54 protein-coding genes, 1 tRNA gene and 1 pseudogene are annotated in these 55,216 nt (G+C 60.4%); 27 read left to right on the forward strand and 29 right to left on the reverse strand.

The window, feature by feature from the left end:
• From FHT75_RS33890 to FHT75_RS33910, 5 genes and pseudogenes are all read right to left on the reverse strand, one after another.
• Positions 1-104 (reverse strand): annotated as a pseudogene (locus FHT75_RS33890) (electron transfer flavoprotein subunit beta/FixA family protein); the annotation flags it as partial.
• Between the two features lie 186 nt (positions 105-290).
• Positions 291-1,076, reverse strand: coding sequence for a rhomboid family intramembrane serine protease (locus tag FHT75_RS33895; RefSeq protein ID WP_063476299.1), 786 nt, complete (start codon positions 1,074-1,076; stop codon positions 291-293).
• A 28-nt stretch (positions 1,077-1,104) separates the two neighbouring features.
• The gene (locus FHT75_RS33900) at positions 1,105-1,683 is read right to left on the reverse strand and encodes a cob(I)yrinic acid a,c-diamide adenosyltransferase (RefSeq protein WP_028757254.1); all 579 of its coding nucleotides are present in this window, start codon (positions 1,681-1,683) and stop codon (positions 1,105-1,107) included.
• A 20-nt stretch (positions 1,684-1,703) separates the two neighbouring features.
• A complete protein-coding gene (locus FHT75_RS33905; RefSeq protein WP_028757255.1) occupies positions 1,704-1,907 on the reverse strand; it encodes a twin transmembrane helix small protein in 204 nt (67 codons plus the stop codon).
• 18 nt (positions 1,908-1,925) lie between these two features.
• The gene (locus FHT75_RS33910; RefSeq protein WP_097545254.1) at positions 1,926-2,759 is read right to left on the reverse strand and encodes an SDR family oxidoreductase; all 834 of its coding nucleotides are present in this window, start codon (positions 2,757-2,759) and stop codon (positions 1,926-1,928) included.
• Positions 2,760-2,835: 76 nt separating this feature from the next.
• Between FHT75_RS33910 and FHT75_RS33915 the strand changes: the two genes are divergently transcribed.
• Positions 2,836-3,759, forward strand: coding sequence for a YihY/virulence factor BrkB family protein (locus FHT75_RS33915; RefSeq protein WP_028757257.1), 924 nt, complete (start codon positions 2,836-2,838; stop codon positions 3,757-3,759).
• Here FHT75_RS33915 and gluQRS read toward each other — a convergent pair.
• Positions 3,724-4,605, reverse strand: coding sequence for a tRNA glutamyl-Q(34) synthetase GluQRS (gene gluQRS, locus FHT75_RS33920; protein ID WP_028757258.1), 882 nt, complete (start codon positions 4,603-4,605; stop codon positions 3,724-3,726). The two genes, FHT75_RS33915 and gluQRS, sit on opposite strands and share 36 nt — an antisense overlap.
• On the opposite strand from gluQRS, the gene FHT75_RS33925 reads away from it, so the two are divergent.
• Both FHT75_RS33925 and FHT75_RS33930 read left to right on the forward strand, forming a co-directional pair.
• Complete coding sequence (locus tag FHT75_RS33925; RefSeq protein WP_047619920.1) at positions 4,604-5,296, forward strand: DNA-3-methyladenine glycosylase family protein; 693 nt, start codon at positions 4,604-4,606, stop codon at positions 5,294-5,296. The genes gluQRS and FHT75_RS33925 overlap by 2 nt on opposite strands.
• A 111-nt stretch (positions 5,297-5,407) precedes the next feature.
• Positions 5,408-5,965 carry an HNH endonuclease gene (locus FHT75_RS33930; RefSeq protein ID WP_004671754.1) on the forward strand — a complete coding sequence of 186 codons (558 nt, stop codon included), beginning with the start codon at positions 5,408-5,410 and terminating at the stop codon, positions 5,963-5,965.
• A gap of 58 nt (positions 5,966-6,023) precedes the next feature.
• On the opposite strand, the gene FHT75_RS33935 is transcribed toward FHT75_RS33930, so the two are convergent.
• Together FHT75_RS33935 and FHT75_RS33940 are read right to left on the reverse strand one after the other, a co-directional pair.
• On the reverse strand, positions 6,024-6,545 hold the full coding sequence (locus tag FHT75_RS33935) for a disulfide bond formation protein B (protein WP_028757260.1): 522 nt from the start codon (positions 6,543-6,545) through the stop codon (positions 6,024-6,026).
• A 78-nt stretch (positions 6,546-6,623) separates the two neighbouring features.
• Positions 6,624-7,214, reverse strand: a complete 591-nt coding sequence (locus FHT75_RS33940) for a YqaA family protein (RefSeq protein ID WP_028757261.1) — start codon at positions 7,212-7,214, stop codon at positions 6,624-6,626.
• Positions 7,215-7,416: 202 nt separating this feature from the next.
• Between FHT75_RS33940 and FHT75_RS33945 the strand changes: the two genes are divergently transcribed.
• Complete coding sequence (locus FHT75_RS33945) at positions 7,417-7,707, forward strand: hypothetical protein (protein WP_048338611.1); 291 nt, start codon at positions 7,417-7,419, stop codon at positions 7,705-7,707.
• A 145-nt stretch (positions 7,708-7,852) separates the two neighbouring features.
• Here the strand turns inward: FHT75_RS33945 and FHT75_RS33950 are convergent, their stop codons facing one another.
• Complete coding sequence (locus tag FHT75_RS33950) at positions 7,853-9,601, reverse strand: cation:proton antiporter (RefSeq protein ID WP_028757263.1); 1,749 nt, start codon at positions 9,599-9,601, stop codon at positions 7,853-7,855.
• Positions 9,602-9,803: 202 nt separating this feature from the next.
• On the opposite strand from FHT75_RS33950, the gene FHT75_RS33955 reads away from it, so the two are divergent.
• The 3 genes from FHT75_RS33955 (at position 9,804) to FHT75_RS33965 (ending at position 11,879) form a co-directional block, all read left to right on the forward strand.
• A complete protein-coding gene (locus FHT75_RS33955; protein WP_097545256.1) occupies positions 9,804-10,088 on the forward strand; it encodes a hypothetical protein in 285 nt (94 codons plus the stop codon).
• A 166-nt stretch (positions 10,089-10,254) separates the two neighbouring features.
• Entirely contained in the window at positions 10,255-10,542 is a 288-nt protein-coding gene (locus tag FHT75_RS33960) for a hypothetical protein (protein ID WP_028757264.1), read from the forward strand.
• 416 nt (positions 10,543-10,958) lie between these two features.
• A complete protein-coding gene (locus FHT75_RS33965; protein WP_130814720.1) occupies positions 10,959-11,879 on the forward strand; it encodes a NotI family restriction endonuclease in 921 nt (306 codons plus the stop codon).
• Here the strand turns inward: FHT75_RS33965 and FHT75_RS33970 are convergent, their stop codons facing one another.
• Entirely contained in the window at positions 11,880-13,004 is a 1,125-nt protein-coding gene (locus FHT75_RS33970; protein WP_130814719.1) for a DNA cytosine methyltransferase, read from the reverse strand.
• A gap of 165 nt (positions 13,005-13,169) precedes the next feature.
• Between FHT75_RS33970 and FHT75_RS33975 the strand changes: the two genes are divergently transcribed.
• Positions 13,170-13,604: a very short patch repair endonuclease gene (locus FHT75_RS33975; RefSeq protein WP_131605899.1), complete on the forward strand. Its 435-nt coding sequence runs from the start codon at positions 13,170-13,172 to the stop codon at positions 13,602-13,604.
• A gap of 32 nt (positions 13,605-13,636) precedes the next feature.
• Here FHT75_RS33975 and FHT75_RS33980 read toward each other — a convergent pair whose 3' ends face one another.
• The 8 genes from FHT75_RS33980 to FHT75_RS34015 form a co-directional block, all read right to left on the reverse strand.
• Positions 13,637-13,906 (reverse strand): hypothetical protein, encoded by a 270-nt coding sequence (locus tag FHT75_RS33980; protein ID WP_183845725.1) that lies wholly within the window; start codon positions 13,904-13,906, stop codon positions 13,637-13,639.
• Between the two features lie 212 nt (positions 13,907-14,118).
• Positions 14,119-15,408 (reverse strand): hypothetical protein, encoded by a 1,290-nt coding sequence (locus FHT75_RS33985; RefSeq protein ID WP_183845726.1) that lies wholly within the window; start codon positions 15,406-15,408, stop codon positions 14,119-14,121.
• Positions 15,405-16,085: a hypothetical protein gene (locus FHT75_RS33990; protein WP_183845727.1), complete on the reverse strand. Its 681-nt coding sequence runs from the start codon at positions 16,083-16,085 to the stop codon at positions 15,405-15,407. The genes FHT75_RS33985 and FHT75_RS33990 overlap by 4 nt, the downstream gene beginning before the upstream one ends.
• A gap of 582 nt (positions 16,086-16,667) precedes the next feature.
• Positions 16,668-17,318, reverse strand: coding sequence for a recombinase family protein (locus FHT75_RS33995; RefSeq protein ID WP_210299163.1), 651 nt, complete (start codon positions 17,316-17,318; stop codon positions 16,668-16,670).
• Positions 17,319-17,512: 194 nt separating this feature from the next.
• Positions 17,513-18,190, reverse strand: coding sequence for a hypothetical protein (locus FHT75_RS34000; protein ID WP_131614184.1), 678 nt, complete (start codon positions 18,188-18,190; stop codon positions 17,513-17,515).
• Between the two features lie 3 nt (positions 18,191-18,193).
• Complete coding sequence (locus tag FHT75_RS34005) at positions 18,194-19,372, reverse strand: DUF262 domain-containing protein (protein WP_130814712.1); 1,179 nt, start codon at positions 19,370-19,372, stop codon at positions 18,194-18,196.
• Positions 19,373-19,431: 59 nt separating this feature from the next.
• Positions 19,432-19,629, reverse strand: a complete 198-nt coding sequence (locus tag FHT75_RS34010; protein ID WP_130814711.1) for a hypothetical protein — start codon at positions 19,627-19,629, stop codon at positions 19,432-19,434.
• A gap of 243 nt (positions 19,630-19,872) precedes the next feature.
• A complete protein-coding gene (locus FHT75_RS34015; RefSeq protein ID WP_130814710.1) occupies positions 19,873-20,433 on the reverse strand; it encodes a recombinase family protein in 561 nt (186 codons plus the stop codon).
• 379 nt (positions 20,434-20,812) lie between these two features.
• Here FHT75_RS34015 and FHT75_RS34020 point away from each other — a divergent pair, with 379 nt between their 5' ends.
• The gene (locus tag FHT75_RS34020) at positions 20,813-21,679 is read left to right on the forward strand and encodes a hypothetical protein (RefSeq protein WP_183845728.1); all 867 of its coding nucleotides are present in this window, start codon (positions 20,813-20,815) and stop codon (positions 21,677-21,679) included.
• Positions 21,680-21,715: 36 nt separating this feature from the next.
• Here FHT75_RS34020 and FHT75_RS34025 read toward each other — a convergent pair whose 3' ends face one another.
• From FHT75_RS34025 to FHT75_RS34035, 3 genes are all read right to left on the reverse strand, one after another.
• Complete coding sequence (locus FHT75_RS34025) at positions 21,716-23,137, reverse strand: tyrosine-type recombinase/integrase (protein ID WP_183845729.1); 1,422 nt, start codon at positions 23,135-23,137, stop codon at positions 21,716-21,718.
• Positions 23,138-23,227: 90 nt separating this feature from the next.
• Positions 23,228-23,312 (reverse strand) — tRNA-Leu (locus FHT75_RS34030).
• 124 nt (positions 23,313-23,436) lie between these two features.
• On the reverse strand, positions 23,437-24,732 hold the full coding sequence (locus tag FHT75_RS34035) for an MFS transporter (protein ID WP_063476301.1): 1,296 nt from the start codon (positions 24,730-24,732) through the stop codon (positions 23,437-23,439).
• A 129-nt stretch (positions 24,733-24,861) separates the two neighbouring features.
• On the opposite strand from FHT75_RS34035, the gene FHT75_RS34040 reads away from it, so the two are divergent.
• On the forward strand, positions 24,862-25,440 hold the full coding sequence (locus FHT75_RS34040) for a TetR/AcrR family transcriptional regulator (RefSeq protein ID WP_028759089.1): 579 nt from the start codon (positions 24,862-24,864) through the stop codon (positions 25,438-25,440).
• A 98-nt stretch (positions 25,441-25,538) separates the two neighbouring features.
• Here FHT75_RS34040 and FHT75_RS34045 read toward each other — a convergent pair whose 3' ends face one another.
• Positions 25,539-26,519 carry an aldo/keto reductase gene (locus FHT75_RS34045; protein WP_063476302.1) on the reverse strand — a complete coding sequence of 327 codons (981 nt, stop codon included), beginning with the start codon at positions 26,517-26,519 and terminating at the stop codon, positions 25,539-25,541.
• 217 nt (positions 26,520-26,736) lie between these two features.
• Here FHT75_RS34045 and FHT75_RS34050 point away from each other — a divergent pair, with 217 nt between their 5' ends.
• The gene (locus FHT75_RS34050; RefSeq protein WP_063476303.1) at positions 26,737-28,368 is read left to right on the forward strand and encodes an AMP-binding protein; all 1,632 of its coding nucleotides are present in this window, start codon (positions 26,737-26,739) and stop codon (positions 28,366-28,368) included.
• Here the strand turns inward: FHT75_RS34050 and FHT75_RS34055 are convergent.
• From FHT75_RS34055 to secA, 3 genes are all read right to left on the reverse strand, one after another.
• Positions 28,365-29,642, reverse strand: coding sequence for a GNAT family N-acetyltransferase (locus FHT75_RS34055; protein WP_047619931.1), 1,278 nt, complete (start codon positions 29,640-29,642; stop codon positions 28,365-28,367). The two genes, FHT75_RS34050 and FHT75_RS34055, sit on opposite strands and share 4 nt — an antisense overlap.
• Positions 29,643-31,058, reverse strand: coding sequence for a lipopolysaccharide biosynthesis protein (locus FHT75_RS34060; protein WP_063476315.1), 1,416 nt, complete (start codon positions 31,056-31,058; stop codon positions 29,643-29,645).
• Positions 31,059-31,236: 178 nt separating this feature from the next.
• Entirely contained in the window at positions 31,237-33,954 is a 2,718-nt protein-coding gene (gene secA / locus FHT75_RS34065; protein ID WP_063476304.1) for a preprotein translocase subunit SecA, read from the reverse strand.
• Between the two features lie 246 nt (positions 33,955-34,200).
• Here secA and FHT75_RS34070 point away from each other — a divergent pair, with 246 nt between their 5' ends.
• From FHT75_RS34070 to FHT75_RS34095, 6 genes are all read left to right on the forward strand, one after another.
• Entirely contained in the window at positions 34,201-35,082 is an 882-nt protein-coding gene (locus FHT75_RS34070) for a peptidylprolyl isomerase (protein WP_047619934.1), read from the forward strand.
• Positions 35,083-35,256: 174 nt separating this feature from the next.
• Positions 35,257-36,498, forward strand: coding sequence for a bifunctional glutamate N-acetyltransferase/amino-acid acetyltransferase ArgJ (gene argJ, locus FHT75_RS34075; RefSeq protein WP_063476305.1), 1,242 nt, complete (start codon positions 35,257-35,259; stop codon positions 36,496-36,498).
• Positions 36,479-37,285, forward strand: a complete 807-nt coding sequence (locus FHT75_RS34080; RefSeq protein ID WP_063476306.1) for a GNAT family N-acetyltransferase — start codon at positions 36,479-36,481, stop codon at positions 37,283-37,285. The genes argJ and FHT75_RS34080 overlap by 20 nt, the downstream gene beginning before the upstream one ends.
• Positions 37,282-37,695 (forward strand): 8-oxo-dGTP diphosphatase MutT, encoded by a 414-nt coding sequence (gene mutT, locus FHT75_RS34085; protein ID WP_047619940.1) that lies wholly within the window; start codon positions 37,282-37,284, stop codon positions 37,693-37,695. The genes FHT75_RS34080 and mutT overlap by 4 nt, the downstream gene beginning before the upstream one ends.
• A gap of 126 nt (positions 37,696-37,821) precedes the next feature.
• Positions 37,822-38,139: a hypothetical protein gene (locus tag FHT75_RS34090; RefSeq protein ID WP_047619941.1), complete on the forward strand. Its 318-nt coding sequence runs from the start codon at positions 37,822-37,824 to the stop codon at positions 38,137-38,139.
• 70 nt (positions 38,140-38,209) lie between these two features.
• Positions 38,210-38,377 (forward strand): Flp family type IVb pilin, encoded by a 168-nt coding sequence (locus FHT75_RS34095; protein WP_047619943.1) that lies wholly within the window; start codon positions 38,210-38,212, stop codon positions 38,375-38,377.
• A 15-nt stretch (positions 38,378-38,392) separates the two neighbouring features.
• Here FHT75_RS34095 and FHT75_RS34100 read toward each other — a convergent pair whose 3' ends face one another.
• Positions 38,393-39,277, reverse strand: a complete 885-nt coding sequence (locus FHT75_RS34100; RefSeq protein ID WP_063476316.1) for a methyltransferase domain-containing protein — start codon at positions 39,275-39,277, stop codon at positions 38,393-38,395.
• 433 nt (positions 39,278-39,710) lie between these two features.
• On the opposite strand from FHT75_RS34100, the gene FHT75_RS34105 reads away from it, so the two are divergent.
• From FHT75_RS34105 to FHT75_RS34120, 4 genes are read left to right on the forward strand one after another with little or no spacing between them, the layout of a single operon-like run.
• Positions 39,711-40,487, forward strand: a complete 777-nt coding sequence (locus FHT75_RS34105; protein WP_097623610.1) for a ComF family protein — start codon at positions 39,711-39,713, stop codon at positions 40,485-40,487.
• A gap of 31 nt (positions 40,488-40,518) precedes the next feature.
• Positions 40,519-40,776 carry a glutaredoxin 3 gene (gene grxC, locus FHT75_RS34110; protein WP_047619947.1) on the forward strand — a complete coding sequence of 86 codons (258 nt, stop codon included), beginning with the start codon at positions 40,519-40,521 and terminating at the stop codon, positions 40,774-40,776.
• A gap of 10 nt (positions 40,777-40,786) precedes the next feature.
• Positions 40,787-41,644: a carbon-nitrogen hydrolase family protein gene (locus FHT75_RS34115; RefSeq protein ID WP_063476308.1), complete on the forward strand. Its 858-nt coding sequence runs from the start codon at positions 40,787-40,789 to the stop codon at positions 41,642-41,644.
• Positions 41,641-42,069: a DUF1178 family protein gene (locus FHT75_RS34120; protein ID WP_063476309.1), complete on the forward strand. Its 429-nt coding sequence runs from the start codon at positions 41,641-41,643 to the stop codon at positions 42,067-42,069. Before FHT75_RS34115 ends, FHT75_RS34120 begins: the two co-directional genes overlap by 4 nt.
• Before the next feature lie 55 nt (positions 42,070-42,124).
• On the opposite strand, the gene ubiG is transcribed toward FHT75_RS34120, so the two are convergent.
• Positions 42,125-42,871, reverse strand: coding sequence for a bifunctional 2-polyprenyl-6-hydroxyphenol methylase/3-demethylubiquinol 3-O-methyltransferase UbiG (gene ubiG, locus FHT75_RS34125; RefSeq protein ID WP_047619973.1), 747 nt, complete (start codon positions 42,869-42,871; stop codon positions 42,125-42,127).
• Between the two features lie 298 nt (positions 42,872-43,169).
• Here ubiG and FHT75_RS34130 point away from each other — a divergent pair, with 298 nt between their 5' ends.
• The 5 genes from FHT75_RS34130 to FHT75_RS34150 all read left to right on the forward strand — a co-directional run bounded on the left by FHT75_RS34130 (position 43,170) and on the right by FHT75_RS34150 (position 49,845).
• Positions 43,170-44,444, forward strand: a complete 1,275-nt coding sequence (locus FHT75_RS34130) for an aspartate kinase (RefSeq protein ID WP_047619953.1) — start codon at positions 43,170-43,172, stop codon at positions 44,442-44,444.
• Between the two features lie 89 nt (positions 44,445-44,533).
• Positions 44,534-46,801, forward strand: a complete 2,268-nt coding sequence (ptsP, locus tag FHT75_RS34135; protein ID WP_047619955.1) for a phosphoenolpyruvate--protein phosphotransferase — start codon at positions 44,534-44,536, stop codon at positions 46,799-46,801.
• Between the two features lie 29 nt (positions 46,802-46,830).
• Positions 46,831-47,910 (forward strand): peptide chain release factor 1, encoded by a 1,080-nt coding sequence (gene prfA, locus FHT75_RS34140; RefSeq protein WP_047619957.1) that lies wholly within the window; start codon positions 46,831-46,833, stop codon positions 47,908-47,910.
• Positions 47,907-48,767, forward strand: a complete 861-nt coding sequence (gene prmC / locus FHT75_RS34145) for a peptide chain release factor N(5)-glutamine methyltransferase (RefSeq protein WP_063476310.1) — start codon at positions 47,907-47,909, stop codon at positions 48,765-48,767. The genes prfA and prmC overlap by 4 nt, the downstream gene beginning before the upstream one ends.
• Positions 48,768-49,110: 343 nt before the next feature.
• Positions 49,111-49,845 carry a DUF4167 domain-containing protein gene (locus FHT75_RS34150; protein ID WP_063476311.1) on the forward strand — a complete coding sequence of 245 codons (735 nt, stop codon included), beginning with the start codon at positions 49,111-49,113 and terminating at the stop codon, positions 49,843-49,845.
• Between the two features lie 48 nt (positions 49,846-49,893).
• On the opposite strand, the gene FHT75_RS35695 is transcribed toward FHT75_RS34150, so the two are convergent.
• Positions 49,894-50,052, reverse strand: coding sequence for a hypothetical protein (locus FHT75_RS35695; protein WP_176707411.1), 159 nt, complete (start codon positions 50,050-50,052; stop codon positions 49,894-49,896).
• 44 nt (positions 50,053-50,096) lie between these two features.
• Here FHT75_RS35695 and clpB point away from each other — a divergent pair, with 44 nt between their 5' ends.
• Positions 50,097-52,697: an ATP-dependent chaperone ClpB gene (clpB, locus tag FHT75_RS34155; RefSeq protein ID WP_063476312.1), complete on the forward strand. Its 2,601-nt coding sequence runs from the start codon at positions 50,097-50,099 to the stop codon at positions 52,695-52,697.
• Positions 52,698-52,810: 113 nt separating this feature from the next.
• On the opposite strand, the gene FHT75_RS34160 is transcribed toward clpB, so the two are convergent.
• Complete coding sequence (locus FHT75_RS34160) at positions 52,811-54,751, reverse strand: M23 family metallopeptidase (protein WP_063476313.1); 1,941 nt, start codon at positions 54,749-54,751, stop codon at positions 52,811-52,813.
• Between the last annotated feature and the right edge of the window lie 465 nt (positions 54,752-55,216).

A 55,216-nucleotide genomic window follows, 5' to 3' on the forward strand; every position in this document is an offset into this window, starting at 1 on the left:
ATCGACATCTTCACATTGGCAAGCTCGACACCCGTGCCATCCGGACGAACCCGGATCTTCACGTTGTAGTCGACAACCCGTTTGACTGGCACGAGTATCTTCATGGGGTCCTTCCTTCAGGAGAAACTGGCTTCAGAGGCTTTTTTAGAAAATGCGCGCTTGGGCGCCGCTCCGATTGTCGAATGGCGACATGGATACGCGTTTTTCCTCCAAATTCAACGCTTCCATGACGCCGGCAGGCAATTTGCCTCGGCAATATATGGACGTTTACGTTCACGTCAATATAGCTATCAGCGTCGGCCCCAGGGAAAGCGCTGCGCCGTTTGCCCGTCCGTACCGGCCGCGATGGCCGGACCGGCACTGCGGTCGTTTCTCACGGCGCGGGGCGTGACGATCTGCCGGTCGAAGAGCGGTACACCCGGCCGGCGCAACACCAGGATCAGAAGAGCGCCGGCAAGAATGCCGCCGACATGCGCGCCCCAGGAAACGTCGCTATCAGGGGTGATCGCCAGCATGAAGAACTGCTGCCCGATCCACAAAAGCAGCGGAATGAAGGCCGGCAGGGGCAGTGGCACACGGAAGAACACCAGCACCCAGACCCTGACGCGCGGATGCAGCATGACATAGGCGGCAACGACGCCGGAGATCGCCCCCGAGGCGCCGACCAGCGGCGCTTGCGAGGTCATGGTCAGCAGGCCGTGGCAGAGCGCGCCGGCGGCCGCGCAGAGGAGGTAGAAAATCAGGAAACGCAGATGCCCCATGGCATCCTCGACATTGTCGCCGAAGACCCAGAGGAAGATCATGTTGGAGGCCAGATGCCAGAAGCCGGCATGGACGAAGGCATAGGTGAGATAGGTCAGCGGTTCCGGCACGATTTCCAAGCCCGGCGCCAGCACAGCGTCGCCGAAGGCGATCGCCGGGATATAGCCGAGCCCGACAGTTGTCGCCTGGGCTGCCTGTTCGCTCTCCAGGCTGGTCAAAAGCCAGACCGCGATATTCAGTGCGATCAGTGAGAGTGTCACCCACTGGACCTTGATATGTTTCAGCGTATTGGCGTCGTGAAGTGGTATGAACATAAGGCCCCCCGGCGATCGTGCGGCAAGCCTATCTGTTTTTTCCCGGAACCCAAAGCACATCCGCATGGCCGCGGGCATTGGCATGGCGTGCGGCGACGAAGAGAAAATCGGAGAGCCGGTTGACATATTTCATCGCCGCCTCGCTGACGATTTCGCCATCGGTGCGGGCAAGCGCCACCATCAGACGTTCCGCGCGCCGTGCAATCGTCCGGGCAAGATGCAGATGTGCGGCGGCCGGGCTGCCGCCCGGCAGGATGAAGGATTTCAGCGGCTCGAGAGCGGCATTCAGCTGGTCGATATCGCGCTCGACGCGGTCGACCTGCGTCTCGACGATCCGCAGCGGCTCATAGGCCGGCGGCTCACCGGTGTCAGGGGTGGCGAGATCGGCGCCGAGATCGAAGAGATCATTCTGGATCGACATCAGCATGGCGTCGAGTTCGGGCAGGCCTGAAGTGTGCAGCCGCGCCAGGCCGATCGCGGAATTGGCCTCGTCGATCGTGCCATAGGCCTCGACGCGCAGATCGTCCTTTGTCCGGCGCGGGCCGGAAACCAGCCCGGTCGTGCCGTCGTCACCTGTCTTGGTGTAGATCTTGTTGAGTTTGACCACGGTTCCCCCTCAAAGCGCCGTCAGGTCGGGCGGCCGCCGCCGGTCAGCCAGAGCGTTATCATGATCAGGACGACGGCGATCGCCTGCAACAGGACGCGAAGCTGCATCAGCTTGTTGGAGCGGTTGGCATCGCCGCCCTTCATCATGTTGAAGAGACCGCGAATCAGCACCAGGGCGACGGCGCCCATAACGATGATCGCGAGGACATAGGTGAACGTGGACATGGCACTCAGCTTTCTCAGTCAGTCCGTCCAGCGCATCAGGCGGTAGAAGAGGTCTGCCGGAAGCAGCCGCTTCAGGAACATGCCCTGCTTAGCCGGAGTCGTTACGGGATAATGTGGTCTTGGATTTTTCGAGTTCAATGCGTGTTTCAATACGGAATAGACCGCCTCCGGGCCGAGTTTATGGCGGTTGACCGGCCCCGATCCGTCGAGCCTTGCCAGTTGTCTGCTGTAATCGACCGCGTGCGGCGAATTGTCGAGGTCGATATTCTCCTTGATCTTTGCAAGCGCGTTGGCGGTGAAACGGGTGGCGATCGGTCCCGGCTCGATCAGGCTCACATGGATTCCGCTGCCCTGCAACTCCATGCGCAGTGTGATGCTGAGGCCTTCGAGCGCGAATTTGGACGCGGTGTAGGCGCCGCGATAGCGATAGGGCACGACGCCGAGGATCGACGAGCATTGGACGATCCGCCCCTCTCCGCGTTTGCGCATCGGCGGAATGACCTGCCGCGTCAGTTCGTGCCAGCCGAAGAAGTTCGCCTCGAACTGGGCGCGCAGCACTGCCGTCGAAAGATCCTCGACGGCGCCCGGCTGGCCGTAGGCGCCGTTGTTGAAGAGCGCGTCGATGCGGCCGCCGCTGCGTTCGAGAACCGCGCCGACCAGGTCGGAAATCGTCTCGGGCCTGGTATAGTCCATCAGGAAGGTCTCTATGCCGTCTGCTTCCAACCCCTTGAGGTCGTCCGGCTTGCGCACCGTCGCGAAGACACGCCAGCCATCGGCTTTCAGCGCCCGCGCGCAATGAGCGCCGATCCCGGACGAACATCCGGTGACGACGATGATGCGCTCTCCCGCCATGGAATGATTCCTGTACAAAATGGGACTCGTTTCCCATATTCGGCCAGAGGATACAATCTGGAAAGCCGGAGACGGAATGCCGAAGGTGCTGCGCACGATCTACGACGTGGTCTATGACGCGATCTGTCACATGATCGAGGATGACGGCTTCGCCATGGCAAGTCACGTGGCACTGTCGAGCCTGCTTGCGGTTTTCCCGTTCCTGATCTTCGGCACCGCGCTTGCAAGCTTCCTCGGCGCCGATCAGTTCTCCTCGACCGCCATCCACCTGATCTTCGACACCTGGCCCGAGGCGATCGCCAAGCCGCTGGCCGACCAGGTGCTGCAGGTGCTGACCATTCCGCGCGGCGGGCTGCTGACGATCTCCGTGCTGGCGGCCGCCTATTTCGCTTCGAACGGCGTCGAGGCGCTGCGCATCTCGCTCAACCGCGCCTACCGGGTGCAGGAGACGCGGCCCTGGTATTTCACCCGTCTCTTCAGCCTCGGCTACGTGTTGATCGCGGTCATCATCTTTGCGGCGATCAGCATTCTGCTCGTCGCCCTGCCGCTGGCGCTCGACTATTCCAGGAAATGGTTCCCTCTGTTTGCCGATACGCTCGACATCGTCTTCAGCTGGCGCATCTACGGCACGCTGGTGGTTCTGACGGTTGGACTGCTGGTCATGCATCTCTGGCTGCCGGCCGGCAAACGACGGGTCTTCGACGTTATTCCGGGCGTTTTGCTGACACTGCTTCTGTGGCTCGCCGGCGCACTGATCTTTGCCTACTACCTGGCGACCTTCGCCAATTATACGGCAACTTATGCCGGTCTGGCCTCCGTCATGATCGTGTTGATCTTCCTCTACATGGTCGGCGTCATCTTCATCATCGGGGCGGAGATCAATGCGGCGCTGATCAAGTTCCGCGTCTTCCGAATGTTTTCCCATACGCTTTCGATCGTCGGCAGAGAGCGTGTCGAAAGGCCATCAGAGCCCGACAAGACGGCGAATATCCGCTCCTGACATGCCTTGGGCGCGCAATTCGCCAAGCCCGGTGTCGCCTTCGCTTTTCGAAAGTTTGCGGCCGTCGGCGCCGAGAATGAGGCGATGATGGTGATAGACCGGCTGCGGTAGCCCGAGCAGCACCTGCAGCAGCCTGTGCACCGATGTCGCATGGAAGAGGTCGAGCCCCCGCACGACATGGGTGACGCCCTGCAGCGCATCGTCAACGACCACGGAAAGATGATAGCTCGATGGCGCATCCGAGCGCGACAGGATGACGTCGCCCCAGACGCCGGGCTCGGCGGCGATTTCGCCAGTCCTACCGTCGCCGGTTTCAGTCCAGAACAGCAGCTGACCGATCAGGTCGAGCGCCTTGCGCATATCGAGCCGCCAGGCATGTTTCCTCCCCGCGGTCAGCATCTCCTGCCATTCGTCTTTCGGCCGGTCGCGATCACCTGCCGGATAATGCGGAGTACCGTCTGGATCGCGTGGCCAGGATTCTCCCGCCGCCTCGTAGGCCGCGACGCGCGCCTTCACCTCGCTGCGCGTCAGGAAGGCCGGGTAGACCAGACCGCGCTCGATCAGCGCATGCAATGCTGCCTGATATTCGGGCAAATGTTCCGACTGGCGCCGCACCGGGCTTTCCCAGCGGATATCAAGCCAGTCGAGATCTCTGTGGATGCCGGCCTCGAACTCGGGCGTACAGCGTGTCTGGTCGATATCCTCGATGCGGAGCAGCAGGCGGCCTTGTTCAGCCCGCGCCATGTCGTGGTTCAGAAGCGCCGAGAGGGCATGGCCGAGATGCAACGCCCCGTTGGGACTCGGCGCAAAGCGAAAGACGGGTTTTTGACGCTCACTCGTGGTCATGCTTTCTTCTGCCATGGATTCGGCTTTTGAACCACTGCGAGGCAATGTGCAGATCATCCGCAACGAAGACGACGTCAGGCAGGGGCTCGAAGCATTGCTTCGCCTCGATCCGCGCCTTGCGCCGATCGCAGCGGACGCCGGACCCGTTCCGCTGCGATTGCGCGAACCCGGCTTTGCCGGGCTTGCCCATATCATCGTCTCGCAGATGGTGTCGCGCGCCAGCGCCGACGCGATCTGGCGGCGCATGCTGCCAGCGGATGGTCTTTTGACTGCCGAAGGCTACATGCTTCTTCACGCAGAGGCATGGCGCGAATTCGGCCTGTCGCGCGCCAAGGCCGAGACTCTGTCGCGGATCGCCGAAGCGGTTGCCTCCGGCCGCCTCGATCTCTCCGGCCTCTGCCTGAAGCCGCCGGGCGAGGCGCTTGGCGAACTCACCGCGCTGAAGGGTATCGGCCCGTGGACGGCGGAGGTCTATCTGATGTTTTGCGGCGGCCATGCCGATGTTTTCCCGGCCGGCGATGTCGCACTGCAGAATGCGGTCGGGACGGCATTCGGCCTTGCGGCACGGCCGCAGGCGAAGGCGCTTGCCGAGCTTTCGGAAGTCTGGTCGCCGTGGCGCTCGGTGGCGGCACGGCTTTTCTGGGCCTATTACGCCACGAAAATGCGCCGCGACATGGTGCCGATCGGCTGATCGGCAACACTCTTCATTTTGCCTTTATCCTCTGAATTTATTGGACTTCACAATCCTGTAACAACCGGCCTAATATACAGGTGCAGATGCCGAATCGATCAGGAGAGTCCCTTGACGATTGCAGTCTCCCCGCAGGCCCTGCCGGCGCTCGTCCTGAACGCTGACTACCGGCCGCTGAGTTATTATCCCTTGTCGCTATGGTCCTGGCAGGACGCGATCAAGGCGGTATTTCTCGACCGTGTGAATATCATCGCGGAGTATGAACATTCGGTTTCCTCACCGAGCTTCTCGATGCGGCTTCCGAGTGTCGTGTGCCTCAAGACTTACGTTCAGCCGTCCCGCAATCCCGCTTTCACCCGGTTCAACGTCTTCCTGCGCGACCGGTTCGAATGCCAGTATTGCGGCGCCCATGACGACCTGACCTTCGATCACGTCATCCCGCGCGCCCATGGCGGCGAGACGACCTGGGAGAATGTCGTGGCTGCCTGTTCGCCGTGCAATCTGCGCAAGGGCAGCAAGCTTCCCAAGCAGGCAGGCATGTTCCCGGCGCAGAAGCCCTACCAGCCGACGGTGCAGGATCTGCACAATAACGGCCGGCTGTTCCCGCCGAACTATCTGCATGACAGCTGGCTCGATTATCTCTACTGGGATACCGAACTGCAGCCGTGATCGAGTTGCTTACAGCACGGCGTCCTTCGGAGGCACAGAGAACGGCCGACTTAAGGGATTATGCAGAGGCAGCCCTGCGAACGCCTGCAAAGGCGAAGGCTGCGAGCAGAATTCCGGCAATCACGTTCCAGCCTGCAAAAGACAGGCCGAGCACCCGCAGCGCCGCATCGGTGCAGGACGGGCCTTTGATGGTGTTGAGTTCGCCGAGCAGATCGCCGGCATTGGTCGTCATGCTGCTTGCCGTGGTCGAGCAGGTGGCCGGCCCCGGCCAGAAATGCCATTCGACGCCAGCGTGATAGACACCCATGCCTGCCGTGACCAGCATCAGGATGCCGGCCGCCAGGATGAGCGCGCGGGTGATCCAGTTCGGCAGGCCGACGAGCTCGGAGATTGCGGCGAGAATCGCGATCGGGACGGCGTAATAATAAGGCTGGCGCTGCAGCAGGCAGAGCGCGCAGGGAATATAGCCGCCGATATATTGGAAGCCCAGCGCCGTGCCGACGACGGCCGCCATGCCGATCGCGAGCAGCAGGGAATAGGTAAAGCCGGGGCGGGTGAGCGGCGAGGAAGTGGCAGTCATGGCGGAACTCCGCAAAGTTGGTAAAGCCTGAGATGCGGATTCAGATTTTAGGCCTGTTCGGCCGAAAATCATCCTGTTCTAGTGAGCGAGATAGCGGTAGGCGGGATATAACACGATCACGGCGGCGGCACCGACGCTGACGATCTGGCCGAGGCGCTTCTCGATGAAATGGCGGATCGGCTCGCCGTAACGGCGCAGCAGCCAGGCGAGGAAGAGGAAACGCGCGCCGCGCGCGACGATCGCCGAGACGACGAAAAGCCCCAGATTGACGTGGATGACGCCGGACAAAATCGTGACGATCTTGATTGGCGGCAGATGCGCGAGACCCGAAGTGACGAGCAGCAGCAGGATCCACTCGTAGGTGACATAGGCCTTCATCTGCTCGAAGGCGTCGAGTTTGCCGTAGAATTCGAGAACCGGCCGCGCAACCGTTTCATAGGCGTAAAAGCCGAGCGCCCAGCCGGCGATGCCGCCGAGCACGGAGGCGACGGTTGCAATCAGCGCATAGCGGTAGGAGCGTTCCGGCCTCGAAAGCGCCATCGGCAGGAAGAGCACATCGGCGGGGACGAGAAAGACGGAGCTTTCGACGAAGGCGATGACGGCGAGCCAGACTTCGGCCGATTTGCGCGAGGCCAAAGACATGGTCCAGTCGTAAAGTCTGCGGAGCATTCCGTTTCCTTCCTGTTGCGGTGCAAAAGCTTTAGGGGCCGTGCGCGGTGCTGTAAATGCTCGCCCGTGTCCTTCCTGCCACCGCCGTCCAAAAATTTTCGTGATGCGGCGCATCCGCGCCTCTCTCGAGATTTCATGGGATTGCGAATCGGCCATTCTGCGGCAAGCTGTATTAGAGCATAGGGTCGACGTGCAGGGTGGCATGAGAATGTTCGAAGTGATCGAAGGCGGCCGTGGGCAGGCCGTGCAAATGGATGACCGGTCCGAAAAGGGGCGCGGACCGAGCAGAGACGATGTACGCCAGGAGGCTGCGCGGCGGCTGAGCGCCAGCGGCTGTCATCTGTCCCGCATCCGGGAGTTTGCGACCGGCGCGCCGATGCTGGCGTCTCTCAAATACTTGTCGCTACAGATCGATTTCGCGGCCGAGACATTGTCGCGCCTCGATCCGATCCCGGAGGATTTCCGTGCCGATGGCTATTGGCCGGCGGTCTAAAGCGCGTCGCAATCCTCAGATTCGCTTGCGATTTAGATGTTTGCTTTTACGCATGTCGGAATCGCAAAACCGCTGCTCAGTTTTGCGCGACCTACTCTAGGCAATCACGCTATCGCGCTCCCGCGAGAAATGCGGCGGTGTTTGCTCAGGACAGGTCCATCGACTTTTCCCATTGCTGGCGCAGGACGTTCATCTCCGTGCGCTTCTGGGCCATTTCGCTGACGGCGGCGCGCAGATTGGGATGGTGTGACATGAACATGTTAAAGTCTCGCCGCTCGAGCACCTCGAACTGGCAGAAATCGACGGCAATGACGTCGGCGGTGCGTCGTCCGCCGGTGAGAAGCGCCATTTCGCCAAAAAAGGCGCCCGGTTCCAGGCGGATCGCACCGCTGGCGAGCCGCACCTCCACCGCTCCCGAAGAGATGAAATACATGCTGTCGCCGCGGTCGCCGCGGCGAATGACGCGTTCGCCGGGAGGGGCGGACTTTGCCTTGAAGAGCAGCAGCAGCTCCTCTTGCGCGTCCTCGCTGACCTCGGAGAACAACGGGAAAGTTTCGATCAACTGCTGCATCTTCAACTGATGCTGACGCTCGCGCTCCTCGCTGAGCGCCCTGATCTTTTCCAGTTCCTTGCCGAGCGCTTTCTGCCTCTTTCTGCCGTAATTTTCCCAAAGGGAGGGCCATGTCGAATGGATATATTTCTTCAGTCCGTCGGTCGCCAGGATCACGATCGGGTTCAGCGTAATCGACAGGATTGCGGCGGCAAGGATCAGATCCTGGCCCTCATGCGGCAGAAGCCCGAGCGACACGCCGAGACCGGCGAGGATGAAGGAGAATTCGCCGATCTGGGCGAGGCCGCCGGCCAATGTCAGCCCCAGGCCGATCGGATATCTGAGCAGGATAACGATGAGGAAGGTGATGATGCCCTTGCCGAGGATGACCAGCGCCAGCGCGCCGATCACGGCCAGCGGCTGGCGCACCAGGATCGAGGGGTCGAAGAGCATGCCGACGGAGACGAAGAACAGCACGGAGAAGGCATTCTGCAGCGGCAGCGAATCGGCGGCCGCCCTGTGGCTGAGCTGGGATTCGCTCATGACGACACCGGCAAAAAATGCGCCGAGTGCAAATGAGACGCCGAAGATCGCCGCCGAGCCGAAGGCGATGCCGAGCGCGATCGCCAGGACTGTCAGCGTGAACAGCTCACGCGAGCCGGTGCGGGCGATCATCGTCAGCAGCCAGGGCACGATGCGAGGGCCGAGGAAGATCGCCATGGCGGCGAAGGCCGCCACCTTCAACAGCGTCAGGCCGATCGTCAGCACCAGCGGCAGGTCGCCGAGGCCGTGGTTGGTCGTATCGGCGGCGTTGCCACCCAGAAGCTCTGCGAGCGCCGGCAGCAGCACCAGCGCCAGCACCATCACCAGATCCTCGACGATCAGCCAGCCGACGGCGACGCGTCCGCTTGGCGCGTTGACGAGATTGCGCTCCTCCAGCGCCTTCAAGAGAACGACGGTGCTCGCCACCGACAGGCTGAGGCCGAGGACGATGCCGGCGCCGAGGCTCCAGCCCCAGAGTTGGCAAAGGCCGACGCCGAGCAGGGTGGCGAGAATGATCCGTCCGATCGCCCCCGGCACGGCGATGCCGCGCACGGCGAGCAAGTCGGAGGCGGAAAAATGCAGGCCGACGCCGAACATCAAAAGGATGACGCCCATTTCGGCGAGCTGACCGGCAAGGGCGGTGTCGGCGACGAAGCCCGGGGTGAACGGCCCCATCAGGATGCCGGCCATCAGGTAGCCGACGAGCGGCGGCAGCCGGAGCCGATCGGCGCCGTAGCCCAGGATCGCGGCGAAAACAAAACTGACGGCAACCGTCGCGATGAGTCCTACTTCCTGATGCACGTCCGCCCTCTCTATTTGTAGCGGCGGCCACTTTGGACGAAGCGCAAGCAAAATTAAACAAGTGATTTGAGCGGTGAGGCCCCCTCACTCATAGTTCTGGCCCGCCAGATGCAGACGTTGTCTGCGGCACGGCCGGGCCGTCACAATGTTGGAACCACTTGCGGCTTGCCTCGTTGCCCTTTCATCAAGAAAGGAGAACGACATGCGGAAGATTATCCTGAACTGTACTGTGGCGGCCCTTGCCGCCTGCTCGTTTGCAGCGCCTGTTCTTGCCGATAACGTCTATGTCAGGGAGCGTTCCTATGATGACGGCTATCGTCACGAGCGGGTACGACCTGGAATTACCATCAGCGAGCGAGGCGTCACTTTTGGTGCCGTGCGCGAACGTGAGCACCGCCGCTACCGCGATAGTGGCTGCGAAACCAGGAGCGTCACGCGCCAGACCGATGAAGGCGAGGTCACCAAGACGGTCCGACGCTGCAATTAACGAGACATACGCTACAAGGGCGAAGCCCGGTTCCCACGAGCCGGGTTTTCGCCTTTTGTGGCGCGACTGTCTGAATGGGTGGTGGAAGTGGTCCGTCGGTGTTATGAGCACGCCTTTGGTAAAAGCGCGTTCCCAGCGCAAATACCTCCCGCACAGGATTTTTACTATGATTGAGCTTACCCCGTCCCAGATCGCCGCACTCAAACTCGCCAGGGATGGAGATCTCTATCCTCAGCCAGCCAACAAATGGACGCACCAGAACGCGCAGGTGACTTACGCAAAAACCGACCGTTGGAAAGAGCGGCCGCAGAAAATCAAATCAGTCACTGCCAAGACGCTGGGTGAATTGAAGGAGCCGGGTTTCCTCGAGCGGCGGCATCTGGACGACGACGTCTCAAAAGACGTCTACGGCATCACCATGGCCGGCAAAATGTGGCTGTTGAAGAACAAGTAGGCTTCACCCGCAGGCGAATTTTGCTCCGTAGTCCCGTATCAGGTCTCCTGAGGCAGGGCTACGCGAAGCGATTTGAGATGATGGTGCAGCTAGCCGGAGCATTGTCGAACCAGTCCGCCTTCGTTCCTGACGGAACTACGGCGCGACAACCCTTCGCTTAGCTGCTCTTCGGCCTGCCGAGCCGAAGTTCGCAGAGCGTAGGTGGTGCCCCATGCCGGTTTAGTTCAGCCATTATCGAACCGGTCGCTTACGGGTAATTTCACCATACACTTCAACACGTTGTCGCATTTCTTCGCTCCGAGTCTTGCGACAGCTACAGTACCCCAGGCGAGAACACAATAGTACCTCGCTAAAAGTGCTGACTCAGTTGGGTCGAATCATTGTAGTGCTCTACTAAAGCAATTTAGAGGTGCGCAATGGTTGGCCGGCTGGTGGAGTTTTTTGGATACGCGCCGCTCGATCCCGCCGGGTTTCGGGCATCTGCGCTTGGACACTGTCCCTTTGTCGATGCCCGATGCATCAAACCTAATCACGGCGGCTGTTCACTAGAGCAGCGCGGCAGCGATCCTGTAATAATTTGCCCAAATCGACTTTATGCGGATAAGCACGCTGTGCTCGGCGACGTGGCGATCCAAGCCTTTGGAGATGGAGTAGAATTAACTCCTGCCGCAGAGATCACCCGCCGGAAAGATACAGGCACACTGACGGGGAACGAAGTCGCGGTTTTTGGCAAGTATTGGGGTAGCGAACTTTCCATCCCCCAGCCAGTGGATCCCGATAGCGACGAAACAGGCGGATTTTTCATCGACTATATTCTTGCCCGTCTTAGTACCGATGGCGAAATGGCAGAGTTCACCGCAGTAGAAGTTCAGACGATTGACACGACCGGAAGCTATAGAAATCAATCCGAAGCTCTGTTTCGCAACGATCCGTATATCGATGGGCGTGGGAACAACCCGGGTTGGTCAACAGCGGGACTTAATTGGGCAAACGTCTCAAAGCGTATTTTGCCTCAGCTGATTTATAAAGGTTATGTACTTCGCCGCGAACGAAAATGCGGTAAGGGCCTATTCTTCGTGTGCCCTAGCGCAGTTCTACGAAGAGTGCGAGCGAGGCTGGGAACCAAATTGCTCGAATATCCGATCGCAGCCGGTACGATAACCTTTCAAGCCTACGATGTAGGCCCATCCACGAAGCCAGAGACACGAAGAGAATTGATCAAAGGCGAGACATTCACTACTACGGTAGAGCAAGTTGCATATGCCTTCGTTTCGCCGGTAAATCTACCAGAAATGGGTGTTTACGAAAAGGCGATCACAGCCGCATTGGGGAGATGATCATTCTGCGGCAGCGGCTAACGCGCCACCCTGGGCAGCGATTATCGAGTCGGCGATGGTTCTGCCGAGGAGTGGTGGAACCGCGTTGCCAACTTGCACATACTGCTCTGTCCTTGAGCCTTTGAACTCAAACCAATCGGGAAAGGACTGAAACCGAGCAGCTTCCCGCACGGTAATAGCTCTATTTTGATCAGGATGAAAAAATGCTCCCCAATGAGGATCGCATTTGGTCAGGATTGTTGATGCGAGCCCGTCCCAACTCAGACGGCCATACCTCTTAGTGTGGTCAGAACGCTTCGCTCGGCGCATTCCAGCCGGCAAAAGCTCGTAAGGGATGTCGCGCCATGATCCACCCTGTGGAATATGCTCTAGCCGGCCCATGTTTACGGCTGAAAGGCGGGCCGCCGCGTGGTTCCTAACTACCTTTGACTTGAGGCGCATCTCCCGCTGATAGGCCGATGAAGCGCTGGCCAGATACTGGAGCTCGCCCGAATCTTCCCCGTTCTCCAGCGCCGGCAAATCGCCGATGGCTGCACGAACATTTACGAAGGGTTTGAGTCCAGGGCCGTGTGTTTGGCTTGGCCAAGGTATCGGAGCGCCTATACGATTGCCGACAAAGAGGATTCGTCGACGCTCCTGCGGTATCCCATATTCCTCTGCTTTTAGGATACGATGTTCTACAGCATATCCAAGCGATCGCAGGCCATCCAAAATAGAGATCACCGCCGCCCCGCCGCCGGCGGAGGTCATTCCTGTGACATTCTCTAGGACCACCCATTTCGGCAGCAGGCCGTCAACGATACGAAGGTATTCTTTGTAGAGGGATGATCGCTCGTCGTGAAGCCCTCGCGCATGGTTATAGACTGAGAAGCCTTGGCACGGGGGGCCGCCAACGATGACATCCAGTTCACCCTGGCGAACGCCGGTGCCTTTTAGAAAATCTGCGGCAGTGTAGTTCTGAATGGGGCCGGGCAGGAATCGAGCGCTGGAGTGTGTTGCCTCGAATGTTTCACCTGCGGCAGTGTCATAGTCGTTTCCCGCCAAGACGTGGTATCCGCCCTGCCTGAACCCTTCGCTAAGGCCACCAGCTCCACAAAAGAGGTCAATCGCGGTGAGATTTGTCATGCACGCCTCGAAACAGCATAGGTGAAGTAATCCGGGTTGCTACCCTCAGAACAGGCCGAGCTTCAATGATGTCACGTACGCATCCGTTGATTCGACAGCAGGAATCTTGCTCTATGTAAAGTGTCGGCGCAATGGACGCTACCTCAGGATAGTGAATAAATCATCATGGCAGATCGAATCTCCTCTGAACAGCGTTCGAGGAACATGTCGCGAATACGGTCCACAGGTTCGGTGCCAGAGATGCTGGTCAGACGGACCGTCCACAGCTTGGGATATCGTTATAGACTCCACGTGAGGGCACTGCCGGGTACGCCGGATCTGGTGTTTAGCTCCCGAAGGAAAGTTATCTTCGTGCATGGCTGCTTCTGGCACGGGCACGGGTGCCGAGTAGGTGGAAAGGGGCCAAAGTCGAATACGAGCTATTGGACGCCGAAAATCAAACGCAATCAGCAGCGGGATCAAAACGCTATGGAAGCGTTGCAGGAAGCGGGCTGGCAAACGCTCGTGCTTTGGGAGTGTGAGCTGAAGGATGTCCCCGAACTGGCGGAGCGCCTGATTGCTTTTCTCGGCCCCTCAATCAGGCGCACTCCAGATGGTTGATCGGTTTCGTTGGTTGACCTCGTGCGTTCGGCTCAGGGGGGCGCTGCGAATGACTTATAAAACGACTCATCGATAAAACCCCGTTCCAGACCATTTCGGAGCCGCCACCTAACCTGTGGAACCGTCAGCTTCATTGCATCCGCAAGCTGTTCGATGGTTTCGAACTTGCCTGTTCTGAGAAGGGCGATTGAACTGGCTATTCCTTCGACGGTCGTGCGTTCTCTCGAAAGCCTCCACCTGCGATACCGATGGTATTTGGGGTCGGTGACAATAGTGATTGCCGAGGGCTTGCTGTCATTCATGGGTTTTTCCGTCGTATCTCTGGATTGGCTCGATGCCGTGAGCGGGTCGGGATTAACGTTCAAGGATCGTGTTCCGGTCATGGCCTCTTATGGGGCCTACTATGAGTAGTCCCAGGGTTGATATAAGGGTTTGCTAGGTAGCCTATAGAGTCATAGGTAGCGAAGGGTAGAGGGCCACCCCCCATAGGGGAGCCCACCATGGTAGACCAAGGTTACCCTGAAGGAGTGGAGGAGACGTCGACCGCTCCAGGTAAGCCGACATGGTGTGAGAAGACGTCAAGCATTACCTGCCTAGCCATCTTCGCATTGGAATATGCCACAAGGATCGCATCGTGGACGGGCAGGGCCACTATTCCATGAGATTTCAAGCTCAGTAGGATATCGACCATGATTTCGCTCTCTTGGAATTGAACATGATGTCCCGCCCCGTTGAAGAAGAGGTCGGCTATTGCAGGATGGTGGCGCGTGATGGCTCCGGTTATGTCGCATATGCGAGCACCTTTCTGGAACTTGCCCCCAGCCCCTCTCGGCATCCTTGTCAGGGGTTTGTCGTGAAAAGCCATGGCGCTGAACACGATCTTGATACCCCTGCGGTATTCCTCGAAGCCGGGAATGGCGTAGAGGTCGGCTGCCTCGGGCACCGCATTCACCATGCCGTAAAGCTGCCTTGGTCCCATCTGAGCATAGTCCAACTCGACGATGGCCTCGCCCTCGATGACTAGTCGATCAAAGCGGCTTTCCTTGCTCATCCCTTGCCAGAAACCACCAAACAGACGCCCCCCGCTGTCGAATCGCCCTCGGGTGAATATGCGGCGCAGCTCTCGGTCGCTGGTGTCGGGGCTTGGGCCGGTGTGGCCCGGGAATGTTCCATAGTCGATATCGGCAGACCGCAGCCAATCGTTGATTTCCCGCATTTCTCGCCGGAAGCGGATCGTCTCTCCATCGTCGTTGTAGTCGATGACTTGCGCTTCGTCCCAGAAATCCGCCTTCTCGCTCTTCAAAATGATCGGTTCAGCTACGCAGGCACATCCGAGGTCGGCAATGGTCACCGCATGGTCGCCTATCCGCCTCAGCAGACGCTCGCCAGGACGAATGACCGTGCGTCGTGCACCTTGCCGGCCATCGCCGTCGCCAACTTCTTGAACGATCCATCCGAGCTCCAGAACAGCAAGCTTGTCGAGAACATCGGGGAAAGTCTTTCCGTAGACCCTTGGGCGGTATCGGTTCCGGTGCCTGAGGACGGCATTTGACCTCGTAACGTAGATTGCATTCGGGCGCTGGTAGAGCCTGTGGTGCATCAGATCGCACACAATGGCCTCCACGGTCAGCTCGAAGGTCTCCTGGTCGTGCGGCTTTCGTGTGCGTTTACGGAGACCATGGTGCTCCTCGTAGCGTTGAATGTCCCCTATGGCCTCCGTAACGACCGCCTTGGATGCCTCGGACTTAGCAAAGCGCCATGGGCTGAACGGATCATCCTTGGGCGAGGCTACGGTGCCGCTCATGCAGCACCTCCGGCCTGCTCGGGACCAAGGATAGCGTCCCGTTCCGCTCTGGCTTGCTGTCGAGCTACCTCTTTTGCCTTCGCTTTTCGCTTGGCGATCTCCATGCCGTACAAGACAAGCTTGGTCTCTTCAATAACCGCCCAGAGCGCCCGTATGGTCCTGGGCGGCACCTCTCGGTAGACAGTCCGCGTAAGGCCGTTGCTGGCCCATGTGTATGCCGCCTCTCGGGGATTTAGGCGGAGGAGCATTCGCACAGTCTGAAAGCGGAAACCCTCGTCATACTTCCATCGTCGCTGCTCGTCCTCGTACCAGAAACCCATGGCCATCAAGAGCCGGCCTATGGTTCCGCTATCGGCCTCCTTGGACAACGAGACGATTGCCTTGGATGCTTGAAGCTCATGCACGTTGAACGAAACGCCGCGTGTGGCCCCGTCGATGTGGGCCTTGGCCTTCGCCACGGTGCGGCTCCAGATGTCGTCTATGATGTCGTTAGCGTTCGACGCTGACACGGTCTTCAAATAGCTTTCGATCTCCTTCAGGTATTGTTTCAGGTCGGATTTCTTCACGCCGGTCTGCTGAGGATGACCATGGCGGGCTTTGGTTCTCTTATGGCGCTCGCAGTAGGAGCTGAAGCCGTTGGTCTGCGTGAAGCAGCCGCCAGCCTTGCAGGTTTTCATTAGGATTGATGATCTCGTATTGGGATTAGGTCGTGGCAGAGGAGCGGCTAGCTCGCCCTGTTCATGCAGCAGACTGCATGGCCGAAATCGTACCTGGACCCTGAGGCACGGGGGCGGGACTTATTTGAGCAGTGTCGATGATCTATGGTGTCATGTCTGTGGCTAAGGTTGTCTTTCGGTGCATCTCAGGGGGCTCGGGGTCGCTTCCCTGCCAGTCCCTCACCGCTCGGTTCAGCGTTTCGGCCACCTGCCGCCTCGCCTTGCCACTGCTGACGATCGTTCGACCGTCCCCGATTTAGTGCTTTGTTTCCGCTATACGGGGGCCCGGTCTCGGACCCCTGCGCCGGGGTGGTGTCCCCAGACCGTCAGGCGGGAACGTTTATGCGCGACGGTTGCCTGTTAGTCAAGGCGTCTTCACCGTAAAATCAATAGAAACAAACACTTACGCTAGACGCACAAGGTGTTTAATCTGGTGTGCACGCGCGTATATTCAGGGGCTTGCGGGTGCGGCTGGGAGAAAAATTGCCCCACAAATGGGAAAATAAAAAATGATAAAAGTGAAGTCAAAGTCGCCCCTCTCGGCTACTTACGGCCCCGCTCGATAACACGGGACACCTGTGTCGCCGTCCATGTCCCGCCTCGGGAGGTCGCCACGCCCATGCTGTCGAGCGTTTCGGCTATGGCGCTCAGGGTCTGCCCCGCCGCCCTCAGCGGCCCGACAACCTTCATGACCTTGGCCGCTTCTGCATCCGCCTTCTGCTGGATAGCAACATTACGCTTCATCGTCTTGTCGCGGAGACCGCCAATCCTCTTGGAATACGTTGGGTCTTCCTTCCTCTTGGCAGCGTGGGTGACCTTCGCTGCAGCCAATGCAGCCTTCGTGCGGGCCGAGATAAACTCTCGCTCCTGTTCGGCCAATGCTGCGTAAATATGAAGCTGGAACTTGTCGGCCTGAGGCATCTGCGCCACTCGAAGCTTCACCTTCTTGTCATCCATGAGCGTAGCAATGAAGGCGACCTTGCGGCTGAGGCGATCGAGCTTCGCCACCAACAACTCTGCGCCGGTCTTCCGAACGAGGTCCAGTGCCTTTGCCAACTCAGGCCTGACGTTGTCGGCGCCAGATTGAATGTCCTGAAACTCGCCGGCCACCTCGAAGGGGACGTCTGAGAACTGTTCAAGAAAAATATCGATGTCCCTCTGCTGAGCATCCAGGCCGTGGCCAGTCTTGCGCAAGCAGACTGGTCGGTGAGAGCGATCGGCGATAGGACTTTAGAGGAAATGGTTCCGGAGCCCTCTTAATGACAGCGCTCGTGGCACCGGGAGGAGCCGCCATGTTTTCAAAGCAGACTTGCAGGCGCCGTCTCCATCCAAAGCGACGATGGCGCCGCAAGGGCGGCTAAGTGACATCCAAAGCGTTTCCGGGTGCGCTACTGCTTTCGCTTACAAAGCTTTACAAGGGCAGTGTCTAACCGCCTGTAGCCGGCGATCAGGTCGGTGGTCCACTGGGCAAGGTCCGACGGCTCAGGGATGGTCTGAGCTGCAACTACTGCATTGTGTGCTGCTTCACCGCGCAGCGTTGCCAGCTGACTGACACGAGTTCGAAACGTTGGGTCAAACTGGCTGACGTCCTGGCCGAGCATGGCAATGAGTGAGAACTGATACTTGAGCCCCATTCCATGGTTGTTCACGACAATCTGCTTGTATTTCTGATAGCCGATATGGATAAGCTCTTTAAGCTCGTTGGCGTTGGAGCCATGGAACGACGGTGTAACCGAGATTCCGAACCCTTTCCCCCCATAGACCTTGATCATCTTTTTAAGATCGTTCTGATCTTTTGGTACCGTCACGAACGGCATCACGCATAGATGTTTGGCGATCCGACCAAAGAAACTCGAATTGTTGTAGTCGTCGTAGCTCTTAGTAGCTGCGATTAGGCATCGCTCTTCCATGAAGTGCTCGCATGTTGCGTGAGCGGTGATACTGAAAAAGCTGATTTCCTCCTCTTGGTCAGGAGTAAGTGCCGCCCGTGCAATTGTTGCATCGGGCAATGACAGGGCCAGTTTTTCAAGCCTGCTCTTGAGCGCGATAAACTCTGCCGTAGGCATAGTTCATCCGTGCGGTGGAATTGGAAGCGGGAACACCGGAAGAGGTTGCCCGTTCACTTGCTGGATGGCCTCTCCCCACATGTGAAAGCGACTGCTTGTTGCCAAGGTCGATTTTGTGGTGAGCTGAAGAAAATTCAGGAAACGGGAATCAGTCGTGCACAGCGTCTCGAAGGCGGCCCTGATTGCCGGCAGATCCTGAGATTGTGCCCGAACGTCAGCGAATGAGAAATAGTGGGTCATGATATCCATGACGGCGCGGTTCTTAGATGACTGGTAAGTGCCGTCCGTGAACACTTTGAAAACGTTCCGCTCGAAAATCTCCTGCGAAAATTCAATGGCGGCTTCGTACTCTTTCCAAACCGCTTCCATTTCGATCTGCCGTGCCGGCCACTCATCGGTGAGGATGCGGGTTGTTAAGTCAAGAAACAGTTTCATGTTGCCGATGTATCGGTCAGCAAAAAGCTTGAATCCGAAATGGCGGGTAGCAACCTCCATGTCGCGCATCCGGAAATCGGGAATTTTTCCGAATATGACCTTCATCCCTTGAGAGGTTGCCGTCTTTTCATCGAGCCAGTCAAGAAAGGGACCGGGCGTTAGAGCCCTCCGGAGTTCCTGCGGGGACAAAGGAACGCTGTTCTGGTTCAAACGCAGAAACAGGAGGTAGAGTATCTCCTTGTTCGGGATTGATTTGATAACGGTCGTGCGGATCGTGTGCGATTCAAAGGCATCAACTGCGTCTTCAAACTTCGGATCGTCCGACATCTGCTTAAAGGTCTTGTCGTTTAGGTTTGTTAAATATTCGCAGCCCTTCAGACGCAGTGGGTTGGTCCTGTCGTTACAAAAACGAGCGAGCGAATTGACCCGCTGCTTCCCGTCGATGATTGCAAATCGCCCGGGGGATGTCTCTGCCAGCACGACCTGCGGTACAGGTAGTCTAAGAAAAAGGCTCTCGATGAACTTGGACATTTTGTCCTCGGTCCATGCGATACGGCGCTGGTAGTTGGGAGAAAGGTCGATTTTATTGCGGCGGAGCAAGTCCGCAAATACGCCAATAGTCCAGTCCGTTGGGGCGACCACCATGGCCTGAAAGTCGGCGTTGAGGATAGTCAGGTCGTCTTCATCAATCTCACCAACCGGTCCAAGGACCGCATAGCCTTCAAATGTATCGCTACCCTCTTGCATGTCAGACCTTCATAAGCGCACAGGTGTGACCCACTGCTACATTAAGTCGGAACGAGTCTCTAGAGTGTCGCGTTAAAATGACCTGCACGTCTGTGACGGCCACCAAGGCAGCGTTGTCGTTTATCCCAGGCATCGTGGACATGATCGAGGATGTGCTCAGAATAGAGTTTCTGCATGTACGTGATCTCTAAATCAGGAGCTTGACCTTTGAAATAACCCGCGACCGCCGCCCGCTCTTCTTCTGTTTCGTTCAGCAATTCCGCATCCTCACCATCCACCGCACCAGAGATCCCAGATGACGGGAGTAGGGGCCAATATGCAACCCTGCGCAGCGCACAATGCCGCTATTCCCTGTGACCATGGATAAGATGATGATATTCGAAATGAGGGGCTGCAGCGCATCGGCGCCAGCATAGAGCGGCAATTCCGCCCACTCCTTGATCCGCTTGGCCCCCGTCCTCCACCTGACCGCCCGAGCAGCTAATTCGACCGGACGAGCGCTAAGCGGCCCTCAGTATCCTGAAGACGCTCGAACGGCTGATCTTCAATTCCGCCATGATCTGCTCAGCGGTCTTGCCTTCGGCTTTGAGACGCTTAACGTCGTCTGCCTGTCGCTGAGCGGTGGGTACACGTCCCTTGTACTTGCCGTCAGCCTTGGCACTGGCAATGCCCTCTCTTTGCCTTTCAAGCATGATCTCCCGTTCAAACTCAGCGATGGAGCCAAGGAGGTTCATCATGAGCTTGCCGGTGGGTGTCGCCGTGTCGATGTTCAGATTGAGGATCTTCAAGGTAACACCCTTGGCTTCCAGAGTGTCCTTCAGCTTGATCAGGTCCGCCATCGAGCGAGCAAGGCGGTCCAGTTTGGTAACAACGAACACGTCACCCTCACGGGCATAGTCGATTGACTTCAGCAACTCAGGGCGCTGTTTGTCGACAGAGGAGAGTTGTTCTTCGAAGACCTTCTCACAGCCAGCAGCCTGTAGGTCCCGGATCTGGGCAGCAAGGCCATAGGTCTGGTCGAGTGTCGAGGTACGAGCGTATCCGATGACGGTAGAAGGCATAGTGTAAGATCCTGTAGTGCCATTGACATTTAAGACCTTGTGGCACTATCAGTGTCAAAAGTCAATAACCATTCATGTGGCACCATGACCTGCGCCACTTACGGAGTGTCACACGAGCAGGGCCATGTAACACTGCGGCAACCAACGTTGCATCGTATGCTAGGGGTCAGGGTATTCGACCGGCACCAGCTGCACCCGCGCCACTCGATCAATGGTCCCCTCCGGCGCAGCCATCGCAAGACGGGGTACACGGGGGGCTCTGCGCGGGAGCTACCCTGATCATGCCATAGAAGAAATTTCCGCCGGAAATATTTCGAACGGGGTTGTATTCCTGCAGTGTCCAACCACTACTTGGTCATGCATCGAAAGCGGAACCTCAATGGCTGACTACCTTTCCAAATTGTGGCACACAGTTCCATGGGCTTCGCTGGGCCCATTTATCGGCGCAATTGCAACGGTTATCGCAGCCACCTTAGGTGCTCTGGTTGTCATCTGGCAGAATGCTAAACAGGCTCGTCGCGCAACGGCCCAACTCAGGCAGACTGAAGCCCTCAAACTGAAGATGCGGGTCTACGAAGAGATCGTCGGTCTTTGCCGTGTCGCTGGTGATGCGGAGGTAGATTACTCATCCTACGTCAGCGCATTTACTACCGACCTTAAGCTCTACCGGGACATGACTGGAGTGGGCCTGAACTGGAACCCACCAAAGGGGCGTCTGCGGACTTTGCAAGAGAAGCAGGAACAGTTTAGCAGCGCAGTGATTGCGATGATCACGCTGACCGAACGGTGGGGCGTCCTCCATCCCAGTCTTGCGATGTTCCGCTGCGCCTTCAATGTTGCACATCACGATGCTCTCAGCGCGTTCGGCCCCTACCGCGATCTAGCCATGCGCAACATGCCTTTGGAGAACCCGTCTATCCTCCAGCAACCAGTACTCTTTCCCTGGGCCCTGCCGAACGACGAAACTATTCAGCGAATAGAAGTTGCGGCGAACGCGCTCACGAAAGCAATCGGTAGCTTCGGAGGGTTCATTTACGACTTCCAAATCGACATGCAGAACCTTCTGCTAGGAGAGCTATTCGAACATCGGATTGCTGGACGAGAGCCCCTCGATCCCGGGGTGGTGGTTGCTCGTCTTGATGACTGGGCCAAGTTGAAGGACCACTTCGAGACAAACACGCCCTGGGGGCGAGAGAAAATCGAAATTGAGGAGCGGGTACGGAAATCGTACGAACCGGCTAAATAGTGGAGGCATGGTCACAATGGCTGCGTCTTCGCCACTTCAACCCTTCACCAAGTGCATCGCCCTCGTAACCGCCACCAAACGTGCCTCAGCAGAGCCGTAGCGGTCTGCCTCGCCGCCTCGGCTATGACCCAGGATCAAATGGCGGTCGTGCTCGCTGACACCTTTGGCGATGAGCCGGTCCTGCATGTTATGCCTGAGACTGTGAACGGTGACCTTCGGGTCCGTCACCACCTTTCGGACATGCTTCATCAACGCTGCGCTAGCAGCATCGCCACCACGGTCTCGGCCATAGAGCGGGAACAGCGGGGCATCGGGCTTTTCTATCTGATCTGCACCCGCAACCGCGCCAAGGGCTTCCCGTGCCGCCTCCAGCGCATCGCCGATGAGTGGGACCTTGCGTATCGACGCCTTGTTCTTCAGCCGCCGGATACCGTTGAACCGAAGGTCGAGGTGGGGAAGATCGCCATCGACAACGACGTCCTGTAGCTCAAGACCTGTTGCCTCGCTCACTCGTACGCCCGTCCCGTCCAGCAGTCGCCAGACCCACTTCAGTTCGGAACCCGCATGGCCCAGGACATGAGCCCGCGTAGCCTTCAGTTGCTCCGTGGTGAACGGGTTGCGTTCGTCTCGGTCGGACTCCTCTACGGCCCTCAGTCCCTTGATTTCTATCTTGACGAATGGGTTAATCGCCAGCAGCTCAAGCTGGAACTCTCGTATGCCGAAAGAGATGACGGCGCGGATGTCGTTGCAGTATCGATCTGCCGTCGCAGGGCTCATCCCCGTGCTGAGCATCTCAGCGACCACCTCACGGGCATGGGTGCGATTGAGGTCGACGAGCTTCGGGTCCTTGCCCATCGCGGTCTTGATGATATCCGTTACCCTGTCCACCCGCTGCCTCTTCCGCCGCTCGTCCCCTTCTCCGTCAACTTTCGTCTTCACGTAGAGCCGCGCAGCGTCAACGAAGGTCGGTTGCGGAGCTTTAGCCTTTGGTCCTGCCCCAAGTAGGGCGATCATCATGGAATCGATTGGCGAGGTGACATCTGGGTGGCCGTCCGCGTCGGGCGGATACTTTCTGCCGATGTCCTCGATCATTGCCTCCCTAGCCAGCCCATCGGGATCATAATTTCCCTGACCCTCGTCCTCGCGATAAACCGGGGCTGTGGGGTCAATGCCTAACGCCTTTAGCCGAGCCACGGCCTCACGCCAGTCATCCATGGCGGTCCGGATAGTTTCTGTGGTTGCCGCTCGTGGCGCTGGTGCTCTGGCGTTCTTTAGCTCGCGCAACACCCAATCGTTATAGGAGGGCCACGCCCTAATTGCGTCGCTCTCGGTAAACCCCAGAACCTTCTTGAACTCGTATCGGCCTAAGCGATCTCGCAGGGCAACAGGTACTTGCCGCCGGTACTCGAAACTGCCGGTCTTTGTTTTGGTCACGTATTTCAGGATGATTGTCTTCAAGGTCTGGTCCTCGTTCGGTACCTTATGCAGTACCCGGAGGACGAATTTGCTCAATTGTTTCAGTAAACTAAGGCCATCTAGCCTTGTAAATGGTGCCCCATGCCGGGGTCGAACCAGCACTTCTTTCGAAACTCGATTTTGAGTCGAGCGCGTCTACCAATTCCGCCAATGGGGCAACGGATACGAACGGGCGGCTGTCTAACATGCGAGCGCCTGCGCGCGCAAGACGGGCAAGCGAAGTTATCAGACCGATCCGGTGGAGAGACCCGGCCTCGTTTCGAGGCCGGGTCCGGTCGATATCAATGGGCTGCAGCGGGGGCCGGGCTGCTGAGGCCGGACTTCTTCAATGTGATCGCCAGGATCGAGGCCAGCAGGCAGAAGGCGCCGGCGACGAAGAAGGCGGGCAGATAGCTCGAAAGCTCCGTGCGCGAGAGGCCGGCGCCATAGGCGGCGGTGGCGGCTCCCAGCTGATGGCCGGCAAAGACCCAGCCGAAAACGAGGCCGACCTTTTCGCGGCCGAAGCGGTCGGCGGCGATCTTGACGGTCGGCGGCACGGTGGCGATCCAGTCAAGGCCGTAGAAAATGGCGAAGATGGAAAGGCCGTAAAAGCTGAAATCACTGAAGGGCAGGTAGAGCAGCGAGAGGCCGCGCAGGCCGTAATACCAGAACAGCAGCCAGCGATTGTCGAACCGATCGGAGAGCCATCCGGAGCCGATCGTGCCGAAGAAATCGAAGATGCCCATGACGGCGAGCACGCTGGCGGCGGCCACGGGCACGATGCCGAAATCGCCGCAGAGGGTGACGAAATGGGTCTGGATCAGGCCGTTGGTGCTGAGGCCGCAGATGAAGAAGGTGGCGAAGAGGATCCAGAAGGTCGAGGTCTTCGAGATTTCCCTGAGGACGGTGATCGGCGTCATCAGCGCGACGCCGAGCGAGGTGGCTGCCGGCGGCGGCGTCACCTGCGTTTCGCCGAGAGCCGGCAGGTTGAGGTCGGCCGGGCGGTCGCGCATGAAGGCGAGCACCGCAAGGGCTGCGACCATGATCATGGCGCAGACGAAAAACACCGTCGAGCGCCAGCCGTAGCGTTCCGTCAGCTCGGCCATCAGCGGCAGAAAGACGAGCTGGCCGGTGGCCGAGCTTGCCGAAAGCATGCCGACGACGAGGCCGCGATGCCTGGTGAACCAGCGGGAGGAGATCGTCGCGGCGAGCACCATGGCTGTCAGACCGGTGCCGAAGCCGACGACGATGCCCCAGAGCAGCAGCAACTGCCACAGCGTGGTCATGAACAGCGAACCGATGAAGCCGGCGCCGATCAGGGCGAGCGCGAAGACGATGACCTTGCGCACGCCGAAATAATTCATGAAGGCGGCGGCGAACGGACCCATGAAACCGAACAGGATCAGACGGATCGCCAGCGCCGAGGAAATCTGCGAGGTCTCCCAGCCGAACTCGTCCTGCAGTGGCTTGATGAGAACGCCGGGTGCGCCCATGGCGCCGGCGGTGACCAGCATGGTGAGGAAGGTCGCGGCAACGACGACCCAGCCGTAATGGATGTTGCGCCGGGCAAGGGTGGAGGCGAGGGCTGTGGAAACCATGGGCAAGATTCCGTTCGAATTCAGGTTCGCGAAAGTACAGGACCGATTTACATGATGGTCATCATATTTCTTGCGTATTGATGATGGACGTCATATATTTTGTCAAGCGACTATTTCTGGAGACGAAAAATGCGGGTCAGCCGCGAGAAATTTGCCGAAAACCGCGAAAAGATCCTGAGCGTTGCGGGCGTGCTTTTCCGCGAGAACGGTTTCGACGGGGTCGGCGTTGCTGACATCATGAAGGCGGCGGGGCTGACGCATGGCGGCTTCTACGGTCATTTCAGTTCGAAGGACGATCTGGCGCTCGAGGTCAGCCGCAAGCTGATCGACAGAGTGGAAACGCGGTGGAAGGAGCACATCGCCGAATCGCCGGACCGGCCGCTGGCAGCACTTCTCGACCATTATATTCACTGGCGCACGGTCGACGATCCGGGTGGCAGCTGCGTCTTCGCAACGCTGATCCAGGAGGTGAGCCGCAGCCGGGGGGCTGTCCGCGCGGTCTTCAGCGACGGGCTGTCCGTGCTGGTCGACACGCTCGCCGATATCGTTCCCGGCGAGACTGAAGAAGAACGCCGGGCCAATGCCGCGACGACGCTCTCGTCGATGATGGGCGCCGTCATTCTTGCCCGCGCGGTCGAGGATAGGGCGCTTGCCGAGCAATTTCTGGTGACGATGCGCCGGCAGCTCGACCCCGGCAGCCGGATGTAAGATCGGTCGTGGAATAGTCATAATGCCGATCTCCCTCTCCGCGCGGGCGCGTAGAGGGATCTGCCTCGCTCATGCCTGCTGAGAAGTCGGCCGGCTGACTACTTGAAGCCGGCGACGGCGTGCGGGATGTAGGGTGCTTCCAGTGTCGCGATTTCCTCGGGGGTAAGCTTGACCAAGAGCGAGGCAACGGCGTCCTGCAAATGGTTCGGTTTCGAGGCACCGATGATCGGCGCGGTCACCGCGCTCTTCTGCAGGATCCAGGCGGTTGCGACCTGGGCGCGGGAGATGTTGCGGGTCCTGGCGATCTCGGCCACCGCCTCGACGATTCTGCGGTCGGCATCGATGGACTGGGTGTAGAGCGTCTTGCCGAATTCGTCGGTTTCGCTGCGTGCCGTCGTCTCGTCCCAGTCGCGGGTCAGGCGGCCGCGGGCCAGCGGGCTCCAGGGGATGACGGCGATCTTCTGATCCTCGCAGAGCGGCAGCATTTCGCGCTCTTCCTCGCGGTAGAGCAGGTTCAGGTGGTCCTGCATGCTGACGAATTCGGTCCAGCCGTTCAGCCTGGAGACGTAGAGCGCCTTGGCGAACTGCCAGGCATACATGGAGGAAGCGCCGATATAACGCGCCTTGCCCGATTTGACCACGTCGTGCAGCGCTTCCAGCGTTTCCTCGATCGGCGTCGTATAGTCGAACCGGTGGATCTGGTAGAGATCGACATAGTCGGTGCCGAGGCGACGCAGACTGTTGTCGATCTCGTCGAAGATCGCCTTGCGTGACAGGCCGGCGCCGTTCGGGCCCGGCCGCATGCGATTGAACACCTTGGTCGCCAGCACGATATCCTCGCGTTTGGCGAAATCTTTGATGGCGCGGCCGACGATCTCCTCCGAGGAACCGTTGGAATAGGTGTTGGCGGTGTCGAGGAAATTGATGCCGAGGTCGATTGCCTGCCTGATCATCGTCCGGCTTTCGTCTTCCCTGAGGCTCCAGGCATGATTGCCGCGGCCGGGATCGCCGAAGGTCATGCAGCCCAGGCAGATTTTCGACACTTCCAGTCCGGTCTTCCCAAATTTTGCGTATTCCATGAAACGGCTCCGTGATGAATTGGTGGCCCCCGGCGGCTTCCATGATCTAGTGCGAAAGCCGGCAAAGTCGCAGGGCACCTGGCGAAGAATCCGTTCTGCCATGCGTGCAACTATGCGTGATGGCTTTGAAGCCGGGCAGTCATCGCCGCCCGGACCGGCCGCTTGCGCAATTGCAGCACAAGGTGTTAGCTGGTGCAACATTCACCGGATTTTGCCTATGAAACTGCCGCCCCATGATCGCTACGACGATCTCTATCGCGATTTTTCGTGGCGGATTCCCGAAGATTTCAATATCGGCCGCGCCGTCAGCGACGACTGGGCCACGAGAGATCCGGAGCGCGTCTGTCTCGAGCATTTCAGCCCGGATGGCCATCACCGCGTGATGACCTATCGCGCCCTTGCAGACCAGTCCTCGGCCTTCGCCAATGCGCTCGTTTCGCTTGGGGTGGAGCGCGGCGATCGTGTCGCGCTGCTCTTGCCGCAATCCTTCGAGACGGTGATCGCACATGTGGCGATCTACAAGACCGGCGCGGTCGCGCTGCCGCTGGCGCTGCTCTTCGGCGTCGAGGCGCTGGAATACCGGCTGAAGGCAGCAGGTGTTGCAGCAATTGTCACCAATGGTTTCGGTCTCGAGCGCATCCGGCAGATCCGCGATTGCCTGCCGATGCTGAAACATGTCGTCAGCATCGACCGGGCGGATGTCGATGCGGTTGCCTTTGGCGATCTGGTGAACGGCCATCCCTCTGTCTTCGACGTTGCCAGGACCGGTCCCGACGATCCGGCGCTGATGATTTTCACCTCGGGAACAACGGGGCCGCCCAAGGGCGCGCTGCATGGCCATCGCGTTCTGCCCGGCCATATTCCGGGTATGCAGTTTGCCCATGAGGGCTTTCCGAGAGTGGGCGACAAGGTCTGGACGCCGTCCGACTGGGCCTGGGCGGGCGGTCTGCTCAATGCGCTGCTGCCGAGCCTGCTGCTCGGCGTTCCCGTCGTCTCGTCGCCGGCGCAGAAATTCGATGCCGACATGGCCTATCGCATCATGGCGGAGATGAACGTGCGCAATGCCTTCATTCCGCCGACGGCGCTGCGGCTGATGCGATCCGTTGCCGATCCGCGTTCGAAATATGATCTGGTGCTGCGCACCATCGGCTCGGCCGGCGAGGCGCTCGGCCGTGAGACTTACGAATGGGCGCGGCGTACGCTCGGCATCACTATCAACGAATTTTACGGCCAGACGGAGTGCAATTTCGTACTCTCGTCGAGTGCTGCCCATGACGTCACCAAGGCTGGCGCCATCGGACGGGCGGTCCCGGGGCATCGCGTTGCCATCGTCAGCGAAGCGGGCGATGAATTGCCGGCCGGCGAACCGGGCCAGATCGCCATTGCCAGTCCCGACCCCGTCATGTTCCTCGGCTACTGGAACGATGCGGCGGCGACCGAGCGGAAGTTCGCCAAAGGCTGGCTGCTCACCGGCGATATCGGCCGGCAGGACGCCGAGGGTTACATCACCTTCGAGGGCCGCGACGACGACGTCATCACCTCGTCGGGATATCGCATCGGCCCGGCCGAGATCGAGGATTGTCTGATCGGCCATCCCGCCGTGCAGCTCGCCGCCGCCGTCGGCAAACCCGATGCCGTGCGCACCGAGATCGTCAAGGCCTATATCGTGCTGTCACCAGGCCATCATCCAAGCGAGGCGCTGGCCGCCGATATCAGGGAATGGGTGAAGACGCGGCTTTCGATGCACGAATATCCGCGCGAGGTGGAATTCATCGACGCCTTGCCGCTGACGACCACCGGCAAGGTGATCCGCCGGCTGCTGCGCGAAAGAGCGGCGGCCGAAAATTAGCCCCGGCCGGCAAGCGACATGATCTTCTCGCGCAGCATCTTCGCCATATTGCGGGTGCTGCGGTACATATGGAGTTGGGCCGAGACCTGGCGCATGTCGCGGTCGCCGTTCTGCGTCAGGCCGATCACCAGCGTTCCCATCTCCTCGCGCTCCTGCCAGAAGCGGCTCATGATCGGATGATCGGAGACGGCACAGGAATCGGAACGCACGATATTGGCGTCGTCGAGATGCCATTCGGTGAGCTCGCTCATCAAGAGCTTGCCCGGCGAATAGCGGGCATAGTTCTCGTCATAGGCGGTCTTCCAGGTATAGGCTTCGCCGCCCATCATCAGGACGACGATGGCGGCGATCGCCTTGCCATTGAGATCGATCGTGTGAATACGCACGGCATCGACGGCGGCAAGGTTCGACACCGCCTCGCGGGCAAAGGCCGTGTGATAGCGATCGGTGACGAGAGCGCTTCGCCGCTTGCCCTTCCAGCCACCGGCTTCCATCGCCAGGAATTCCTCGAAGCGGATATGGATTTCGCGCGGCTGGCGGGCGACGGCATAGACCGCCGTTCCCTGTTCCTCCAGCAGGCGCCACTGACGGCGCATTTCGCGCATATGCGAGGAGGAAATGGTTTTGCCGAGATAGGCCGGCGCCTCTTCGTCGCTCTGCAGCATCGGGCGCTGGTAAGGATTGGTGACGGTGACGGGAAGGTTGCGGCTGAGCGCCACAGCCTTGAGCATGCGCACGAAGATGCCGTTCAGCCGCAGATCCGGCAGAACCAGAATGCCGGGCAGATTGAGATCGCGCACGGTCAGGGCCTCGAAGAGATTGTCGAGGGTCTCGGCAGCATCCTCGGCATCGACGAGCGGCGTGCCGAGCGGGCCGAAACTGTTCGACCAGCCGCGGATGATCGACGGGCCGACGGCAAAACCGGGCCGGTCGACCGAAAACGGCATCAGGAAGCGCATGCGGCTGCGGCCGGCATTGTGGTCGCGGATCAGGGCGAAGTTCACCTGCCGGTCCTCAAGCCGCGGCATAGCGGGGGCGAGAAAGCGGCCGGAGAAGAAGACGTTCGGTTCCATCGCCCGGTTGGAGAGGAAATCGAGCTCATCCTGAAGTTCATAGCCGAGTTTGCCGGGATAGAGGCAGAGCTCGCGCCCCGGCCGGCCGATCTCGGCGCGGGCCTCGGCCTGCGGCGCTTCGAAATGCAGCGCGGCGAGATCATGCACCATGCGGTTGGCGGCGCTGTTGGTGCTTTCGGTAACGGGGGGAACACGCACCATCTATCGAACTCTCATTTCTGGCGTTGCGGCGGAGGGGCTGGCGAAGGCGAACAGGACGATACCGAGCGTGCGGCGCACGGCGAGATGCAGCAGGATCGCCTCGACCGCCATGGCCGAGGCCGTGGCAATCGCCGTGCCCTCGATGCCGTAATGCGGGATCAAAGCGAGGTTGAGGCCGACATTGGCCGTCAGTGCGCCGGCATAGAGTGCGACGCAGAGGTTCTGCTTGCCTGCCATCATCAACAACGTTTCGGCGGGGCCGACCAGCGACTTGGCGAGGATGCCGGCGAGCAGGATCGCCATGACCAGATAGCCTGATGTGAAGGCGCCGCCGAAGAGCGATAGCAGCAGATGGCCGGCCGCAAGCACGGCAAGGCCGACACCGAGCGCCGGCCAGAAGGTCCAGCGGGCGGCGTCGATGGCAGCGGTCGCCAGCTGTCCGTGGTCGCCTTCGGCGATGATCGAGGAGAAGCGCGGGCCGGAGGCTGCCTTGACCGAGAAATTGATGAAATGCACCAGCGCCATCGTCTTGGCGGCGGCGAAATAGATGGCGACATCGTGCGGTTCGAGGAAGATGCCGACGACGACGACATCGGAATTGGTGAGCAGGAAGCTCACGCCCTCGATCAGGAAAATCGGAAAGGCGACGCTGAACCAGGCGAGGAAATCGACCTTGCGCGGGCCTTCATCATAATGCCGGCGAAGGCGATAGAGCGTTGCGGCATACTGGCCGAGCGCGGTGACAAAGGTGGCGACGAGTGCTGCCTGCATCGCAGTGACGGCGGTGTGCTCGGCGCCGATGGCAATGGCGATGAGCATGAAGAGGATGATGAGGATCGGGCGGACGATATAGACCGGGCTCAGCGCCATCACCGGCCAGTGGTTGGCCCGCGACGTGCCTTCCAGAATGTCGCCGAGCGCGATCATCGGCATGGCGAGCAGGCCGATGAAGATCGGGACGAGATAATAGACCTGGATCATGTCGCCGAAGAAATGCAGACCGAGCGTGCCGGCGGCGAGCACCGCCGTGCCGGAAAGCAGCGCAAAGATGCGCGCCGTCCCGGTCAGGCCGCGGATTTCCTCGAAAGCGCCCGCTGCCCTGTATTGCGGCAGGAAGCGGATGATCGCCGTGTGGAACCCGAGGCATGAGAGATCGCCGAAGACGACGACCAGCACCCAGACGAAAACGAAGATGCCGTATTCATATTCGCCCATCAGCCGGGCGAGCACGATCTGGGAGACGAAGGCGAGAGCCGCGCTGAGGATACGGATCGAAAAGGCCGTCAGCGCCATGCGCTGGGCGGCCGCCTTCTCGCCGCGTTCCGTGAGCACGGCCGCAAGCATGCGCAGCGTACGGCCGCCGATCGGGCGCAGGCCCGCGGGCAGCATCTTCTCCGCTGTTTCTATGACCGCCATGATGAACACGCAAAACTCTAAGGTCAGGCAAATCGCGCCTGAAGTCTTGACAGAACAGGGTTAAGAAACGGTTCCGGATCGGGCTTGCTGCCCGACGCTGAGTTACGATCGTGAGGCGTTGCCGGAGAAAAGAAAATGCCGCCCGAAGGCGGCATTTTCAGGATCGTTGCGGCTTGCCTCAGACCTGCTCGAAGGCGCCGTGGCAATGCTTGTATTTCTTGCCGGAACCACAGGGGCAGGTCTCGTTACGGCCGACCTTGCCCCAGGTGGCCGGGTCATCCGGGTTGCGGTTTTCGGGAGAAACGATGACTTCCGATGCCTGGTAGATCGCTGGGGCGAAATCGTCTTCGCCGGTCGTCGGATCCAGGTGATGGGCCTGCATCAACGGCGGTTCGGGCTCGGCGGGCGCCTGCTGCACCAGCTCGACGCGCATCAGCTGGGCGGTGACGGCCTCGCGCAGATTGTTGAGCAGCGCCGTGAAGAGCTCGAAGGCTTCCGACTTGTATTCCTGCAGCGGATCGCGTTGGGCATAGCCGCGGAAGCCGATGACGGAGCGCAGATGGTCGAGATTGACGATATGCTCGCGCCAGAGATGATCGAGCGTCTGCATGACGATCGAGCGCTCGACATAATGCATGATGTCGTCGCCGAAACGCTCGGCTTTTTCCGTGAAGGCGGCATTGGTGGCTTGCGTCAGCCGCTCGCGGATATCGTCTTCGCCGATACCTTCTTCCTTCACCCAGTCCTCGATCGGCAGATCGAGATTGAGGATGTTCAAAGCACCGGTCTTCAGGCCGGCAGCATCCCATTGTTCGGCATAGGCGCGCTCGGGGATATGCTTTTCGACCATGTCCTCGATTACCTCGCGGCGCATGTCGGAGACCATTTCGGAAATATTGGCCGCTTCCATCAGCTCGAGGCGCTGTTCGAAAATTACCTTGCGCTGGTCGTTGAGAACGTCGTCATATTTCAGAAGGTTCTTGCGGATATCGAAGTTGCGGGCTTCGACCTTCTTCTGGGCGCGCTCCAGGGCCTTGTTGATCCAGGGATGGACAATCGCCTCGCCCTCCTTGAGGCCGAGCTTGGTCAGCATGCTGTCCATGCGGTCGGAGCCGAAGATGCGCATCAGATCGTCCTGAAGCGACAGGTAGAACTTCGAGCGGCCGGGGTCGCCCTGACGGCCGGAACGGCCGCGCAGCTGGTTGTCGATGCGACGGCTTTCATGGCGTTCGGTGGCGATGACGTAGAGACCGCCGGCGGCGAGCGCCTTCTGCTTGAGTTCCTTGATCTCCTCGACGATCGCCTGGATCCGGGCGTCACGCTCCGGACCGGCTTCGACATCGCCGAGTTCGCGCTCGATGCGCATGTCGAGGTTGCCGCCGAGCTGGATGTCGGTGCCGCGGCCGGCCATGTTGGTGGCGATGGTGACGGCACCCGGCACGCCGGCCTGGGCGACGATATAGGCTTCCTGCTCGTGGTAGCGGGCGTTCAGCACCTGGAAGTCGTTGAAGCCTTGCTTGCGCAAGCGCTCGGCAAGCAGCTCCGACTTCTCGATCGAGGTGGTGCCGACCAGCACCGGCTGGCCACGCTTATGGGCATCGAGGATTTCCTCGATGATCGCCTTGAACTTCTCGTCGAAGGTCCGGTAGACCTCGTCGTCCTCGTCGATGCGCTTGATCGGCAGGTTGGTCGGAACCTCGATGACATCGAGATTGTAGATATTCCCAAATTCTTCCGCTTCCGTCTGCGCCGTACCGGTCATGCCGGCGAGCTTGCCGTACATGCGGAAGTAGTTCTGGAAGGTGATCGAGGCCAGCGTCTGGTTTTCCGGCTGGATCTGCACCTTTTCCTTGGCTTCCAGCGCCTGGTGCTGGCCTTCCGAATAACGGCGGCCCGGCATCATGCGGCCGGTGAACTCGTCGATGATGACGACTTCGTCGTTGCGGACGATATAGTCCTTGTCGCGCTGGAAGAGCTTGTGGGCCTTCAGCGCATTGTTGATGTGGTGGACGATCGCGACATTCTCGATGTCGTAGAGCGCGTTGCCCTTCAGGAGGCCGGCCTGGCGGAGCAGGTTTTCCAGCTTCTCAGTGCCTTCTTCGGAGAAGTTGGCGGAGCGCTGCTTCTCGTCGATCTCGTAGTCGCTGGGCGCCAGCAGCGGAATGAAGGCGTCGATCGTATTATAGAGTTCGGAGCGGTCGTCGAGCGGACCGGAGATGATCAGCGGCGTGCGCGCCTCGTCGACCAGGATCGAGTCCACTTCGTCGACGATCGCGAAGTTATGGCCGCGCTGGACCATCTGGTTCTTCTCGTACTTCATGTTATCGCGCAGATAATCGAAGCCGAGTTCGTTGTTGGTGGCATAGGTGATGTCGCAGGCATAGGCCGCGCGACGCTCCTCGTCGGAGAGGCCGTGGACAATGACGCCGGTGGTCATGCCGAGGAAGCCGTAGACTCGGCCCATGGTGGCGGCGTCGCGCTGGGCGAGGTAATCGTTGACGGTGACGACGTGCACGCCCTTGCCGGAAAGCGCGTTCAGATAGACCGGCAGGGTGGCGACGAGGGTTTTGCCTTCGCCGGTCTTCATCTCGGCGATCGCATTCGAATGCAGGATCATGCCGCCGACCAGCTGTACGTCAAAAGGTCGCAGGCCGAGAACGCGGCGCGAGGCTTCGCGCACGACGGCAAAGGCCGGGATCAGAATGTCGTCGAGGGTCTTGCCCTCGGCGAGCAGGGCGCGAAACTCCACGGTCTTTGCCGCGAGCTGCTCGTCCGTCAGGGCCTTCGTCTTCTCTTCGATAGAGTTGATGGCAGTGACGTTCGGCTGGAAGGACCGCACGCGGCGGTCATTGGAAGAACCAAATAACTTGCGGGCTATACCGCCAAAGCTGACCATATGACTGGTCCTTTCTCAATATTCATCCCCGACGTTTCTTATTCGCGGCCCAGCCGAAAATCAGGCGCGCGCCTTAAAACGCCCGGAAACTGTTCTGGACGCGAGGTTGCGTGACAGATAAGAGGGGGGTCGAATGATGTCAACGGATTTGGCGGATACAGAAAGGCCACAATCCGGTGTTGATGGCTATTTTGGGCTGGATTCAGGCGATGCTGAAACCGGCGATGTAACTGTGAAGGGTATTTCATGTTGAGCACCAACAAACTTGCCGTTCTGGCGTTCGCAACTTTTGTTGCGCTCCAGGCCCCGGCCTATGCCGATGACGCCGTCATCGCCAAGGTCGGCAATCTGGAGATCCACCAGTCGGAACTCGACCTTGCCGTCGCCAATCTCGACCCGCAGCTGGCGCAGCTCCCCGATGACCAGAAGAAGGTCGCAGCCCTTTCCGCCGCCATCGACGTGAAGCTGCTCGCCGCCGACGCTGCGGCCGAGAAGCTCGATCAGACCGACGAATTCAAGAGGCGCATGCAGTATCTCACCGATCGCGAGCTGCACAACGCCTATTTCAAGAAGCATGTCGTCGACATCGTGACGCCTGAGGAAGTCAAGGCCCGCTACGACAAGGAAGTCGCTGCCCTGCCGAAGCAGGAGGAAGTCCACGCCCGTCACATCCTCGTCAAGACCGAGGACGAAGCCAAGGACATCATCAAGCAGCTCGACGCCGGCAAGGATTTTGCCGAACTCGCCAAGGAAAAGTCCACCGATCCGAACAAGTCGGAAGGCGGCGATCTCGGCTATTTCTCGCGCGGCCGCATGGTCAAGGAATTCGAGGACGCAGCCTTCGCGTTGGAGAAGGGCACCTATTCCAAGACACCCGTCAAGACCGATTTCGGCTTCCACGTCATCAAGGTCGAGGACAAGCGCGACGCTCCGCCGCCGCCCTTCGAGCAGGTGCAGGATCAGGTTCGTCAGCTCGTCATGCGCGACAAGTATCTTGAGCTTCTGAACAAGGCGAAGGCCTCCGCCAAGATCGAGATCTCGGACGAGACGCTGCGCAAGGGTTACGACCAGGCCAACAAGCAGCCGGAGCCGGGCAGCGAGCCCGTCGCGCCGGCGCCGCAGCAGTAATCATCGCATCGGGGCCCGGTTCTTCCGGGCCCTTCCAAATCAAAAAGCAGAGCATGATGTCGTCGAAAAACGCCGACACTTTCGGCATCATGCTCCGGCATCGTTTGTTGTCGCATTTCCGGACGGCGAACCGGTTTCCAATTCGCCTGGAAATGCTCATTGGCAGGTCTTATCATGTCCGGTTCCGTCTCTCCGCTCGCTCCGAAATCCTTCGTCTCGATGCCGCCGTTGCGCGGCGTGCGCATGGCGACGGCGTCCGCCGGCATCAAGTACAAGAACCGCACCGACGTGCTGATGATGGTCTTCGACAGGCCGGCGGCCGTTGCGGGCGTCTTCACCCGCTCGAAGTGCCCGTCGGCGCCGGTCGATTTCTGCCGGGCCAATCTTCCCCATGGCAGCGCCCGCGCCGTCGTCGTCAATTCCGGCAATGCCAATGCGTTTACCGGGCTGAAGGGCCGCCAGGCGACCGCGCTGACGGCGCAGTCGGCTGCCGCTGCCGTTGGCTGCGCTGAAAACGAGATCTATCTGGCCTCGACCGGCGTCATCGGCGAGCCGCTCGATGCCACCAAATTCGCAGGCGTTCTGGATCGGATGCAGGTCGAAGCGACCGGCGATTTCTGGTTCGAGGCCGCCAAGGCGATCATGACGACCGACACCTACCCGAAGGTTTCGACCCGCAGCGCCGAGATCGGCGGCGTGGCCGTGACGATCAACGGCATCGCCAAGGGCGCCGGCATGATCGCGCCTGATATGGCGACCATGCTCTCCTTCGTCGTCACCGATGCCGACATTGCACCGGCCGCGCTGCAGGCGCTTCTGTCCGACGGTGTCGGCCCGACCTTCAATTCCATGACTGTCGACAGCGACACTTCCACCTCCGATACGCTGATGCTGTTTGCGACGGGTGCGGCGGCCGAGGACGGCCAGGCCCGTATCGAACGCGCCGATGATCCGCGCCTTGCCACCTTCCGCGCTGCACTCAACGAAGTGCTGAAGGATCTGTCGCTGCAGGTGGTGCGTGATGGCGAAGGTGCCACCAAGATGCTCGAGATCACAGTGACGGGCGCCGAGAGCGATACCGCCGCCAAGCGCATCGCACTGTCGATCGCCAATTCGCCGCTGGTCAAGACGGCGGCCGCCGGCGAAGACGCCAATTGGGGCCGTATCGTCATGGCGGTCGGCAAATCCGGCGAGATGGCCGATCGCGACCGGCTCGCCATCTGGTTCGGCGACATCAGGGTCGCCGTCAATGGCGAGCGTGACCCGGATTATTCCGAGGAGGCCGCCTCTGATGTCATGAAGGCGCAGGATATCCCCGTCAAAGTCGATATCGGGCTCGGTGCCGGCACGGCTACGGTCTGGACCTGCGACCTCACCAAGGAATATGTTGCGATCAATGGCGACTATCGGAGCTGATCGGTCATTGGCGCAGGCATCCATTTCCTCACAAAATCTGCCGCTGGTCCGCAGGCTGGAGGCTGTCGGCTTCCGCGCCTGGCCGGCGGCGTCCGTGCAATATGACGGCAGCTGGCAGGTGCGGCTGACGGCCGGCCACCCGTCCAACCGGTTGAATTCGATCGTGCCGCTCGATCCTTCGGATCATCGCGACGTCGAAATCCGCCTGGAAAAGGCGAGCCGAAAGTTCGAGGCCTATGGCCGCGCCGTCGTGGTCCGCCAGACGCCGCTTGCCTCGCCGGTGCTGATCGAACTTCTGCGCCAGCAGAACTGGATGCAGTTCGACGAGACTGTCGTGATGACCTGCGATCTGGCCGAGGCGGAATTGCCGGACACGCTCGATCACCTGCCGACCCATGATGTCGGCCGTTTCGTCGATGCCAATCTCGCCGTCGAGCGGGCGCCACTGAGCTTGAAGCCGGCGCTTGCCGAAATCATTACGGCGATCAAGCCGCCATCCGGCCTGTTCATGATCGAGAATGCGACGGATGGCCCGCTTGCGACCGTGCTCTGCGTTCAGGACAACGATCTTGCCGGCATCATGTCGCTTTCGGTCTCCGAGGCGCGGCGGCGCGAGGGGCTTGGCACCGAGATCCTGACCTCGGCGCTGCGCTGGGCACGCATGCGCAGCGCTCGTTCGGCCTGGCTGCAGGTGAAGCTTTCCAACCGTCCGGCGATCGCCCTCTATGAGCGCCTCGGTTTTCGCGACGCCTATCATTATTGCTATTGGCAGCGGGAGCCGAAATGATCGAGGCAGGCCGGAAGATATTGCTGGTCGCCGCCTGCGCGCTGATCGATACCGACGGGCGTATCCTATTGGCACAGCGTCCCGAGGGGAAGTCGCTTGCGGGGCTCTGGGAGTTTCCCGGCGGCAAGGTCGAACCTGGCGAGACGCCGGAAGAAACGCTGGTGCGCGAGCTCGAGGAAGAGCTCGGCATCAAGACCAAGATCGCCTGCCTGGCGCCGCTCACCTTCGCCAGCCATTCCTACGAGACCTTCCACCTTTTGATGCCGCTTTATATCTGCCGGCGCTATGAGGGCATTCCCCAGGGCCGCGAGGGCCAGGCGCTGAAATGGGTGCGGCCGCAGGCGTTGCGCGATTATCCGATGCCGCCGGCCGACGAGCCGCTCATCCCGATGCTGCAGGATTTACTTTAGCGTTACCTGATTATTATCGCGCCGTGTCGTTTTCGGCTGTGGATATTAATGGATCGTTTAACACCTTCTGCCAAAGATCGGCCTCAATCAAGCATCTGGCGTGCGTGTATTAAAAGGCTTGACGTCATGGACGATGATTTCTGGAAAGCTGTCCGGGAAAAGGAACGGGCTTCGTCTGCCTCGCGCAGGACGGGTGCGCTCAATATCGCCCTTCTGTTCGGTACGGCGGTGGTTGCGCTGACGCTCATCCTGACGCCGATGCTTGCGGATTCCTCGAAAAAGAGTGTCTTTGCCAGCGCTCCCCTTGAATTTGATACGATGACAACAGGATCGATTCCGAAGGCCGAAAGCGGCAAGCGTTATACGATTCGCCGCAGCGTCCTCCAGGATACACCCGGCTCGGTCTGCGTCGTCCAGGGCTATGGCGTCGGCGCCGGTTGCTGAAAAATGTCGGCCATCACCTGATGGTCGTGGAATTGGTCGTTTGCTGTCCGTTCGCGCTAAGGGTTGGGTGATGCATTTTTTGAAGGCATTTCTTGCAGATAATAGAGGTGCGACGGCGGTCGAGTATGGGCTGATCGCCGCCGTCATCGGCGGCGCAATTGTCTCTGCTCTCGGTATCTTCTCCGGCAGACTGCAGGATATTTTCAACGCGATCGGCAACAATCTGCCTGGGAATTGAAGAGGCAGCCGGCCATTACTGCCTGAGCTTGTGCTCGTCCACTTTCAGCGCATCGGCGAGGCGAGCCTTGGCCGAACCGGGCTTCAGCGGCTTTTGCTGGCTCTCGTGCGCAGCCCATCCCGAGACATAGACGATCGAGAAGGTGGCGCGGATGCGCCCGTCGGGATCGGAATAGCGTTCGGCGTAGATCTCCGCTGCGCGCAGGAAGAAGGCGCGTGTCAGCGGCATCCGGCCGCGGGCTGCAAGCGGATTGCTCATGCCCATCGCTCGCAGATCCCGCATCAGCGGGAAGAGCGAATCATAACGCACCGTGTAGTTCTCCGTGTCGATCACCGGCAGCGTGAAGCCGGCGCGCTGCATGAGGCCGCCAACATCGCGCACATCGGCGAAGGGAATGACACGCGGGCTTGCGCCGCCGGTCATCTCGACCTCGGCGGCCAGCAGCACCTCGCGCAGTTCCTGCAGGGTCCCGGCGCCGGGGATCGCAGCGAGAAACAGCCCGTCCGGCTTCAGGGCTCGGCGAATCTGGATGAAAACGCCAGGCGTATCGTTGGTCAGATGCAGACTGAGCGGCGCAAGGATGAGATTGGCCGATTGCGGTTCGAGCGGCACATCTTCGAGCGGCGCCTCGATCAAGGTTTCGCCCGGCCCGGCATAGGCCTTCTCGCTTTCGACGCGGATCATCGTGCCGATCTTGCCCGTCGCCAGCGCCGCACGGGCGGCAGCCCCGGTTGCGCCGTGCAGCTCGACGGCGGTCTCGAAGGTCCGCTCGACGACGGCAAGCCTCTCGGCCATTTCCTCAGCGGCGATGTCGAGCAGGAAGGCGGCTTTCGGGTCGTTGCTGGCAAGCGCACGATGGCGGTGTGCGGCGATCAGGGCCTTGTCGAAGATCGTTTCCATGGCGATGTCCTTAGTCCCGCGCCGTTTATGCGGCAAGACGATTTTCGTTTCGCGCAGAACGCGCCAGAGCCTTTCCTGGCCAGATTGAAGCATTCTGCCGGAGCAGGTTTTCGTCAGGGCAGAGGCGATTGGCGAAGGGCATACCCCTTGGTACGTCCGACCGAGCTTATCGCCTCTGCCCTGGCGTAGAGATGCCCGGCCCACCGGCCGCACTGCTTCGCCATGCGAAGCAATAGGTGCGTCCGGCGGTTCTAAAGTCTTGCAGATTTGCCAGGCAAATCTGCGGGAGGGTTGGCTGAAACGGCTGGCTGATCGACCGGCCGGCTTGGCCGTAGAGCCGGGCTACGACGCGCGCCGGCCGGTCGACCATCCGACTCCGTTTGAGCCAACAGAATGCTTCAATCTGACCAGGAAAGGCTCTAGTCTTAGCCGCATGGGCTCGATCGATTTCGAAAGACCGGCAGAGTTTTTGCGGGCGCATCTCGTGCGGCCGTTGTCGGCGCTTGCCGATTTCTTCTATCCGCCCGCCTGCTCCGTCTGCGGTATTTCCACAGGCGGCCATCGCGGGCTCTGCGCAAAATGCTGGTCCGGCATCCGCTTCATCGAACGGCCCTATTGCGAGGTGCTCGGCATTCCCTTTTCGCACGATCTCGGTGCCGGCATCCTCAGTGCCGAGGCGATTGCTGACCCGCCGCCCTTCGACCGGCTGCGGTCGGCTGCGACCCACGACCATGCGGTCCGCGATCTCGTGCATGGGCTGAAATATCGCGACCGTACCGATCTGGCGCCGATGATGGCCGCCTGGATGCTGCGCGCTTCCGACGGGGCGGTCGAAAGCTGCGATGCGCTGATCCCGGTGCCGCTGCATCGCACCCGCATGCTGGCGCGCAAGTTCAACCAGGCAGCCGAGCTTGCCCGCCATATGGCAAGGCTTTCGGGCAAGCCGCTGCTTGCAGCCACGCTTATTCGCGTCAAGCGCACCAGCCAGCAGGTCGGCCTTGGCGCGAAGGCGCGCGAGGACAATGTCAGGGGCGCTTTCGCGATTGCCAAGGGTTGCGAAAACGACATTTTCGGCAAGCGCATCGTCCTCGTCGACGACGTCTATACAACGGGGGCGACGGTTGCTGCGGCAAGCCGGACATTGCGCAAGGCAGGTGCGGCCGAGATAACGGTTTTGACCTTTGCAAGGGCTCTCTCCGAGCCTATATGACAGAAATACCCGGCATCGGTCTGGAGAGATTATGGTACCCGTCACGATCTATACACGGCAGTTCTGCGGCTATTGCAGCCGCGCCAAGTCCCTTCTCGAAGAAAAGGGCGTCGACTACGTCGAACACGACGCAACCTTTTCGCCGGATCTTCGCCAGGAGATGATCGGCAAGTCGAACGGCCGCACCACCTTTCCGCAGATCTTCATCGGCGCCGATCATGTCGGCGGTTGCGACGATCTCTTCGCGCTCGATCGGGCCGGCAAGCTCGATCCGATGCTGGCGGCCTGAGGACAAATCGATGAGCTTCAAGGCCGCCGCCATCCAGATGTGTTCCGGGGTCGATCCGGTGAAGAACGCCGCCGCCATGGCGCGGCTGGTGCGCGAGGCCGCCGCAGAGGGCGCGATCTATGTGCAGACGCCGGAGATGACCGGCATGTTGCAGCGCGATCGCGCGGCGGCGCGCGCCGTGCTTGCCGACGAGGCGCATGACATCATCGTCAAGACCGGCTCGGAGCTCGCCGCCGAACTCGGCATCCACGTGCATGTCGGCTCGACGGCAATCGCCCTTGCCGACGGCAAAATCGCCAATCGCGGTTTCCTCTTCGGTCCCGACGGCCGAATCCTCAATCGCTACGACAAGATCCATATGTTCGACGTCGACCTCGACAATGGCGAGAGCTGGCGTGAAAGTGCCGCCTATACGGCCGGCTCGGAGGCCCGTGTTCTGTCGCTGCCCTTTGCCGAAATGGGTTTTACGATCTGCTACGACGTGCGGTTTCCCACGCTCTTCCGCGCCCAGGCGATTGCCGGCGCCGAGGTGATGACGGTTCCCGCAGCCTTCACCAAACAGACCGGCGAGGCGCATTGGGAGATTCTGCTCAGGGCACGCGCGATCGAGAACGGTGTCTTCGTCATCGCCGCCGCACAGGCCGGCCGGCATGAGGACGGCCGCGAGACTTTTGGCCATTCGATGATCATCGATCCCTGGGGCACGGTGCTGGCGTCGGCCGGCGCCACCGGCGAGGCCATTATCGTTGCCGAGATCGATCCCAGTGCGGTCAAAACCGCGCATGACAAGATCCCGAACCTGAGGAATGGCCGGGAATTCTCGGTCGAGAAGATTGCGGGGGCAGTCGCAGGAGGCGTCGCCGCTTGATCCGCTATTCTCTCACCTGTGACAATGCCCATGAATTCGAAGGCTGGTTTTCCGAAAGCGCCGATTTCGACCGTCAGGTCGCGACCGGCTTCCTGACCTGCCCCGTCTGTCATTCCGCTGCTATTTCCAAGCTGTTGATGGCGCCTTCGGTGTCGACGGCGCGGAAGAAGGACGAGATCCAGACACTGGCGATGGATGCCATGCGCCAGGAGGCCCTGCAGAAGCTGAAAGAGGCGGTCGCGGCCGTCAAGGCCAATTCCGAGGATGTCGGCACGCAGTTTCCCGAGGAAGCCCGCAAGATCCATTATGGCGAGGCGGATGCCCGCGGCATCATCGGCCAGGCGACTTTCGACGAGGCGCAGGCACTCCTCGAAGAGGGCATCGAGATCGCAGCCATTCCGGTTTTGCCGGAAGACGTGAACTGACGCAGTCCGCGCGGGCTGCTGCAATGGCTACCTGCATGTGGCGCCTGCCCTGGACTTACGCCGGCCGCTTTGCCAGCAGCATATAATTGACGTCCATATCCTTGGACAGGTTCCATTGGTTCGACAGTGGGTTGAAGAAGACGCCGGTGCGGTCGGTGATCTCGAGGCCGCTTGCCGCCAGCGGCTTTTCCAGCTCTTCCGGGCGCACCAGCTTTTCATATTGATGCGTGCCGCGCGGCAGCCAGCGTAGAATGTTTTCGGCGGCGAAGATGGCGAGCGCGGCCGCCTTCATCGTGCGGTTGATGGTGGCAACGAAAATCAGACCGCCGGGGCGGACCATTTTCGCGCAGGTCGTCATGAAAAATTCGACGTCGGCGACGTGTTCGACCACTTCCATGTTCAAGACGATATCGAAGGTCTCGCCGGCGTCGGCGAGCTCCTCGGCAGTGACAGCGCGATAATCGACCGAAACGCCTGATGCCTTGGCATGGGTAGAGGCGATGCCGATATTCTTCTCGGACGGATCGGCGCCGGTGACGGAGGCGCCCATGCGGGCGACAGGTTCGGACAGGAGGCCGCCGCCGCAGCCGATATCGAGCACCCGCAGGCCTTCGAGCGGGCGGGCGCTTTTCGGATCACGGCCGAAATTCTCGCAGGCCTTGTCTCTTATATAGGTAAGCCGGACGGGATTGAACTTGTGTAGCGGCCTGAACTTGCCGGTCGGGCTCCACCATTCCGCCGCCATCGCCGAGAAGCGGTCCACTTCGCCCTGGTCGATCGTGCTTCTGGCGCCTTCCGTCATCGTCCACTCCTTCATTCGCTCAATGTGAAGTCGGACGATCGACGGCATAAGTCAAGGGGCGTGGATCAGCGGACTGACGAGCGCGGAGCCGCTCGCCAACAGCTTTTATCGCGTGCGCTTGCCTACCCCCGCCAAACTCGCTAAGAGACGCCGCAACTTGGGGCCTTTTGGGGCCTGGGCTTTTAGAGCGGTTCCAGAAGTTGGGAATCCGGCTCTTTGGCCAGGCGGTCCGCCCCAGAGCTTTCGTGATGCCGGGTTCGGTTTTCCGCTGTTCCGGCGCCAGTCGTGGTAGAGGCATATGGCACGCATCGTAATGAAATTCGGCGGCACATCCGTCGCTGACCTGGACCGCATCAAGAACGTTGCCCGCCACGTAAAACGCGAAGTCGATGCCGGGCACGAGGTGGCGGTGGTCGTCTCGGCCATGTCCGGCAAGACCAATGAACTGGTCGGCTGGGTGCAAGGCACGCCGAAGGTGATCGGTGCCAATTCTCCGTTTTACGATGCGCGGGAATATGATGCGGTGGTCGCATCCGGCGAGCAGGTGACCTCCGGACTGCTGGCGATCGCATTGCAGGCGATGGATATCAATGCGCGGTCCTGGCAGGGATGGCAGATCCCGATCCACACCGACAACGCTCATGGCGCGGCGCGGATCATGGAGATTGACGGCTCCGACATCGTCAAGCGGATGGGCGAGGGGCAGGTTGCCGTCATCGCCGGTTTCCAGGGTTTGGGACCCGACAACCGTATCGCGACGCTCGGGCGCGGCGGATCGGACACGTCCGCCGTCGCGATCGCGGCAGCTGTCAAAGCGGATCGCTGCGATATCTATACCGATGTCGACGGCGTCTACACCACCGACCCGCGCATCGTGCCGAAGGCGCGCAGGCTGAAGAAGATCGCCTTCGAGGAAATGCTGGAAATGGCCTCGCTCGGCGCCAAGGTGCTGCAGGTGCGCTCGGTCGAGCTTGCCATGGTGCACAAGGTGCGCACCTTCGTGCGCTCGTCATTCGAAGATCCCGATGCTCCGGGCATGGGCGATCTGTTGAACCCGCCCGGAACGCTGATTTGTGACGAGGATGAAATCGTGGAACAGGAAGTAGTCACCGGCATCGCCTATGCCAAGGATGAGGCTCAGATCTCGCTTCGCCGTCTTGCCGACCGGCCGGGCGTTTCCGCAGCGATCTTCGGACCGCTCGCCGAATCCCATATCAATGTCGACATGATCGTCCAGAATATCTCCGAGGACGGGTCGAAGACCGACATGACCTTCACCGTCCCTTCAGGCGACGTCGAGAAGGCGATCAAGGTGCTCGGCGACCATAAGGAGAAGATCGGCTACGATGTCGTGCAGAACGAATCGGGGCTGGTGAAAGTATCGGTCATCGGCATCGGCATGCGCAGCCACGCGGGCGTTGCCGCGACCGCATTTCGTGCACTTGCCGAAAAAGGCATCAACATCAAGGCGATCACGACCTCCGAGATCAAGATTTCCATCCTGATCGACGGTCCCTATGCAGAACTCGCTGTCAGGACTTTGCATTCCTGCTACGGTCTGGATAAGAATTGATTCCCAGTGGGCGGCCTGCCCCTTCAGGTTGAGGAGACGAGGGCCGGCCCGCCGGGACTGAGTGCGTTGTTTCGGGAGCTTGAGACGCCATGAGAGACCTTTCCGGCGGTCCACGCGTGCTGCTCAGGCGGCTGCGCGAGTTGATGGCGGAGCCGCTGGAGCCGCAGGATCGTCTTGACCGGATCGTCCGCCAGATCGCCGGCAACATGGTGGCGGAAGTCTGCTCTGTCTACGTGCTGCGCGCCGACGGCGTCCTCGAACTCTATGCAACCGAAGGTCTCAACCGCGAGGCCGTGCATCTGGCGCAACTGAAGATGGGGCAGGGCCTCGTCGGCACGATCGCAGCCTCGGCCCAGCCGCTGAACCTTTCCGACGCGCAGTCACACCCTGCTTTCCGTTACCTGCCGGAAACGGGCGAAGAGATCTACCATTCCTTCCTTGGTGTGCCGATTCTCCGAACCGGGCGCTCGCTCGGCGTTCTCGTCGTCCAGAACAAGGCGAGCCGCAACTATCGCGAGGAAGAGCTGGAAGCGCTCGAGACGACGGCGATGGTGCTGGCCGAGATGATCGCCACCGGCGAGCTCAAGAAGATCACCAAGCCGGGCCTCGAACTCGACCTGACGCGTTCGGTGACCGTCGACGGCGACACCTATAATGACGGCATCGGCCTCGGTTACGTCGTGCTGCACGAGCCGCGCATCGTCGTCACCAACCTGCTCAACGAGGATGCCGAGAAGGAAATCCGACGGCTGGCCGAAGCCATGGGCTCGCTCCGGATCTCGATCGACGACATGCTGTCGCGTCGCGACGTGTCGATGGAAGGCGAACACCGCGAGGTGCTCGAAACCTATCGTATGTTCGCGCATGATCAGGGCTGGGTGCGCAAGCTCGAGGAGGCGATCCGCAACGGCCTGACGGCGGAAGCGGCGGTCGAGAAGGTGCAGAGCGATACCAAGGCGCGGATGATGCGCCTGACGGATCCGTATCTGCGCGAACGCATGCACGATTTCGAGGATCTGGCGAACCGGCTGCTCAGACAGTTGACGGGTTATACCGGGCGGACGACGGCCGAGGGTTTCCCCAGCGACGCGGTTATTCTGGCGCGCGCCATGGGGGCGGCAGAACTGCTCGATTATCCACGTGCCAATGTGCGCGGGCTGGTGCTGGAAGAAGGCGCGGTGACGAGCCATGTGGTGATCGTCGCGCGCGCCATGGGCATTCCGGTCATCGGCCAGGCAGCCGGCGTCGTGGCGCTCGCCGAGAACGGCGATGCCGTGATCATCGATGCCGACGAGGGGCATGTGCATCTGCGGCCGATGGCCGATCATCGGCGTTCCTACGAGGAAAAGGTCCGCTTCCGTGCCAGACGGCAGGAGCAGTTCCGGGCGCTGCGCGCCGTCGAGCCGGTGACGAAGGATGGGCAGCGGATCGCGCTGATGATGAATGCGGGGCTGCTGGTCGACCTGCCGCAGCTTTCGGAATCGGGCGCCGAGGGCATCGGCCTCTTCCGCACCGAACTGCAGTTCATGATCGCCTCCACCATGCCGAAGGCGGATGAGCAGGAGCAGTTCTATCGCAATGTGATAAAACAGGCGGCGGGCCGCCCCGTCACCTTCCGCACGCTGGATATCGGCGGCGACAAGGTCGTGCCCTATTTCCGCGGCCATGAGGAAGAAAATCCCGCCCTTGGCTGGCGCGCCATCCGGCTATCGCTCGATCGGCCGGGACTATTGCGCACCCAGCTGCGCGCCCTATTGAAGGCGTCGGCCGACACCGAACTGAAGCTGATGGTGCCGATGGTGACCGAGGTTTCGGAGCTGAAGATCGTGCGCGAGCTGTTGCAGAAGGAAGTGCAGCACCTCTCGCGCTTCGGTCACGGGTTGCCGCGCAAGCTGCAATTCGGAGCGATGCTGGAGGTGCCTGCACTGCTCTGGCAGCTTGACGAACTGATGGAGGCGGTGGATTTCGTTTCGGTCGGTTCGAACGACCTCTTCCAGTTCTCGATGGCGGTCGATCGCGGCAATGCGCGGGTCTCGGATCGCTTCGATCCGCTCGGCAAACCATTCTTGCGCATCCTGCGCGATATCGTGCGCGGGGCGGATCGGAACAAGACGCCGGTGACGCTCTGCGGCGAACTCGCCAGCAAACCGATCTCGGCGATGGCGCTGCTCGGCATCGGCTTCCGCTCGATCTCGATGTCGCCGGCCTCGATCGGACCGGTGAAGGCGATGCTGCTCGGGCTCGATGTCGGGGCGCTGGCCAAGGTGATGGACGAGGTGCTGGACGATCACCACGCCGTGATGCCGATGCGCGAGGTGCTTGCCCGCTTCGCCGAGAGCCACAATATTCCCCTTTAGACAGAGATTAAGAAGAATCGGAGTGAAGGGTGGCGAAGCTTCCCGTTGAAAAAATGCGCGAGCTGGAGCGCCGTTTCGGCGAGATCGAGGCGCGCATGTCGGCTGGCCCGGCTGCCGATGTCTATGTGAAGCTCGCATCCGAATATTCCGAGCTGCAGCCCGTCGTGACGCAGATCCGTGCCTATGAGAAGGCGGTCGCCGAGCTTGCCGATCTCGAAACGCTGCTGGCGGATAAATCGGTCGACCGCGAGATGCGCGACCTCGCCGAGCTGGAACTGCCGGAGGTGAAAGAGCAGATCGAGGCGCTCGAACAGGACATGCAGATCCTGCTTTTGCCGAAGGATGCAGCGGACGAAAAGAGTGCGATCCTCGAAATCCGCGCCGGCACCGGCGGCTCGGAAGCGGCCCTTTTTGCCGGCGATCTCTTTCGCATGTACGAGCGTTTCGCGGCGGAAAAGGGCTGGAAGGTGGAAGTTCTCTCGGCAAGCGAGGGCGAAGCCGGCGGCTATAAGGAAATCATCGCGACGATCACCGGCAGGGGCGTTTTCGCCAAACTGAAATTCGAATCCGGCGTACATCGCGTGCAGCGCGTGCCGGAAACCGAGGCGGGCGGACGCATCCATACGTCGGCTGCAACCGTTGCAGTGTTGCCGGAGGCAGAGGAGATCGACATCGAGATCCGGCCGGAGGATATCCGCATCGATACGATGCGCTCTTCGGGTGCGGGCGGCCAGCACGTCAATACGACGGACTCGGCGGTGCGCATCACCCACCTGCCGAGCGGCATCGTCGTCACCAGCTCGGAAAAGTCGCAACACCAGAACCGCGCCAAGGCGATGCAGGTGCTGCGCTCCAGGCTCTACGATGCCGAGCGACAGCGGGCCGACAGCGAGCGCTCTGCCGATCGCAAGAGCCAGGTCGGCTCCGGCGACCGCTCGGAACGCATCCGCACCTATAATTTCCCGCAGGGTCGGGTGACGGACCATCGCATCAATCTGACGCTTTACAAGCTCGACCGGATGATGGAAGGCGAGATCGAGGAGGTCGTCGATGCGCTGATGGCCGATTACCAGGCAAGCCAGCTGGCACAGCTCGGCGAACAGCAATGAGCTCGACGGTCGCCGATATGCTTGCTGACGCGCGCCGACGCTTCACTGAAGCAGGTATCGTCGATCCGGCGACCGATGCGCGGCTGCTGGTCGCGGGCCTTCTGAAATTGTCGCCGACCGAGCTGTTGACGCGATCGGCCGAGAGACTTTCTCCCGAGCGGTCCGAGCTGATCTTCAAGGCGATGGAGCGGCGGCTCGGCCATGAGCCGGTGCATCGCATTCTCGGCGAGCGTGAGTTCTACGGCTTGCCGCTTCGGCTCTCGGCGGAAACGCTGGAGCCTCGGCCGGATACAGAAATCCTGGTCGATACGGTGCTCGCCTATCTCAGCAACCTTGCAAAAGCTGAAGGCGATCTCCATATCCTTGATCTAGGAACCGGGACTGGGGCGATATGCCTTGCGCTTTTGAGCGAGTGTCCTGATGCGTCAGGTGTCGGCAGCGACATATCGGCGGATGCGCTTTTGACGGCAAGATCGAATGCAGAAAGAAACGGATTGCTGGATCGGTTTCAGGCCATACAGTCGAGATGGTTCGAGAGCATCGAAGGGTCCTTTCACGCGATTGTCTCAAATCCGCCCTATATTGCTTCCAATGTCATTCACGATCTCGCTCCCGAAGTGACGAAATTTGATCCGCTTGCGGCCCTGGATGGCGGCCCGGATGGGCTTGACGCCTACAAAGCCATAGCCAAGGATGCGGCAAGGTTCATGAGACCCGATGGGTTCGTCGGACTGGAGATCGGCTACGATCAGCGAAACGATGTGACGGCGATCTTTGAAGCGAAAGGCTTCAAGTGCCTCAAATCCGTGAAAGATTATGGTCAGAACGACAGGGTGCTCGTGTTCGCGCTCGCGTGACAGGCGATAATTGCTGCACTGGACAGGACATTATTGTTATTGCGAAGAAAAGGCTTGGATTTCCCAGGGAAGCAATATAGGTTGCGGTTACGTGTTGGGCAGATAGGAATGAACGAGATTCGTTCGGTACTTGGTTTGCCTCGGGGGTCCGCTCTTTTAAACGAGAGTTTCAACGGTTGAACACGACCCAATGCGTGAATCAGTCAAACTGACTTGAGAACCAAGCGGCAGGTCGGCGCAAAGGCGCAGTATGCTCGCGGCACAAAGGTCCTGACCCGGTTTTCCGGTCATGGCGGTTGGTGCCATGTATCCATCACAAACAGAGAATTCAGGTGAACGATCTATGAGGCCAGGACAGCAGAACAAGCGCGGTCGAGGGCGTGGTAACAACAATAATAACAACGGCGGCGGTGGAAATAACAATAACAACAATTTCAACCGCAAGGGCGGCAATCCGCTGACCCGGACCTATGACAGCTCCGGCCCCGATGTGAAGATTCGCGGTACTGCGCAGCATATCGCCGAAAAATACGCACAACTCGCCCGCGACGCCCAAAGCTCCGGCGACCGCGTGATTGCCGAGAACTATCTCCAGCACGCCGAACATTACAATCGTATCATCGCCAGCGCCCAGGCGCAGATGCAGGAGCGCTTCCAGCGCGACGATCGCGGCGATTACAATGATCGCGACGGTGCGGACCGCGACGGCGACGATATGGATAGCAACGACAATGACGGTGACGACGTCGTTATCGTCCAGCCGCCGCAGAGCAGGCAGCATCAGCCGCGGCCGCAGCCTGAGTCCCAGCCCCAGCCGACTCCTGCTCCGGCGCCGGTAGTGTCCCAGGCCGAGGTCATCGATGGAACCGGCCCGCAGCCGGAGATCGAAGGTATCCCGGCCGAAGTCGCCATGGACGAGGAAGGTTCGGGCGGCCAGCCGCGCGAACGCCAGCCTCGCCGTCGCAGCACCGGCAACCGTCCCCGTCGCCCGCGTCGCGGCGCAGAAGGGGAAGCTGCTGCTGAAGGCGAGGGTGCCTCTGCCGAGGCGCCGGTGCTGGCTGACGTCGCATCGGAATGAGGATTTCGCTTCTCCTTCAGGGGAGAGCGTGAGGTTCATGCCATCTGCTCAAATTGCCTTTAAAATCCCCGGTCTCGCGCCGGGGATTTTCGTTTTATGGGCTTTAAACTCGCAGAACAGGCTACCATATTCTCCTCGAACTGCTTCGCCCGAAATCCCAGACGGGCAACGCGCGGCCTGCCTTTTCAGGGGGTCGATCTCAATCATCGGTCTGCGCCTCGTCAGGGCAGGGCGATCCATGGAGGTAGAATATGAATATCGAGAAATATTCCGAGCGGGTGCGCGGTTTCATCCAGTCCGCCCAGACTTATGCGCTGGCGCAAGGTCACCAGCAATTCACGCCCGAACATGTGCTGAAAGTCCTGCTCGACGACGATCAGGGCATGGCGGCCTCGCTGATCGAGCGCGCCGGCGGCGATGCCAAGGCGGCCCGCCTTGCCAACGACGCGGCTTTGGCCAAGCTGCCGAAAATTTCCGGCGGCAACGGCAACATCTATCTTGCGCAACCGCTTGCCAAGGTACTTTCAACAGCTGAAGAGGCGGCGAAGAAGGCCGGCGACAGTTTTGTCACCGTCGAGCGCCTGCTGCAGGCGCTGGCGATCGAATCCTCGGCCTCGACCTTTTCGACGCTGAAGAATTCAGGCGTGACGGCTCAGGGCCTCAACCAGGTCATCAACGACATCCGCAAGGGCCGGACGGCGGATTCCTCCAATGCGGAGCAGGGTTTCGATTCGCTGAAGAAGTTCGCACGCGATCTCACCGCCGAAGCCCGCGAGGGCAAGCTCGACCCGGTGATCGGCCGCGACGACGAAATCCGCCGCACCATCCAGGTGCTTTCGCGCCGCACCAAGAACAATCCTGTGCTGATCGGCGAACCCGGTGTCGGCAAGACGGCGATCGTCGAAGGCCTGGCGCTGCGCATCGTCAACGGCGACGTGCCGGAATCGCTCAAGGACAAGAAGCTGATGGCGCTCGACATGGGCGCGCTGATTGCCGGTGCGAAATACCGCGGCGAATTCGAGGAGCGGCTGAAGGCCGTACTCAACGAAGTGCAGGCGGAGAACGGCGAGATCATCCTGTTCATCGACGAGATGCACACGCTGGTCGGCGCCGGCAAGGCGGATGGGGCGATGGACGCCTCCAACCTCTTGAAGCCCGCCCTTGCCCGCGGTGAGCTGCATTGCGTCGGCGCGACCACGCTTGATGAATATCGCAAACATGTCGAGAAGGATCCGGCCCTTGCCCGCCGCTTCCAACCCGTCGTCGTTGACGAACCGACGGTCGAAGACACGATCTCGATCCTGCGCGGCCTGAAGGAAAAATACGAGCAGCATCACAAGGTGCGCATCGCCGATGCGGCGCTGGTGGCCGCGGCGACACTTTCCAACCGCTATATCACCGACCGTTTCCTGCCCGACAAGGCGATCGACCTGATGGACGAAGCGGCAGCGCGGCTGCGCATGCAGGTGGATTCCAAGCCGGAAGAGCTCGATGAACTCGACCGCCGCATCATCCAGCTGAAGATCGAACGCGAGGCCCTGAAGAAGGAAACCGACATTGCCTCGGCCGACCGGCTGAAGCGGCTGGAGACCGAACTCACCGACCTCGAAGAAGAGGCCGATGCGCTGACGGCCCGCTGGCAGGCGGAAAAGCAGAAGCTCGGCCTTGCCGCCGATCTCAAGAAGCAGCTCGACGATGCCCGTAACGAACTGGCGATCGCCCAGCGCAAAGGCGAGTTCCAGCGTGCCGGCGAGCTGACTTACGGCGTCATTCCGGATCTCGAAAAGCAGCTCGTCGATGCCGAGAAGCAGGATGGCGATCGCGGCGCGATGGTGCAGGAGGTGGTAAGCCCCGACAATATCGCTCACGTCGTTTCCCGCTGGACCGGCATTCCGGTCGACAGGATGCTGGAGGGCGAACGCGACAAGCTGCTGCGGATGGAAGACGAATTGGCGAAATCGGTGATCGGCCAGGGTGATGCGGTTCAGGCCGTGTCGCGCGCCGTCCGCCGCGCGCGCGCCGGCCTGCAGGATCCGAACCGGCCGATCGGCTCGTTCATCTTCCTCGGTCCGACCGGCGTCGGCAAGACGGAGCTAACCAAGGCGCTCGCCCGCTTCCTCTTCGACGACGAAACGGCGATGGTGCGCATGGATATGTCGGAATATATGGAGAAACACTCCGTTGCCCGTCTGATCGGCGCGCCTCCCGGCTATGTCGGTTATGACGAAGGCGGAGCGCTGACGGAAGCCGTGCGCCGCAGGCCCTATCAGGTCGTGCTGTTCGACGAGATCGAAAAGGCGCATCCCGACGTCTTCAACATCCTGCTGCAGGTGCTGGACGACGGACGCCTGACGGACGGCCAGGGCCGGACCGTCGATTTCCGCAACACGATGATCATCATGACCTCGAACCTCGGTGCCGAATATCTGACGCAGCTGAGGGACGGCGACGACAGCGATACGGTTCGCGAGCAGGTGATGGAGGTCGTGCGCGGGCATTTCCGGCCGGAATTCCTGAACCGCATCGACGAGATCATCCTCTTCCATCGCCTGAAACGTGAGGAGATGGGCGCGATCGTCGATATCCAGCTGAAACGGCTGGTGGCTCTGCTTTCCGAGCGCAAGATCGTCATCGATCTCGACGAAGACGCCCGCCATTGGCTGGCGAACAAGGGTTATGATCCGGTCTACGGCGCAAGGCCGCTGAAGCGAGTGATCCAGAAGTTCGTGCAGGATCCGCTCGCCGAGCAGATCCTGTCCGGCCAGGTGCCGGACGGATCGACGGTGAAGGTGACGAGCGGTTCGGACCGGCTGCAGTTCAAGACGCAGCAGACGGTGAGCGAAGCGGCGTAAACCGGTTTGCGGATGAATGAGGAATGGCGGCTTCGGCCGCCATTTTTCGTCTGGGGTGCGATCGGCGACCGGGATGACCAGCGTGTAGGCAGTTCAAAGGACGCTGTCGGAGATTATTTGCTGGCCACCTGGTCTGACGTCTGGTTGTTCAGCAGCGTATCGATGCGCTTGCGCTCATCCTCGAATTTCGCCAGCGCCTCGCCCTGCAGCGATTTGCCGCCCGGCAGACGGATGCGCAGCGGGTCGACCTTCGTGCCGTTGACGATCAATTCGTAATGCAGGTGCGGGCCGGTGGATTCGCCTGTGGTGCCGACCCAGCCGATCACCTGGCCCTGGCGGATCTTGGCGCCGGGGACGACGCCCTTGGCGATGGCGCTCTGGTGGTTGTAGGAGGATTCATAGCCGTTGGCATGGCGAATAATCGTCTGGTTGCCGTAACCGCCGGAATCCCAGCCGGCTTTCTCGACCGTGCCGTTGCCGGCGGCGATGATCGCCGTGCCGCGCGGCGCTGCCCAATCGACACCTGTGTGCATGCGGGCGAAACCGAGGATCGGGTGACGGCGCATGCCGAAGCCCGATTTGAAGATGCCGTTCGGAACCGGGTTGCGCAGCAGGAACTGGCGGATGCTCTTGCCGTTCTCGTCGAAATAATCGACCGTGCCGTCATCGGGATCCTGGAAGCGATAGAAGCGCGTCTGCGTATCGCCGAAACGGGCGTTGACGTAGAGCAGTTCGGAATCCTCGGTCGCCTGGCCGGCGCTGTCGGCGACGGAGAAGAAGGCCTCGAGACTGTCGGTCGTCCTCAGTTGCGCCTGGAAATCGACGTTGCTGGCGAGCAGCTTGATGATCAGCGCCGTCATATCCTTGGTCATGCCGTAGGAAAGGGCAGCGCGATAGATGCCGTCATAGACGCGCGGCAGGTTCTGGCCGGGAGGCGGCGCGAAGGAATTATCATCGAAAGCGGTGGCGATGGCATCCAGCATCGGCGGCTCGCTGCCGGGTACGTATCTGCCCTTGTCGTCGACGGCCACGGTGACGAGATGGCGCGTGCCGCGATAGACGCTGGCGCGGATGATCTTGGCCTGTTCGCCCTTCTGAATGATGCCGATGCGCAGCACGTCGCCCTTATCGAGATCGGTGGACCCCAGTTGCTGCGAGATAAAGCCGGCAATGCCATCGGCATATTGCTGTGGATAGCCTGAATCCGTCAGCGCCTTGGCGATCGGCGTGTCGATGCGCACCGGCAGGATGTCGTCGGCGAACTCTTCGGTCTGCGGTGTGATCGATTCCGATGCGGAGACCGTCATGTTCTGTTCGAGCACACGGGCGGACAGGCCGGCGGTCAGATCGACATCGGCATCCTCGTTGGAGAAACGGCGCGGATCGACGTAATAGAGCGCTGCGAGCTGCGTGTTGCCGTCGGTCAGCACCGAGCCGTTGGATCGTACGTTCTCTTCGACCTCTTCGAGCGACAGGCCGGACGCCATCTGCATGTTGGTCTTGCCGGTGGGGAAGGGAATGGTCTTGAGGCTGACTTCGGATTCAACGTCGGAGCCGTAAAGCGCACCGGTGCGGCTTTGCGGGGCGGGCTGAGGCTCGTCGGCGGAAAAGATCGCCAGGGGATCGAAGTCCGGATAGTCCTCGGTCGCCACGTGGTTGGCGGCCAGTGTCATCTTCACATGCGCGAAGGGCTGGCGGCGCACGACTTCCTTTTCGCCGTCATGGACGACGGTCGAAACTTCCATGATGGCACGGTCGGACGGTTTTGCGGCGATGGCGGGCGCGATCAGCCGACCGCCGCGGACCACTGTCGTATCCTCATGCGCGTCTGTCGCGGCACTTGCATAGGCTTCGGCGGGGATCGCCAGCTGCTGGCGCCCGTCAAGGGCGGCAAAAAGGGCGACACCCATGAGCACGGACGAGGTGATGCCGGTGAGGAACGTGCCCGAGAGCCAACGCAGGGAAACTTCGCGCCGGTCGGGCGCGCGTCTGCCGTCGGCCAGAAGCGGAGGCTCGTTGCCCAACGAGCGGATCATCATTTTCTCCGTCATCATGGCAGTCGGGTCCGCGTCCTTACATCAGGCGTCTCAGAGAGCATTTCTTAGCCATCCTGGCTGGGGCGAAAGATGTGCATATTTTAAGCATGGAAGTCAAATCACCCGGGAAAAGGCAGTCTGCCTGCATTTGCCTGTGTGAATCGTGTGTCTCTTAAGACCAGCAGATTGTGATGATGTCGGGGCGCAGGAGACAAAAGAGCGTGCTTTCCACGAAAAGTCGAAAGACGTTCATCTTTTCCTGAGGGTTTAAGGCCGATCGGAATCCGGGAAATGACCGCATCTGGGTGTCTCCCGGAATTTGATCTGAAAAAACAATGACATGAAAGAAATATCATTTTTTTCGAAATGGCCTGTTGACTGCTTGGGAGGGTTAGTTCTATAAGCCCCCTCACTGAACGAGGGCGGCGGCGCTGCTGGCGACGAAGTCTTTCGTTCTAAAGAACCTCAAGCGGATTGGCGGAT

Origin of the sequence: Rhizobium sp. BK112, from assembly GCF_014193215.1 — a bacterium.
GTDB classification, from domain to species: domain Bacteria; phylum Pseudomonadota; class Alphaproteobacteria; order Rhizobiales; family Rhizobiaceae; genus Rhizobium; species Rhizobium anhuiense.

Bases quoted from the DNA above. Each gene is read 5' to 3' on its own strand.
- FHT75_RS33895 (WP_063476299.1), bottom strand. From the start codon at position 1,076: ATGTTCATACCACTTCACGACGCCAATACGCTGAAACATATCAAGGTC.
- FHT75_RS33905 (WP_028757255.1), bottom strand. From the start codon at position 1,907: ATGTCCACGTTCACCTATGTCCTCGCGATCATCGTTATGGGCGCCGTC.
- FHT75_RS33910 (WP_097545254.1), bottom strand. From the start codon at position 2,759: ATGGCGGGAGAGCGCATCATCGTCGTCACCGGATGTTCGTCCGGGATC.
- FHT75_RS33915 (WP_028757257.1), top strand. From the start codon at position 2,836: ATGCCGAAGGTGCTGCGCACGATCTACGACGTGGTCTATGACGCGATC.
- FHT75_RS33925 (WP_047619920.1), top strand. From the start codon at position 4,604: ATGCTTTCTTCTGCCATGGATTCGGCTTTTGAACCACTGCGAGGCAAT.
- gluQRS (WP_028757258.1), bottom strand. From the start codon at position 4,605: ATGACCACGAGTGAGCGTCAAAAACCCGTCTTTCGCTTTGCGCCGAGT.
- FHT75_RS33935 (WP_028757260.1), bottom strand. From the start codon at position 6,545: ATGACTGCCACTTCCTCGCCGCTCACCCGCCCCGGCTTTACCTATTCC.
- FHT75_RS33940 (WP_028757261.1), bottom strand. From the start codon at position 7,214: ATGCTCCGCAGACTTTACGACTGGACCATGTCTTTGGCCTCGCGCAAA.
- FHT75_RS33945 (WP_048338611.1), top strand. From the start codon at position 7,417: ATGAGAATGTTCGAAGTGATCGAAGGCGGCCGTGGGCAGGCCGTGCAA.
- FHT75_RS33955 (WP_097545256.1), top strand. From the start codon at position 9,804: ATGCGGAAGATTATCCTGAACTGTACTGTGGCGGCCCTTGCCGCCTGC.
- FHT75_RS33960 (WP_028757264.1), top strand. From the start codon at position 10,255: ATGATTGAGCTTACCCCGTCCCAGATCGCCGCACTCAAACTCGCCAGG.
- FHT75_RS33965 (WP_130814720.1), top strand. From the start codon at position 10,959: ATGGTTGGCCGGCTGGTGGAGTTTTTTGGATACGCGCCGCTCGATCCC.
- FHT75_RS33970 (WP_130814719.1), bottom strand. From the start codon at position 13,004: ATGACAAATCTCACCGCGATTGACCTCTTTTGTGGAGCTGGTGGCCTT.
- FHT75_RS33975 (WP_131605899.1), top strand. From the start codon at position 13,170: ATGGCAGATCGAATCTCCTCTGAACAGCGTTCGAGGAACATGTCGCGA.
- FHT75_RS33980 (WP_183845725.1), bottom strand. From the start codon at position 13,906: ATGAATGACAGCAAGCCCTCGGCAATCACTATTGTCACCGACCCCAAA.
- FHT75_RS33985 (WP_183845726.1), bottom strand. From the start codon at position 15,408: ATGAGCGGCACCGTAGCCTCGCCCAAGGATGATCCGTTCAGCCCATGG.
- FHT75_RS33990 (WP_183845727.1), bottom strand. From the start codon at position 16,085: ATGAAAACCTGCAAGGCTGGCGGCTGCTTCACGCAGACCAACGGCTTC.
- FHT75_RS34000 (WP_131614184.1), bottom strand. From the start codon at position 18,190: ATGCCTACGGCAGAGTTTATCGCGCTCAAGAGCAGGCTTGAAAAACTG.
- FHT75_RS34005 (WP_130814712.1), bottom strand. From the start codon at position 19,372: ATGCAAGAGGGTAGCGATACATTTGAAGGCTATGCGGTCCTTGGACCG.
- FHT75_RS34015 (WP_130814710.1), bottom strand. From the start codon at position 20,433: ATGCCTTCTACCGTCATCGGATACGCTCGTACCTCGACACTCGACCAG.
- FHT75_RS34020 (WP_183845728.1), top strand. From the start codon at position 20,813: ATGGCTGACTACCTTTCCAAATTGTGGCACACAGTTCCATGGGCTTCG.
- FHT75_RS34035 (WP_063476301.1), bottom strand. From the start codon at position 24,732: ATGGTTTCCACAGCCCTCGCCTCCACCCTTGCCCGGCGCAACATCCAT.
- FHT75_RS34040 (WP_028759089.1), top strand. From the start codon at position 24,862: ATGCGGGTCAGCCGCGAGAAATTTGCCGAAAACCGCGAAAAGATCCTG.
- FHT75_RS34045 (WP_063476302.1), bottom strand. From the start codon at position 26,519: ATGGAATACGCAAAATTTGGGAAGACCGGACTGGAAGTGTCGAAAATC.
- FHT75_RS34050 (WP_063476303.1), top strand. From the start codon at position 26,737: ATGAAACTGCCGCCCCATGATCGCTACGACGATCTCTATCGCGATTTT.
- FHT75_RS34055 (WP_047619931.1), bottom strand. From the start codon at position 29,642: ATGGTGCGTGTTCCCCCCGTTACCGAAAGCACCAACAGCGCCGCCAAC.
- FHT75_RS34060 (WP_063476315.1), bottom strand. From the start codon at position 31,058: ATGGCGGTCATAGAAACAGCGGAGAAGATGCTGCCCGCGGGCCTGCGC.
- secA (WP_063476304.1), bottom strand. From the start codon at position 33,954: ATGGTCAGCTTTGGCGGTATAGCCCGCAAGTTATTTGGTTCTTCCAAT.
- FHT75_RS34070 (WP_047619934.1), top strand. From the start codon at position 34,201: ATGTTGAGCACCAACAAACTTGCCGTTCTGGCGTTCGCAACTTTTGTT.
- argJ (WP_063476305.1), top strand. From the start codon at position 35,257: ATGTCCGGTTCCGTCTCTCCGCTCGCTCCGAAATCCTTCGTCTCGATG.
- FHT75_RS34080 (WP_063476306.1), top strand. From the start codon at position 36,479: ATGGCGACTATCGGAGCTGATCGGTCATTGGCGCAGGCATCCATTTCC.
- mutT (WP_047619940.1), top strand. From the start codon at position 37,282: ATGATCGAGGCAGGCCGGAAGATATTGCTGGTCGCCGCCTGCGCGCTG.
- FHT75_RS34090 (WP_047619941.1), top strand. From the start codon at position 37,822: ATGGACGATGATTTCTGGAAAGCTGTCCGGGAAAAGGAACGGGCTTCG.
- FHT75_RS34095 (WP_047619943.1), top strand. From the start codon at position 38,210: ATGCATTTTTTGAAGGCATTTCTTGCAGATAATAGAGGTGCGACGGCG.
- FHT75_RS34100 (WP_063476316.1), bottom strand. From the start codon at position 39,277: ATGGAAACGATCTTCGACAAGGCCCTGATCGCCGCACACCGCCATCGT.
- FHT75_RS34105 (WP_097623610.1), top strand. From the start codon at position 39,711: ATGGGCTCGATCGATTTCGAAAGACCGGCAGAGTTTTTGCGGGCGCAT.
- grxC (WP_047619947.1), top strand. From the start codon at position 40,519: ATGGTACCCGTCACGATCTATACACGGCAGTTCTGCGGCTATTGCAGC.
- FHT75_RS34115 (WP_063476308.1), top strand. From the start codon at position 40,787: ATGAGCTTCAAGGCCGCCGCCATCCAGATGTGTTCCGGGGTCGATCCG.
- ubiG (WP_047619973.1), bottom strand. From the start codon at position 42,871: ATGACGGAAGGCGCCAGAAGCACGATCGACCAGGGCGAAGTGGACCGC.
- FHT75_RS34130 (WP_047619953.1), top strand. From the start codon at position 43,170: ATGGCACGCATCGTAATGAAATTCGGCGGCACATCCGTCGCTGACCTG.
- ptsP (WP_047619955.1), top strand. From the start codon at position 44,534: ATGAGAGACCTTTCCGGCGGTCCACGCGTGCTGCTCAGGCGGCTGCGC.
- prmC (WP_063476310.1), top strand. From the start codon at position 47,907: ATGAGCTCGACGGTCGCCGATATGCTTGCTGACGCGCGCCGACGCTTC.
- FHT75_RS34150 (WP_063476311.1), top strand. From the start codon at position 49,111: ATGAGGCCAGGACAGCAGAACAAGCGCGGTCGAGGGCGTGGTAACAAC.
- FHT75_RS35695 (WP_176707411.1), bottom strand. From the start codon at position 50,052: ATGATTGAGATCGACCCCCTGAAAAGGCAGGCCGCGCGTTGCCCGTCT.
- clpB (WP_063476312.1), top strand. From the start codon at position 50,097: ATGAATATCGAGAAATATTCCGAGCGGGTGCGCGGTTTCATCCAGTCC.
- FHT75_RS34160 (WP_063476313.1), bottom strand. From the start codon at position 54,751: ATGATGACGGAGAAAATGATGATCCGCTCGTTGGGCAACGAGCCTCCG.